Source organism: Changpingibacter yushuensis, from assembly GCF_014041995.1.
GTDB lineage: Bacteria > Actinomycetota > Actinomycetes > Actinomycetales > Actinomycetaceae > Changpingibacter > Changpingibacter yushuensis.
This window is the reverse complement of the sequence record NZ_CP059492.1, coordinates 1-57,671: the sequence shown is the minus strand read 5'-3', so window position 1 is coordinate 57,671 and position 57,671 is coordinate 1. Positions and strand designations below refer to the sequence as shown.

General features: G+C 57.1%; 47 protein-coding genes and 3 tRNA genes. 16 read left to right on the top strand and 34 right to left on the bottom strand.

The features are described from left to right. The first annotated feature begins 217 nt into the window (after nt 1-217). On the top strand, nt 218-1,273 hold the full coding sequence (locus tag H2O17_RS00245) for an SDR family oxidoreductase (RefSeq protein WP_182049820.1): 1,056 nt from the start codon (nt 218-220) through the stop codon (nt 1,271-1,273). A 135-nt stretch (nt 1,274-1,408) separates the two neighbouring features. Here the strand turns inward: H2O17_RS00245 and H2O17_RS00240 are convergent. Beyond that, nucleotides 1,409-1,495 (bottom strand) — tRNA-Leu (locus tag H2O17_RS00240). Between the two features lie 259 nt (nt 1,496-1,754). After that, a complete protein-coding gene (locus H2O17_RS00235; protein WP_182049819.1) occupies nt 1,755-2,330 on the bottom strand; it encodes a hypothetical protein in 576 nt (191 codons plus the stop codon). Nucleotides 2,331-2,901: 571 nt separating this feature from the next. Here H2O17_RS00235 and H2O17_RS00230 point away from each other — a divergent pair. Genes H2O17_RS00230 through pknB form a run of 6 tightly spaced genes read left to right on the top strand, consistent with a single transcriptional unit; the run spans nt 2,902 to nt 10,205 of the window. Continuing rightward, on the top strand, nt 2,902-3,600 hold the full coding sequence (locus H2O17_RS00230) for an FHA domain-containing protein (protein ID WP_182049818.1): 699 nt from the start codon (nt 2,902-2,904) through the stop codon (nt 3,598-3,600). Next, nucleotides 3,597-4,088: an FHA domain-containing protein FhaB/FipA gene (locus H2O17_RS00225; protein ID WP_182049817.1), complete on the top strand. Its 492-nt coding sequence runs from the start codon at nt 3,597-3,599 to the stop codon at nt 4,086-4,088. Before H2O17_RS00230 ends, H2O17_RS00225 begins: the two co-directional genes overlap by 4 nt. Then, nucleotides 4,085-5,434, top strand: a complete 1,350-nt coding sequence (locus H2O17_RS00220) for a PP2C family protein-serine/threonine phosphatase (RefSeq protein ID WP_182049816.1) — start codon at nt 4,085-4,087, stop codon at nt 5,432-5,434. Before H2O17_RS00225 ends, H2O17_RS00220 begins: the two co-directional genes overlap by 4 nt. Then, nucleotides 5,431-6,873 (top strand): FtsW/RodA/SpoVE family cell cycle protein, encoded by a 1,443-nt coding sequence (locus H2O17_RS00215; protein ID WP_182049815.1) that lies wholly within the window; start codon nt 5,431-5,433, stop codon nt 6,871-6,873. Before H2O17_RS00220 ends, H2O17_RS00215 begins: the two co-directional genes overlap by 4 nt. Then, on the top strand, nt 6,870-8,321 hold the full coding sequence (locus H2O17_RS00210; protein ID WP_182049814.1) for a peptidoglycan D,D-transpeptidase FtsI family protein: 1,452 nt from the start codon (nt 6,870-6,872) through the stop codon (nt 8,319-8,321). Before H2O17_RS00215 ends, H2O17_RS00210 begins: the two co-directional genes overlap by 4 nt. A gap of 45 nt (nt 8,322-8,366) precedes the next feature. Then, nucleotides 8,367-10,205, top strand: coding sequence for a Stk1 family PASTA domain-containing Ser/Thr kinase (gene pknB / locus H2O17_RS00205; protein WP_182049813.1), 1,839 nt, complete (start codon nt 8,367-8,369; stop codon nt 10,203-10,205). A gap of 79 nt (nt 10,206-10,284) precedes the next feature. On the opposite strand, the gene H2O17_RS00200 is transcribed toward pknB, so the two are convergent. Together H2O17_RS00200 and H2O17_RS00195 are read right to left on the bottom strand one after the other, a co-directional pair. Beyond that, nucleotides 10,285-10,929, bottom strand: coding sequence for an anthranilate synthase component II (locus H2O17_RS00200; RefSeq protein WP_182049812.1), 645 nt, complete (start codon nt 10,927-10,929; stop codon nt 10,285-10,287). 167 nt (nt 10,930-11,096) lie between these two features. Further along, the gene (locus H2O17_RS00195) at nt 11,097-12,086 is read right to left on the bottom strand and encodes a class E sortase (RefSeq protein ID WP_182049811.1); all 990 of its coding nucleotides are present in this window, start codon (nt 12,084-12,086) and stop codon (nt 11,097-11,099) included. 187 nt (nt 12,087-12,273) lie between these two features. Here H2O17_RS00195 and H2O17_RS00190 point away from each other — a divergent pair, with 187 nt between their 5' ends. Further along, nucleotides 12,274-12,600 carry a cell division protein CrgA gene (locus H2O17_RS00190; protein WP_182049810.1) on the top strand — a complete coding sequence of 109 codons (327 nt, stop codon included), beginning with the start codon at nt 12,274-12,276 and terminating at the stop codon, nt 12,598-12,600. 380 nt (nt 12,601-12,980) lie between these two features. On the opposite strand, the gene H2O17_RS00185 is transcribed toward H2O17_RS00190, so the two are convergent. Together H2O17_RS00185 and H2O17_RS00180 are read right to left on the bottom strand one after the other, a co-directional pair. Next, entirely contained in the window at nt 12,981-13,781 is an 801-nt protein-coding gene (locus tag H2O17_RS00185; protein ID WP_246311261.1) for a rhomboid family intramembrane serine protease, read from the bottom strand. 10 nt (nt 13,782-13,791) lie between these two features. After that, nucleotides 13,792-14,313: a peptidylprolyl isomerase gene (locus H2O17_RS00180; RefSeq protein WP_182049809.1), complete on the bottom strand. Its 522-nt coding sequence runs from the start codon at nt 14,311-14,313 to the stop codon at nt 13,792-13,794. A gap of 231 nt (nt 14,314-14,544) precedes the next feature. On the opposite strand from H2O17_RS00180, the gene H2O17_RS00175 reads away from it, so the two are divergent. Together H2O17_RS00175 and H2O17_RS00170 are read left to right on the top strand one after the other, a co-directional pair. Beyond that, entirely contained in the window at nt 14,545-15,441 is an 897-nt protein-coding gene (locus H2O17_RS00175) for a YtxH domain-containing protein (RefSeq protein WP_182049808.1), read from the top strand. Between the two features lie 40 nt (nt 15,442-15,481). Next, the gene (locus H2O17_RS00170; protein ID WP_246311260.1) at nt 15,482-16,489 is read left to right on the top strand and encodes an acrylyl-CoA reductase family protein; all 1,008 of its coding nucleotides are present in this window, start codon (nt 15,482-15,484) and stop codon (nt 16,487-16,489) included. A 13-nt stretch (nt 16,490-16,502) separates the two neighbouring features. On the opposite strand, the gene H2O17_RS00165 is transcribed toward H2O17_RS00170, so the two are convergent. Further along, nucleotides 16,503-17,549, bottom strand: a complete 1,047-nt coding sequence (locus H2O17_RS00165) for an NAD(P)-dependent alcohol dehydrogenase (protein ID WP_182049806.1) — start codon at nt 17,547-17,549, stop codon at nt 16,503-16,505. Between the two features lie 373 nt (nt 17,550-17,922). Here H2O17_RS00165 and H2O17_RS00160 point away from each other — a divergent pair, with 373 nt between their 5' ends. Continuing rightward, nucleotides 17,923-18,573 (top strand): NAD(P)-dependent oxidoreductase, encoded by a 651-nt coding sequence (locus H2O17_RS00160; protein WP_182049805.1) that lies wholly within the window; start codon nt 17,923-17,925, stop codon nt 18,571-18,573. Between the two features lie 32 nt (nt 18,574-18,605). Continuing rightward, a complete protein-coding gene (locus H2O17_RS00155) occupies nt 18,606-19,832 on the top strand; it encodes an ROK family transcriptional regulator (RefSeq protein ID WP_182049804.1) in 1,227 nt (408 codons plus the stop codon). 85 nt (nt 19,833-19,917) lie between these two features. Here the strand turns inward: H2O17_RS00155 and ppgK are convergent, their stop codons facing one another. Next, nucleotides 19,918-20,667, bottom strand: a complete 750-nt coding sequence (gene ppgK, locus H2O17_RS00150; RefSeq protein WP_182049803.1) for a polyphosphate--glucose phosphotransferase — start codon at nt 20,665-20,667, stop codon at nt 19,918-19,920. A 522-nt stretch (nt 20,668-21,189) separates the two neighbouring features. Between ppgK and H2O17_RS00145 the strand changes: the two genes are divergently transcribed. The 3 genes from H2O17_RS00145 (at nt 21,190) to H2O17_RS00135 (ending at nt 24,356) form a co-directional block, all read left to right on the top strand. Beyond that, nucleotides 21,190-22,200, top strand: coding sequence for an aldo/keto reductase (locus H2O17_RS00145; protein ID WP_182049802.1), 1,011 nt, complete (start codon nt 21,190-21,192; stop codon nt 22,198-22,200). A 348-nt stretch (nt 22,201-22,548) separates the two neighbouring features. Further along, complete coding sequence (locus tag H2O17_RS00140) at nt 22,549-23,481, top strand: ABC transporter ATP-binding protein (RefSeq protein ID WP_182049801.1); 933 nt, start codon at nt 22,549-22,551, stop codon at nt 23,479-23,481. Continuing rightward, nucleotides 23,478-24,356 (top strand): ABC transporter permease, encoded by an 879-nt coding sequence (locus H2O17_RS00135; RefSeq protein ID WP_182049800.1) that lies wholly within the window; start codon nt 23,478-23,480, stop codon nt 24,354-24,356. The genes H2O17_RS00140 and H2O17_RS00135 overlap by 4 nt, the downstream gene beginning before the upstream one ends. Nucleotides 24,357-24,431: 75 nt before the next feature. Here H2O17_RS00135 and H2O17_RS00130 read toward each other — a convergent pair whose 3' ends face one another. From H2O17_RS00130 to H2O17_RS00055, 16 genes are all read right to left on the bottom strand, one after another. Then, nucleotides 24,432-25,757, bottom strand: coding sequence for a GNAT family N-acetyltransferase (locus H2O17_RS00130; RefSeq protein ID WP_182049799.1), 1,326 nt, complete (start codon nt 25,755-25,757; stop codon nt 24,432-24,434). A 13-nt stretch (nt 25,758-25,770) separates the two neighbouring features. Then, complete coding sequence (locus H2O17_RS00125; protein WP_220456779.1) at nt 25,771-26,898, bottom strand: glutathione S-transferase family protein; 1,128 nt, start codon at nt 26,896-26,898, stop codon at nt 25,771-25,773. Between the two features lie 17 nt (nt 26,899-26,915). Further along, on the bottom strand, nt 26,916-28,043 hold the full coding sequence (locus tag H2O17_RS00120; RefSeq protein ID WP_182049798.1) for an amidohydrolase: 1,128 nt from the start codon (nt 28,041-28,043) through the stop codon (nt 26,916-26,918). Continuing rightward, nucleotides 28,037-29,332 (bottom strand): amidohydrolase family protein, encoded by a 1,296-nt coding sequence (locus H2O17_RS00115; RefSeq protein ID WP_182049797.1) that lies wholly within the window; start codon nt 29,330-29,332, stop codon nt 28,037-28,039. Before H2O17_RS00115 ends, H2O17_RS00120 begins: the two co-directional genes overlap by 7 nt. Nucleotides 29,333-29,334: 2 nt before the next feature. Continuing rightward, nucleotides 29,335-30,999, bottom strand: coding sequence for an ABC transporter substrate-binding protein (locus H2O17_RS00110; RefSeq protein ID WP_182049796.1), 1,665 nt, complete (start codon nt 30,997-30,999; stop codon nt 29,335-29,337). Next, on the bottom strand, nt 30,996-32,783 hold the full coding sequence (locus H2O17_RS00105; protein ID WP_182049795.1) for a dipeptide ABC transporter ATP-binding protein: 1,788 nt from the start codon (nt 32,781-32,783) through the stop codon (nt 30,996-30,998). The genes H2O17_RS00110 and H2O17_RS00105 overlap by 4 nt, the downstream gene beginning before the upstream one ends. Next, the gene (locus H2O17_RS00100) at nt 32,780-33,649 is read right to left on the bottom strand and encodes an ABC transporter permease (protein WP_182049794.1); all 870 of its coding nucleotides are present in this window, start codon (nt 33,647-33,649) and stop codon (nt 32,780-32,782) included. The genes H2O17_RS00105 and H2O17_RS00100 overlap by 4 nt, the downstream gene beginning before the upstream one ends. Beyond that, nucleotides 33,646-34,719, bottom strand: a complete 1,074-nt coding sequence (locus H2O17_RS00095) for an ABC transporter permease (RefSeq protein ID WP_220456778.1) — start codon at nt 34,717-34,719, stop codon at nt 33,646-33,648. Before H2O17_RS00095 ends, H2O17_RS00100 begins: the two co-directional genes overlap by 4 nt. 538 nt (nt 34,720-35,257) lie before the next feature. After that, nucleotides 35,258-37,279 carry an ABC transporter ATP-binding protein gene (locus H2O17_RS00090; RefSeq protein ID WP_182049793.1) on the bottom strand — a complete coding sequence of 674 codons (2,022 nt, stop codon included), beginning with the start codon at nt 37,277-37,279 and terminating at the stop codon, nt 35,258-35,260. Next, nucleotides 37,276-39,027: an ABC transporter ATP-binding protein gene (locus tag H2O17_RS00085; RefSeq protein ID WP_182049792.1), complete on the bottom strand. Its 1,752-nt coding sequence runs from the start codon at nt 39,025-39,027 to the stop codon at nt 37,276-37,278. Before H2O17_RS00085 ends, H2O17_RS00090 begins: the two co-directional genes overlap by 4 nt. A gap of 138 nt (nt 39,028-39,165) precedes the next feature. Next, the gene (locus H2O17_RS11580) at nt 39,166-39,432 is read right to left on the bottom strand and encodes a metal-sensitive transcriptional regulator (protein ID WP_281363088.1); all 267 of its coding nucleotides are present in this window, start codon (nt 39,430-39,432) and stop codon (nt 39,166-39,168) included. A 320-nt stretch (nt 39,433-39,752) separates the two neighbouring features. Next, nucleotides 39,753-42,005 carry a heavy metal translocating P-type ATPase gene (locus H2O17_RS00075; protein ID WP_182049791.1) on the bottom strand — a complete coding sequence of 751 codons (2,253 nt, stop codon included), beginning with the start codon at nt 42,003-42,005 and terminating at the stop codon, nt 39,753-39,755. 52 nt (nt 42,006-42,057) lie between these two features. Continuing rightward, entirely contained in the window at nt 42,058-42,243 is a 186-nt protein-coding gene (locus H2O17_RS00070; protein WP_182049790.1) for a hypothetical protein, read from the bottom strand. Then, a complete protein-coding gene (locus H2O17_RS00065; RefSeq protein ID WP_182049789.1) occupies nt 42,243-42,452 on the bottom strand; it encodes a heavy-metal-associated domain-containing protein in 210 nt (69 codons plus the stop codon). The genes H2O17_RS00070 and H2O17_RS00065 overlap by 1 nt, the downstream gene beginning before the upstream one ends. 94 nt (nt 42,453-42,546) lie before the next feature. Further along, nucleotides 42,547-43,500 (bottom strand): HAD family hydrolase, encoded by a 954-nt coding sequence (locus tag H2O17_RS00060; RefSeq protein ID WP_246311259.1) that lies wholly within the window; start codon nt 43,498-43,500, stop codon nt 42,547-42,549. Next, complete coding sequence (locus H2O17_RS00055) at nt 43,493-44,458, bottom strand: NYN domain-containing protein (RefSeq protein ID WP_182049788.1); 966 nt, start codon at nt 44,456-44,458, stop codon at nt 43,493-43,495. The genes H2O17_RS00060 and H2O17_RS00055 overlap by 8 nt, the downstream gene beginning before the upstream one ends. A gap of 141 nt (nt 44,459-44,599) precedes the next feature. On the opposite strand from H2O17_RS00055, the gene H2O17_RS00050 reads away from it, so the two are divergent. Then, nucleotides 44,600-45,943 carry a C1 family peptidase gene (locus tag H2O17_RS00050; protein ID WP_182049787.1) on the top strand — a complete coding sequence of 448 codons (1,344 nt, stop codon included), beginning with the start codon at nt 44,600-44,602 and terminating at the stop codon, nt 45,941-45,943. A gap of 131 nt (nt 45,944-46,074) precedes the next feature. Here H2O17_RS00050 and H2O17_RS00045 read toward each other — a convergent pair. The 10 genes from H2O17_RS00045 to dnaA form a co-directional block, all read right to left on the bottom strand. Beyond that, nucleotides 46,075-46,147: transfer RNA gene (locus H2O17_RS00045), tRNA-Ala, on the bottom strand. 40 nt (nt 46,148-46,187) lie between these two features. After that, nucleotides 46,188-46,307, bottom strand: a complete 120-nt coding sequence (locus H2O17_RS11450) for a DLW-39 family protein (protein WP_220456777.1) — start codon at nt 46,305-46,307, stop codon at nt 46,188-46,190. 23 nt (nt 46,308-46,330) lie between these two features. After that, nucleotides 46,331-46,404 (bottom strand) — tRNA-Ile (locus tag H2O17_RS00040). A gap of 119 nt (nt 46,405-46,523) precedes the next feature. Continuing rightward, the gene (locus H2O17_RS11575; protein ID WP_246311257.1) at nt 46,524-47,177 is read right to left on the bottom strand and encodes a DUF3566 domain-containing protein; all 654 of its coding nucleotides are present in this window, start codon (nt 47,175-47,177) and stop codon (nt 46,524-46,526) included. 15 nt (nt 47,178-47,192) lie between these two features. Next, nucleotides 47,193-49,793, bottom strand: a complete 2,601-nt coding sequence (gyrA, locus tag H2O17_RS00030) for a DNA gyrase subunit A (RefSeq protein WP_182050856.1) — start codon at nt 49,791-49,793, stop codon at nt 47,193-47,195. A 96-nt stretch (nt 49,794-49,889) separates the two neighbouring features. After that, nucleotides 49,890-51,935, bottom strand: coding sequence for a DNA topoisomerase (ATP-hydrolyzing) subunit B (gene gyrB / locus H2O17_RS00025; protein WP_182050855.1), 2,046 nt, complete (start codon nt 51,933-51,935; stop codon nt 49,890-49,892). A 368-nt stretch (nt 51,936-52,303) separates the two neighbouring features. Continuing rightward, nucleotides 52,304-52,912, bottom strand: a complete 609-nt coding sequence (locus H2O17_RS00020; RefSeq protein WP_182049786.1) for a DciA family protein — start codon at nt 52,910-52,912, stop codon at nt 52,304-52,306. Then, entirely contained in the window at nt 52,893-54,137 is a 1,245-nt protein-coding gene (gene recF / locus H2O17_RS00015; RefSeq protein ID WP_182049785.1) for a DNA replication/repair protein RecF, read from the bottom strand. Before recF ends, H2O17_RS00020 begins: the two co-directional genes overlap by 20 nt. 14 nt (nt 54,138-54,151) lie before the next feature. Further along, entirely contained in the window at nt 54,152-55,324 is a 1,173-nt protein-coding gene (gene dnaN, locus H2O17_RS00010) for a DNA polymerase III subunit beta (RefSeq protein WP_223149192.1), read from the bottom strand. A gap of 490 nt (nt 55,325-55,814) precedes the next feature. After that, complete coding sequence (gene dnaA, locus H2O17_RS00005; protein WP_182049784.1) at nt 55,815-57,470, bottom strand: chromosomal replication initiator protein DnaA; 1,656 nt, start codon at nt 57,468-57,470, stop codon at nt 55,815-55,817. Nucleotides 57,471-57,671: the final 201 nt, after the last annotated feature.

Below are 57,671 nucleotides of genomic sequence, written 5' to 3'. Positions count from 1 at the left end.
CGAGGCTAACACCGCTGCAGGTCAGGCACCAAGCCAAGAATGCCCTCAGAATTCGTGAAATCCTCTGGGGTGGACCGAAGACTGCCCGCTCGTCACCAGATCGCCCGGCACTCTTGTTGCCTTTTGTGAGCTATGACATAGTCAATGAGTAGGAAGAGGTGCTTGGGAACCCATACCTCCATACTCGCGGATTCACACCTTCACACAAAGGGGAACGATGAAAAAGGAAAGATCACCAAAGCCGCACACGCACGACGTCGTCGACGACGCTCCACCCTCAGATCCTGCGTACAACGTTGAGGAGGGTCACGAGTGGGCCAGTGAAGGCGGGGCTCTGGCCGAAGGGCCAGCCACGAGTCTTCCTGAACGGGCCTCTGGTGATGAGAATGTGGCAGTGCACAGCGCACCTCAAGGGCGTTCCCAAGATGAGCCCGGGCTCGATCGGGATCTCATTCCCAAGGCCGACCACGGTGAACGCACGTACATCGGCCACGGACGTCTAGCTGGCAAGCGAGCCCTCATCACGGGTGCCGATTCGGGTATCGGTGCAGCGATTACTATCGCTTTTGCACGCGAGGGCGCCACTGTGTGCATGGCCTACTTGCCGGGTGAAGAACCGGATGCCAACCGGATCTCCTCAATAATCGAGAACGCCGGCCGCGCGATGGGATCTGCTGGCGAGGTGGGGACCATATATCGTTTGCCCGGGAACCTGTTAGACCCAGAGTATCGGCACTCACTTGTGGATAAGGCCGTTGGCCTCATGGGCGGAATCGATATCCTCGTCAACAACGCTGGCAGGCAAGTCTCTGTGGAGCACCTCGCCGATCTGACCGAAGATCAAATCGATGAGACCTTTGATGTGAACATCAAAGCCATGTTCACTTTGTCCAAACACGCATTGGCGCATATGAACCGCGGTGCCACAATCATCAACACAACTTCTATTCAGGCATACTCCCCCTCCGGGCACCTTCTGGATTACGCCACTACCAAGGCCGCCATCAATGCGTTCACTAAGGGATTGGCCCAGCAAGTTGGCCCCAAGGGAATCCGGGTGAATGCAGTAGCTCCCGGGCCCATCTGGACTCCGCTACAACCCCCTCCTGGCCAGCCACCTGAGGCACTCCCACACTTTGGAGAGGACACGTGGCTCGGCCGCGCGGGCCAGCCGGCGGAGCTGGCCGGCGCATACGTGTTCCTTGCGAGTAACGAAGCGTCATACATCACGGGAGCCACGCTCCACGTCAATGGCGGAAAAGTCTCTCCGTAACAGAGCTCTTGAGCGAGCCCGCGAGCGCCCACCACCTGAGGGATCTTCAACGTCCCTTGAGGCCGCGCTATGAAGGGGCCCGTGAAACAGAAGATCTCCTAGGACATTTGTAACCCATGTCCTAGGAGATCACATTGGTGCTCAAGGGGGGACTCGAACCCCCACGCCCTTTCAGGCACACGGACCTGAACCGTGCGCGTCTACCAATTCCGCCACTTGAGCAAAGTGGCAACAAATCCCGATGGTTCCATGTGAATGGCCTACCGGCAATTGCAGCATCTAGAAGCTTATAGACACTTGCTGCCATTTTCAAAATGTGAGAGGTGTGTGACACCTCTCTATCGCGTTACAGGGAAAACTCGGGGCTGGTGTGGCACACCGTGGTGTGCCACACCAGCCCCGGATAGCTTTTCAGCTACTTCCCAATCCGATGCCCTGCCTAGCCTGAGTTGGTCTGGCGAGTCATCGTCTCAGACATGCTTCATTCAGTTGCTGGTGCGGTAGCTGCTGCTTCAGTCGCATCCTTCTTGGGGCGAAGGACTCCCCAGCCAAGTCCACCGAGCACAACGCCCGCGACGATCGCGCCTACACCAACGTAGAACGCGATTGAGCCGACGAGCCACCAACCGTATGCGTTCAGGAGTGTGCCACGCAGGGTAGAGCCCATGAAGAGCTGCTGACGCTGGGCGGCGAGGGTTGCGAGTTCATCCTGATCCGCATCTGGATCGTTGGCCATCTTGGTGTATTCACCCGAGACGGCTTCGTAGGTCCGTCCATCAGCGATGTTCTGCATGTGCTCGTAGATGTAGTTGTCAGCGAACGCCTTGGCCTGGATGCCGGTGGTGAGTTCCTGACCGATGAACGGAGTCAGAACCTTCTGAGACTCCTCACTGAGGGAAGAGATTCCATCCTCGGTGGGCATGGAAATCTCTTCTTGGGAAAGCTGGTCCGTGATGAAGCTGTGCGCGAAGCTACCACCGAAGATAGCTGCAGCACCGACGATCACTAGGACAACGGCGAAGACCTTCGCCATTGCTGCATATGCAATTCTTTGCATTCTGGGCCTATTCCATTCTTTTCTGATGATTCTTGGCCAATTCTGGGTCTTGGCCACGCATGTGTGAAGCTTGCGAACTCGATTTCGTCTTCCTCACTGGAAGATTCAACTATGTCACAATCGACGACCCTTACTTTAGACAACAAGGAGGGACCCCGGAAATCTCACGACCCTTATTCCATATGGGAAGATGCCGTTTCTTTTGCGGTAAGGAGAGGCTAACCCTCGAGCGAATCAAAATACCAGCCAAGAACCGTCCACAATCCAAACTTACCTGTGATAATTCCAGATATTTCCGCCACGTCGGGACCAATGGCCCATAACTGGGTCGATCCCATTCAACACTGCGATTCTGGCCACTCACGGGACTGGGCGGCAATGGTCACGGTGCAGCCAGCTCCGCCCCCGAACCAGCCGACCCCATTACTCAAAGGGGAGACTTCACCTACAACGCAAAACTCACGCATGATGATGCCAACTTGTAGCTCACCCCGTAAGGTGATGTTGTGGACGCGTAACAGGCGTCAGTTCTAGCATGCCTACGAGCAACTCCGTAGCGAAAGAAGGTGTCATGGGGGCATTCGATAAGTTTGAAAAGGGCGTCGAAAACGCAGTGGCAAACGCCTTTTCCCGCGCCTTCAAGTCAGAACTCAAGCCCGTTGAGATCGCGTCAGCCCTGAAGAAGGCCCTAGACGAACACGCGGCCACAGTATCGCGGGAACGCACCGTCAGTCCCAACGATTTCCTGGTGACACTTGCGCCGTCCGACCTAGAGAACGTGGAACAGTGGGGCCGCGCCGCTTTCGCTGACGAAATGGTCAATGTCATCACCGATTACGCCACTGAACAAGACTTCGCTTTCCTCGGCCCGGTACGTGTGCAGTTCACTGAGAATCCAGCAGCAAAATCAGGTTCGATTCAGGTAGCAGCCACTACGGTTCGGGGTGCGGTTGCGCCTGTGACGTCTTCTGCCACCTCAGGGCATTATCCGATGCTAGAGATCGGCAGTTCGAAGTACCTCCTGACAGGTGCCGTCACTGTGGTTGGTCGTGGTTCAGACTGTGATATCCCTGTTGAAGACACCGGGGTATCGCGCCATCACTTCGAACTACGTGTCACGCCTTCCGGTGTCATTGCCACCGACCTGGGGTCCACGAACGGAACCTTCGTGGAGGGCCACCGGATCACCGCCGCAACTCTGCTTGACGGAAACACGATCACGATCGGCCGCACTCACATCATGTTCTGGAACGCTTCGGAGGCTGCATGAGCGCACTCGTCCTCACCCTCCTTCGGTTCGGGTTCCTCTTGTTGCTGTGGATCTTCGTGATAGGACTTGCCCTCACCCTGCGCCGCGATGTCTACGGCACACTCGTCCGTGACCGCTCCGCGCTGCGCAACACTAGGAAAGACAAACCTGCCCGCGCAGTGTCCGCTCCGGCGCGGCCAGTTGAACGGAGAACTCCGCCAGCACTGACGCTCGCCGTGACCGCCGGCCCACTTGCCGGAACCATACTGCCACTGGGGCAAGCGCCCGTCGTCGTCGGAAGATCACCGGACTCCGCCCTCGTACTCAACGACTCGTACTCGTCTTCGCGCCACGCGCGTATCTTCCAATCCAACGGTGAATGGTGGGTTGAGGATCTCGACTCAACCAACGGCACCTTTGTTGGAGGCCAGCGTATTTCTGCGCCCATGAAGCTTCGCCCCGGTGTGCCTGTGGTGGTTGGCAAAACCACCTTGGAGCTGCGTCAATGAGCGTCCAGCTCCAATACGCAGCGTTTTCTGACATCGGGCTGGTCAGAAAGAGTAATCAAGATGCCGGATACGCCTCTGGGCATCTTCTTGTGCTCGCTGACGGGATGGGCGGCGCTGCGGCAGGCGACATCGCCTCAAGCGTCACTGTGGGATTCCTGGCCCAAGTGGATCAAGACCTGCACACAGCCGACGAACTTTTACCCGCACTTCGCACCGCGGTCAACACCGCTCACCAAGACCTTATTGAGAGAGTCGACGAAGACCCTGAGATAGCCGGACTTGGCACAACCTGCATCGCAATCCTGCGCTCAAACAACAAACTTGCCATGGTTCACGTGGGCGATTCACGTGCATATCTGCTGCGTGAAGGCGCACTCAATCAGGTGACAAAGGACCACACACTGGTCCAGTTTCTCGTGGATCACGGGCAACTGACACCCGAAGAGGCCGAACACCACCCCAAGCGAAATGTCATCATGCGCGCGCTGGGAGATGCTCCCGGCCCGGTGGAACTCGATGAATCAGTGCGTGAGGCAGTACCGGGCGATCGCTGGCTGCTGTGTTCGGACGGCCTCTTCGGCGTGGTCGCACATGACACCATTGAACGCACACTTAAGACCTACCACAGCCTGACCGAATGCGGCGAGCACCTCATCGAACTCGCTCTGGCGGCGGGCGCTCCAGATAACGTCACGGTTGTGCTTGCCGACGTCGTCGACGATTCCGATTCATCAGTAGGAAAACTCAATACCGGAGGGCAACAGCCAATCGTGGTAGGTTCTGCTGCGCGCGACGCCGGTTCCAGAACCCGCCGCGGAACCTCAGCGGCAGGCCGGGCCTTCTCACTGTTCATTCCCTCGCGCGCCACTGATCCAGACCTTCTTCCCGACGACGACGAACCGGTTCACCCCCGATTGTTCGCACGAATTGCCGTGATCGTGGCTGTCATCGCTATGGTGGCTGGTGGGCTATTCGCCGGATATCGGTGGACGCAAGGCCAGTATTACGTCTCGACGAACGAGGGATACGTGGCCATATACCGCGGAATCCCGCAGTCGATCGGGGGGATTGAGCTCTCATCGCTCGAAGAAACGAGCGCTGTGAGGGTTGCGGACCTGCTTCCAGTAGCTCAGTCTCGACTCGAAACTCCCATTCTCCGAGACTCGCTTGAGGATGCCCAGCAACTGGTGGCGAACTTCGGAGACCAGATGGCCACACCCAGCCAGGACCCAACGGCGGATGCCACAGCTGACGCTGATGCCAGTGCTTCAGCGTCTGCCTCCGCCTCACCGACGCAAGATGCGAATTCGCGATCGCCTACGACGGGTGGGGAGGAGACGCCATGAGCGTAGTTTCGCAACCGACCGCACGCAAAGGGCGCTGGCCCGAACTCGTGTTCCTCATCCTTGCCTTGGCTATTGGACTTGGCGCCTACGTGCTGGTCTACGTCGGAGTCGGCAACGAAGGCATGCCAAGCAACTTGGTGACTGTCGCAGGTGCAGCCGGAGCTCTCACACTTGTCTCCCACCTCGTGGTGCGGCACGTGGCACCCTATGCTGACCCCGTGTTCTTCCCCGCGGCACTTGCGCTGAACGGACTTGGGCTCGCGATGATCTACCGCGTGGACATTGCGGAGGACAAGAAGCTTGCTGGCGGCCAGATGAGCCTGACCATTGTTGGTGTGCTACTCATGGTGGCCACAGTTCTGGTCATTCGCGATCACCGCTGGTTGCGTCGCTTCACATGGATATCGCTGATTCTTGGAGCTCTGCTGCTTCTGCTTCCCATGGCTCCAGGAATTGGGCGTTCGGTGTACGGCGCTAGGATCTGGATTAACGTGGCAGGCTTCTCCTACCAGCCAGCTGAACTCGCCAAGATCTTCTTCGCGATCTTCTTTGCGGGATACCTCGTATCTGAACGCGACAACTTGAGCCTAGCCGGCCAAAAGGTACTAGGAATTCGCCTTCCTACGGCACGGCACTTCGTCCCAATCCTGCTAGCTTGGCTGTTCTGCATGGGAACGCTTGCCGTCGAGAAAGATTTCGGAACAGCACTTCTCTTCTTCGGGCTGTTCGTGGCGATGCTGTACGTTGCAACCGAACGCGTCTCGTGGCTGATCATCGGCTCGGCGCTCACAGTGGTTGGAATCTTCGCAATCGTCCACATGGTTCCACACATTCAAGCTCGCTTCGTCGTGTGGCTCCATGCCCTTGACCAAGATGTGTACAGCGCCAAATACGGCTCATATCAGCTGGTTCAGGGAATGTTCGGCATGGCATCAGGTGGGCTGTTTGGAACCGGGTTAGGCAAGGGCTACCCCGATTTGGCGTTCGCCGCTAACTCCGACTTCATCATCGCATCATTCGGTGAGGAACTCGGCTTGACCGGCCTTCTCGCATTGCTCTCCATCTACCTCATTATCATCATGCGAGGCCTGCGCACGGCGACCCTTCTGCGCGATGGCTTTGGGAAGCTGTTTGCCACCGGCCTCTCGTTTACCATGGCGCTCCAATGCCTCTTAGTGGTTGGTGGCGTCACGCGCCTGATTCCATTGACTGGCCTTGCCATGCCGTTCCTGGCACATGGCGGTTCAGCGCTGCTCACGAACTGGATCATTATTGGCCTGCTTATGCGCATGTCCGATGCTGCCCGCAGGCCCGCCTCCACCGAACCTCTTCCACCCCCCGAAGTACTGGACTCGCTCCTCGCTAAAGACATCGCGCACCCCACGGTTGAACCGCGTCAAGAAGACGCCCAAGAAACCCAAGTGGTGAAGTTTCAATGAATCGTCCAATTCGTCAACTTGCGACTCTCGCGACGATCATCTTCCTTTGTCTGATGGCCGCGGCGACGTCGATCCAGTTCTTCCAAGCATCCAGCCTCAACGCTGATTCCCGGAACGTACGCACGCTCTACCGCGAGTTTGGCACCAATCGCGGTCCGATCATCGTTTCGGGAAACTCGGTAGCCTATTCCGTTGAGTCCGACGACGCATACAAGTTCCAGCGCGTCTATGACTCCAGCGGGATCTATTCGAACCTAACCGGATACTTCTCTACGGCATTCAACTCGATGACGGGCATCGAACGTTCCATGAACTCCGTGCTCGGTGGATCCGATTCCTCACTTGCCTCCCAACGAGTCCAAGAACTCTTCACAGGAACAACGCCAGCAGGTGGCGGTGTGGAACTGACGATTGACGCAACTCTCCAAGAAGCTGCTGTGAAAGCGATGGCCGGGCGGAAGGGCGCCGTCGTCGCGCTGAATCCCAAAACGGGCGCTATTCTTGCGCAGGTCTCACTCCCCACATTTGACGCCAATTCGCTGGCGGTGCGGGATGTCTCCGCAGCACAATCTGCGTGGAATACGCTGAATGATGATGAGACGACCCCGCTCGTGGATCGCACCATCGGGGGTGACCAGTATGCCCCAGGCTCAACCTTCAAGATGCTCACTGCAGTGGCGATGCTTGAGAACAATTCAGACCTCACACCGCAGACGCTGATCGACGCTCCAACAAGCTGGCAGCTCCCTCAGTCCGACCATTCGATCTACAATCCGGGCCGGGCCGAATGCGGTGATGGATCAGGGCAAGCTACGTTGCTTCAAGCATTCATACAGTCGTGTAACACCGCATTCGCGATTGGCGGCACCGGGGTGGGTGCCGACGCCATGATTGCGCAAGCTGAGAAGTTTGGGTTTGGCGATACGATCTCCACGCCTCTGACGGTCACAGCATCACGTTTTCCTGAGCCTGAGTCCGAAGCCGCGCTGGCCATGGATTCCTTTGGCCAGCAAGACATTCGCGTGACGCCCATGCAGATGGCCATGATCACAGCAGCCATCGCAAACGACGGCGTGCTCATGAAACCCTACTTAGTTAATCGCACGCTGACTTCGGACTTAGAGACGATTTCAACTACGGACCCCGAAGTCTATTCAACTCCCATGAGTGAACAGACCGCCGATTACATGACTCAGATGATGATTGCTGACGTCACGGACGGAACCGGGTACCGAGCAGCGATCGATGGAGTCCAAGTGGCCGGCAAAACAGGTACAGCCGAGATCAATGCGGATACGCTAGCACATGCGTGGTTCGCAGCCTTTGCCCCAGCAGACGATCCGCAAATCGCTATAGTAGTGCTCCTCGAGAACTCAACTGAGGGTGATGGTGGCACCGCAGCAGCGCCAGTTGCCAAGGCCGTAATCGAAGCATTGCTGAATGAGTGATACCCATGCAGCTGACAAATGATGGAAGTGGAAAGGTGACCGAACGTGACTGATATTCCCCGCGTTCTCGGTGGACGCTACGAGGTTGGTGAGCTGATCGGACGTGGCGGAATGGCCCAAGTCCATTTGGGCTATGACACCCGGCTCTCACGCACCGTGGCCATCAAGATTCTTCGGACGGACCTCGCTCAGGACCCGATGTTCTTGGCCCGCTTCCGGCGGGAAGCCCAGTCCGCTGCGGCGCTCAACCACCCATCGATTGTGTCCGTATATGACACAGGTGAAGAGCAACTGACCTCTGCGGCCGGACGCCCCGTATCGCTGCCCTACATCATCATGGAGTACGTCAAGGGCCGCACTGTATCCGCACTGTTGTCCGGTGGCGATCCGGTGCCGATCGGGGAAGCTGTTCAGATCACCGTAGGTGTTCTGAACGCGCTCGAGTACTCACATCACGAAGGCATCATTCACCGCGACATCAAGCCCGGAAACGTCATGTTGACGCCCGAAGGCAAGGTCAAGGTGATGGACTTCGGGATCGCGCGCGCCATTGCCGATTCCGCAGCGACCATGACCCAGACCAACTCTGTGGTGGGCACCGCTCAGTACCTTTCTCCTGAACAGGCCCGCGGTGAAGTGGTGGATACCCGTTCTGACCTGTACTCCACCGGGTGTCTGCTCTATGAACTGCTCACTGGAAAGCCTCCGTTCACAGGAGACTCCGCTGTGGCAGTGGCCTATCAACATGTCTCAGAAGCACCGAGGCCGGCCTCTCTGGTGGCGCCGGACGTCCCCGATGCTATCGACCGCGTGGTCATGAAGTCTTTGGCCAAACAGCGCGACGAACGCTATCAGTCAGCAGCTGACTTCCGAAATGATCTCTTGTCCGCCGCTCGTGGTGAAGGCGTCGCTGCGCCGTCGGTAACCTCGTGGAACATCAAGCCAGTGGCTCCCGCCTTCCCGCCAACAATGGTGGCAACAGCCGTTCCAGGCGTTGCTACCAACGTCGGCCCAGCTACCACTGCCACCGGCATTTCGGCGGATGACGAAAAGAAGACGAAGAAGCGCAACAGGATCATGATCATCGTCGGTGTGGTCATCCTTCTCCTTGCGGCCGCAGGAATCATTTGGGCGGTCAACTCCGATCAGAACAACGTTGAACCAACTCCTACAGCTACCACTCAGGCCAACGTTTCGGTACCAGACCTCACCGGACTCAACGAGTCGCAGGCTCGCCAAAGCCTCGAAAGTGAGGGCTTAGTATTCTCTAACGGCGGCACTCAGGCCAGTACCTCAGTGGACAAGGGCCTCTTCGTGGCGTCAAACCCTGAAGCCGGTACGCAGGTCGCCGAAGGCTACACAGTCATCGTCTATTTCTCATCCGGGCCTGATAGCGTGGAAGTTCCGAGCATCACTGGTGTGACAGTGGAACAGGCAACTAAGCTCCTCGCGGCATCGGGACTGGTGGTGGGTAGGTCCGAGACTGTCAACGACCCCTCCGAGTCCAAGGATCGCATTGTTTCGCAGGATCCAGCCGAAGGCACCTCGGTAGCGCCCGGGACCTCCGTTAACATCACGATCGCATCCGGCAACGTTGTGGTTCCTAGGGTGACGAACATGAGCCTCGATGCAGCCCGTACCGCCCTCACCGAAGCGGGCCTAGTGGTGGACGATACGATCCAATACGAGGATTCCAGTACCGTATCAGCAGGCACTGTGATCGCCCAGACCATCGGCGAGAACACGGTTGTGGCCGCTGGTTCAAGGGTGGGCTTGGTAGTGGCGCAAGCCGCGAGCACGCCGTCGGAGAGCCCAACGTCACCCGCATCAACAACCTCATCGCCGACCACTTCTCAGAGTTCAGATGAGGATCCTCAAGGCTGAGGCGAAAACTGAAGCGTAAGGAGGGGAGCACTTGTGAAGTGCTCCCCTCCTTGCTTTAGGCGCATCCACGAGCAATGGATCAGTTCAGATTGGCGTTTGCGTTGCCCCGTACTAAGGGAGCCTTGCCTTCCGCAAGGCTCAGCGCCTCATGTGAGCCACACAGTGCAAGCCAGTTTGCCAACATGCGATGCCCACCTTCAGTCAACACTGATTCAGGGTGGAACTGGACGCCCCACAAAGGCAGTTCGCGATGCTCCAGCGCCATAATGATGCCGGAATCCGTAGTGGCGGTCACGCGCAGTTCGGCGGGAACCGTCTCAGGTTCCGCTGCCAACGAGTGGTAGCGAGTTACACGAAGCGGCGAGGCGAGCCCGTCGAAGATATGCGTGCCGGAGTGTTGGATGGATGACGTCTTTCCGTGGAGGAGCTCCGGCGCTCTACTCACAGTGGCTCCATAGGACTCAGCTAACGCCTGATGCCCCAGACAAACGCCCAGCATCGGTATGGCCAGTCGAGCACATTCCCTGATGGCAGCTATGGAAGCTCCCGCCTCCGACGGACTGCCCGGACCAGGTGACACGAGGACGCCATCGTATTCGTGAATCGAATCGATGGCGACCACATCGTTGCGGACCACAGTTGTTTCAGCACCAAGAAGGCGCAGGTAGTCAACGATTGTGAAAACGAAGCTGTCATAGTTATCGATGACGAGAATCCGGGTCATTGCCCCACCGTGCTATCAAACATCGGGAATGTGTCTACGACCCAAGGATAGACATAATTGAAAAGCGCAGCTACGACCACCAAAATAAGGGCCAACGCCTCTACTGACTTGAACCAGACCGGCCCCGGCAGGTGCCGCCAGATGAATCCGTACAACTTATGCTCCTTCTAGTCCGTCACCATGTCCGGCGGTAGCCCGTCGGAGCGAGGCACCCAATAATCAAGGGTGGCGTGCACGATCCAACGTTGATTCGATACGAAAGGCGGATGGCACGTAGTGAGCGTGAGAATTCGTTCCGTTGCCTCCACGCCCGGTTGGCGGGGTACCGGGAGCACCACATCTCCTTCCGAGGGATCAACGATGTAGTGCTCAGTCACGCGGTACACGTAATAGGCATCCCCGGTTTCAATGATGATCGGGTCGCCTTCCTGCAATTCGGGTACATCACGCAGCGGTGCACCGTAGGTTTGCCTGTGGGCAGCGAGAGCAAAGTTACCCACTTCACCCACGCCCTGCGTGTTCGCGTAATGCCCAAACGCGCCTTGGTTGAGAACTGACATTTCAGTTCCCTGTTTGATGGTGTAGGCGTAGTCGGAGCCAAAGCGTGGAATATGGATGATTCCGATTGGCTCACCATCTGCAACAGGTGCGGCGACGGGAGGGTCATCCGTGCGGGGCGTGCCAGTAGTTGACGGCTCTGGGGACCAATCTTGCACGATCTCCTGCTGTTGAACGGCTTGATCCCGGTGAACCTCCACATCCGTCCACCACAGCTGCCATACGATAAACAGCAGCAGCACAAGGCCCGCTGTGATGAGGAGCTCCCCTACGAAGGAGAGGAAAGTGCGGAACCACGAGCGGCGACGCTTCTTCACTGGGTCAGACTTAGCCGGCGGTTCCGAAGCGCCCGAAGCGCCCGAAGGCAGCGTGCCAATGCCGGGATTATCGGGTTCACCCAGCGTCTGCGCGGCAGAATCCAGCGTGCGCGTGCCAATGCCGGAATCATCGGGTTCACCCAGCGTGCGCGCGTCAGTGCCCCGGACGTTCGGATCGACGCGATGATGCGAGTTGATCGAGGTGCGCAGATCTTCGCCTGCGGGCCGGTTGGCAGCATTCTCAGATGCGTTGCCGGAACCAGCAGAGTGGCGACCACCCATGGACAACCCCCATTTCGTGTTAAATCAAGGATAACTGGCCTGCGCAATGAGTTCATCAGGGATCCACAGCATACCCACCCGTCCACCCTACGAGGTACACCGCCAATCCATTCAGCCAAAGGCAATAGAATCGCTTCTGGATCAACTTGCCGATAGTCTAGGTCTGGTCACCTCAGGAAGGAACAATATGGCGGAGCCCGAAGAGAAATCACAGCCTGCAAAGGCGCAGCCCTCCAAGAATGCGACTCCGGCTAAGGGAACGCAACGCGGCATCGCTGCGCAGGAGGCAGCCAAGAAGGCAAAGCCGAAGAAGGTCAAACCCGCGGGGAGCAAGAACTCTCCACGCTGGTGGGCACCCCTCATGGTGGCACTCATGATTATTGGTCTTGTCATCGTTGTACTGGCGTACGTCTTCAGTGGCGATCTACCTATCCCGGGTTGGGGCAATTACAACCTTTTCTTGGGAATCGGCATTATGCTGCTTGGATTCCTGATGACAATGGGTTGGAAGTAGTTCCCTTTCCCAATCAGCTTCGCACCAAGACGTGGGTCCAGCCAATCGGCTGGGCCCACGTTTTCGTTATCTACGCCCGTTCACTATCTGCGCCCGTTCACCTACACCCAGAAGCTTCAACGCCCAGGTGAAGACGTATGCAACACTCACGCTCCGTCTATCCACATCTGTGGGTAGATCTGTGGATAATTACAGCCATGTAATTCGGTGATGAGTGGAGATCTTTTGGCTTAAAATCGCCAATGTTCAACTAGGAAGCCCACGGACGGCGCCTGTGGCTAACTTAGTTGTGGATCTGTGGAAAAGATCGAAGATAGCAAGTTTCGGTCACGGGGTGACAGTATGGAAAGGGCCAGGCACTGAGTGCCTGGCCCTCCGCATCACTGATACGCCCACCAGATGAGTCCGACAAGGACTGCCGTGGTGCCAATCACGATCGCCACATCGCGGATGCTTCTCCACCTCACGCTAATCTGGCCGCGGCGCATCATCATGAGCGCCATGACAACGCTGCCCGCAATCAAGCCACCCACATGCGACTGCCACGAGATGTTCATGCCCGGAATGAAGCCCAATGCAAGGTTGGCAACAATTACAACCAAGATGCTGGTGGCATTGGAATCAAAGTGCTTCATGAGCACGAAGACCGCACCGAATACGCCAAAAACAGCGCCAGATGCACCGACTGTAGCGGTGATCCAGCTCTGGCCGCTTGGGTCTGCGGTAAGCAAAACAAACACATTTCCCGCCACGGCCGAAAGTAAGTAGATGGCAAGGAACCGCACCCGCCCTATGGCTGGCTCAAGAATGGAACCAACTAGCCAGAGCGCGTACATATTGAACAGCAGATGCCAGAATCCGGCATGCAGGAAAGCTGATCCGAGGAACCTCCACGGTTCGTGATCGCCAATGACCGGTGCGAAAACGAGCGAAGCACCCACTCTTTGGCTGAACATCTCGGAGAGAGCAACCAATACGCACAGAATGATAATTGTTGAGGTCACCACGGGCACATTCCGGCCCGGAGTAAACCCGAGGCGTTCAGCTAGACGCCTCCAGAAAGATCCGCCGCCTCCTTGCGGAAAACCTGCAGGCATGGCCCCAGCTGGCATCTCGTATGAACCGGGATTCGAGCTGGGGTCCTGCCCTTCAGGATTGTCATTCGCGCTATTCGCGCTCATGGGTTGATCCTCACTTGGTGATTGTCACCGATTCGATCACAACGTCTTCGACAGGACGATCTGCACGGCCTGTTGGCACCAAGCCAATTTCGTCGACGACGGCCTTTGATCCATCGTCCACCACCTTTCCGAAGATGGTGTGTGCACCCATGAGCCACGGAGTCGGGGCAACAGTGATGAAGAACTGCGAGCCGTTGGTGCCGTGACCGAAACGCTTCCCAGCATTTGCCATCGCGAGGATGTAGGGCTCGTTGAAGTTAAGTTCGGGATGGATTTCGTCGTCGAACTCATATCCGGGACCACCGGTACCGGTGCCAAGGGGATCTCCGCCCTGGATCATGAAGTTCGAGATCACGCGATGGAAGATCGTGCCGTCGTACAACGCATTGGTGGACTTCTCACCCGTTTGAGGGTTAGTCCACTCGCGTTCGCCAGCGGCTAGCTCAACAAAGTTGGCCACCGTCTTGGGTGCGTGATTAGGGAACAGTTCCACGGTGATATCGCCATGGTTCGTATGAAGAGTAGCTTCCATGCAGTCCATCTTTGCATAGCGAGCACTCCATCGCGTCATATGGAACATGAGTTTGTGCTGATTTCCCATGTGAAATGGCGGGTATCTCCAGTTTGGCGGCTGGCGAACTTTGCATGTCTGGCTGACATCTGCCATCCTGCTCGGCCACAATAGAAGGTGACACAGAACTTCCCGTCAATTCGAGCGACCGCCCGGATAAACAAGACGGGAACTGACCAAGGAGGTCGCCCTATGTTCTGCCATAAGAAGAAGGCTGACGTGAAGTCTGAAGCCAAGAGCGTTTCCGCAGACCTCGCCGCACAGGCAGGTGCAGCATCCAAGCAGGCAACTGCGTTCGTTTCCCACCTCGCCGATCAGGCCCAAGAGCTTGCCCATCAAGGCATCGAATGGGCAACCCCCATTGCAACCGAAACCGCTGAAAAGGTCCGTCCGATGGTCGACGACGCCGTCGCGAAGGCCTCTGAAACGGCAGAAAAGCTCCGTCCTGTAGTAGGCGAAGCAAAGGTCAAGGCAGGCCACCTTGCCGAGCAAGCTCAGGAACTTGCCCATCAAGGCATCGAATGGGCAACCCCTATTGCGACCGAAACCGCTGAAAAGGTCCGTCCGGTTGTGGACGACGCCGTCGCACGGGCTTCAGACACCAAAGACAAGGTTGTTTCTGATTACGTTCCCAAGGCAAAGCGCGTTGCCTTGGCCGCTGCCGCAGCCGCCAAGGAGAGCGAAGGCGATCTGAAGACTCGTGCCCAGCTCGTTCAGGAGTCTGCTACTAAGGCACTTGCAGATCCCAAGCCTAAGAAGCGCGGCCACAAGGTCTTCGCAACAGTCAGTCTGATCGCTGGGCTCGGACTAGCCGGATACTACCTGTGGGTGCGGATGCAGCCAACAGAGGATCCGTGGGCTGAAGCTTACTGGGACGAAGCCAAAGAAACGGGTGCTTCGGTCAAGGAAGATGTAGCTGATGCCACGGAAGATGCCGCTGAGAAGGCTGACGACCTCAAGGAAGGAGCGGCGGAGAAAGCTGCTGAGGTGAAGGAGGCCGCGTCTGATGCTGCCACCCAAGCAAAGGAAGCCGCATCGCAAGCAGCCGAATCAGCCAAGCACGCCATCAAGGACAGCACGGAAAAGTAGCCAGGTCCTACCTAAGGGCTTGCACAAAGGAATCCTCCACGTGAGTACACCAAACAACATCGCCGCGTACGTCCTCCGCGAGACAGCGGAGGGCGTACGCGGCGCTATGGCCACCGTTGGGCCCGACGATCTCGGGGAAGGCAATGTGCTCATCCGCGTCACTCATTCGTCCGTGAACTACAAGGATGGGCTGGCGGCCACTGGCCGCGCAAAGATTGCTCAGACACTGCCACTTATTGGCGGATGTAATGCCTCCGGAATCGTGGCCGACCCCGGAGAGAGCGGCTTGCATGCAGGCCAGAAGGTGACAGTTGTTGGCGCAAGCCTTTCCGAGAAGCATCCGGGTGGGTTTGCCGAGTTTGTGAGGGTTCCAAGCTCGTGGGTTGCCCCTCTCCCAGAGGGTATGACCACCTGGGAATCCATGGCAATTGGCACGGCGGGCCTAACCGCCGCCATGGCCATCCATAAGCTCGAAAAGAACGGTGGCCTTCATCCCTCCTCGGGCCCAGTAGCTGTGACAGGCGCAAGTGGCGGCTCGGGAACATTGGCAGTGGCGATGCTAGCCAAGCGCGGCTATGACGTCACCGCCATCACCGGGACGCCCTCTAGCGAGGCTCTGTTGCGCCAGCTCGGCGCCACTCAAGTGTTGGCACGCCCAGATGTGTCCGCCCGTACCCGCCCTCTCGAGCATGCCTCGTGGGTAGGTGCCATTGACACAGTTGGCGGCGATGTACTTGCGTGGCTGTTGCGTACCACCCTGCCCGGCGGATCCGTTGCCGCCTTCGGCAACGCAGGCGGCAACGCCCTCAACACCACCGTGCTGCCCTTCATCTTGCGAGGGATCAATCTGCTTGGAGTGACCGTATCCTTCCCTGATCCGGCATTTCGGGCTCAGATGTGGGAACAGGTGGCCGCAGATCTCCCTCACTCAGTACTCGAGGCAGTCACCCAGACCATCGCCTTCACCGAGCTCGGCGGTGCACTCGAAGCGATCGTGGAAAACCGGACCGTGGGCCGCGTCGTCGTCGAACTATCTTCAGAAGGCTAAGACCAGCCGGGCGCTACTTCTTCAACGAATCGATATCGATAACGAACCGGAAACGGACATCGGAAGCCAGAACCCGCTCCCACGCCTCGTTCACGCGATCTGCCGCGATGATCTCCACAATCGGCGCAATCCCTGCCTGTGCGCAGAAGTCCAGCATCTCCTGAGTCTCCGCGATACCGCCGATACTTGACCCCGCGTAGGATCGCCGCATCGCTTCGAGGGAACCCACCCGAAGACTCATGGGCTCGGCCGGCGCGCCAACACTCACGAGTGTCCCGTTCACGGCCAACAGTCGGAGAAAGGCGTCCAGATCGATCGGAGCACTGACCGTGTTAATGATCAGGTCAAAGGACTCCTTCAGGTCAGTGAACGTGGCGGGATCGCTCGTTGCGTAGTAGGCACTGGCCCCAAGCTTGAGGCCATCATCCTTCTTCCTCAAGGATTGCGAAAGCACTGTTACCTCGGCTCCCAGCGCGTTCGCGATCTGGACAGCCATATGCCCAAGGCCACCAAGCCCCACAACGGCCACCCGGACGCCAGGGCCAGCCGACCAATGCTTGAGCGGGGAGTATGTAGTAATGCCCGCACACAGGAGCGGAGCGACCCTTTCGAATGGAAGCGAATCCGGCACGTGCAGCACGAAATCCTCGTTGACCACTATCTCCGTGGAGTAGCCACCCTGAGTGATCGTGCCATCCCGGTCAAGGGAACCGTATGTACCCACTGCTCCATTGGTGCAATATTGTTCGAGTCCCGCGCGGCAGTTCGCGCACTCCTTGCACGAGTTGACAAGGCAACCCACGCCAACCTTCTCATCAACGCGGAACTTCTTGACTGCAGAACCCACTTCCGCCACATACCCGGCGATCTCGTGGCCCACCGTTAGAGGGTAGTGCTGTGGACCCCAGTCGCCTTTAACCGTATGTATGTCCGAGTGGCAGATGCCAGCCCAGCGAATCTTGATCCGGACATCCTTGGGCCCCACTTCACGGCGCCGGATTTTTCCGGGCACCAACGGGCCAGTCGGAGTCAGTGCGACGTAAGCGGGGATGTTCGTCATGGCGTTCCTCCAGATGGGGTCCAAGGTTCATGAGACGGGAGCAGGATTCATAAGACGGGGCCAACGTTGGTGCTAATCCCAGAGTAGTCCCTAGTACGCGGTACAGTCTGCAAATTGTGAAGACGTAGGGACGTTGCGATGTGTTTGGCGACGTCGTCGAACACATCGGACGAGCGCGGCGAACGTTGTCCTCACAAATCCAATCAACACCCTTCGGATACAGTGGTTTTGTAAGGAAAGCTGCGGCACACAACACAACTTAAGCTGCGCTGGCCCCTACTTTGGGCCCTATTCCTTCCCACATGTATCTGAGAGGATTGTTAGGACGGGCTAACCCCAAGAGAAGTCGTCTCAACCAGAAAAGGATTCTCCCATGACACGCATTACAGTTCTAGGCGGAACAGGATACGTCGGATCCAATATCGTGGCGGAGGCGGCCAAGCGTGGCCTGGTTGTGGTCTCGTTGAGCCGAACGGCCCCAGAATCTCCCATCACCGGCGTGGATTACCAGCTCGGCAGTGTGCAGCACGACGACGCCCTCCAGCACGCAATCGAAGGCGCCGACGTGGTCGTTTCCGCACTTTCTCCGCGCGGCGAACTGGCAGGGAACAACATCCTTCGTTCCGTTGAGAAGAAGATCGCAAAGCTCACGATGGTAGAAGGCGCTCGTTTGGGTGTGGTCGGCGGCGCAGGATCGCTTCGAACAGCCGAAGGCGGGCCAATGCTCCACGAAGGTTCCGAATTCCCCGAGGCAGTCAAGCCTGAAGCAATCGAAATGGCCGGCGTCTTGGACGATCTGAACGCCAACACCTCTGGTATTGACTGGTTCTACGTGAGCCCAGCAGCGGAGTTTGGCAGCCACAACCCAGGCGAAGCCACGGGCGTGTACCGTGTGGGTGGCGACGTCGTCCTAACCGACGCCGAAGGAAAGTCGTTCATCTCCGGCGCGGACCTCGCACTGGCCGTGGTTGACGAGATCTTGCACCCCAAGCATTCATGCACGCGTTTCACGGTGGCGTACTGACACTTATTTCGAGCGCATGATGCAATCAGATCATGAGGAACATCATGCGCACAGCCTTTGACCGCGGCCAACCTCCCACAGACAAAGATGTGGCACTTATTGCGGACCTCATCAGGACTGGCGAAGCATGCACCCGGGCAGAGCTGATCGAACGCAGCGGACTCGGACGCAACTCTGTATCTACCCACCTAGCTACCTCGACGTCTGAAGGATTGGTCACCCAGTCCGGCCGAGGTGCATCAAAGGGTGGCCGCGCGCCAATCACGTGGAAGTTCAACGAACAAGCTGGCACCGTTCTTACCGCGTGCATCGGCGTGCACTCGATGCGGCTTGCCTTGACCGACCTCAAAGGCACGGTTCTCTCTGAGTTCTCTCAGGCATGGGACCTTCAAGTTGGCCCAGAGGCAACACTTCAGGAAGTGGCTGACCGTCTCATAACACTTGGCGATGGTGCCGGAGCCCCCGTATGGGGACTCGGAGTCTCTCTTCCTGGGCCCATTGACCACGCCTCCGGACGCCTCATCAATCCGCCAATCATGAATGGCTGGGACGGATTCGAGGTAGGAAAGTATCTCTCAGACAAGCTGGACCTCTCCGTCGTCGTCGAAAACGACGTGAATGCTATGGCGTTAGGGCATCGTGCCAAACATGGAGGAAACAACTCCATCTATTTCCTCATGAGCACAGGCGTGGGAGCTGGCATACTTTCGGCTGGGCGCATTCATCGAGGTACAGGTGGCGCAGCCGGCGACCTCGGGCATACCCGCATACCTGGGTATGACAAAGCGGTATGCCGCTGTGGACGATTTGGTTGTCTAGAAGCTGCAGCCGGTGGTTGGGCCCTAGAAAGATCTGCTTTGCGGCTTGCCTCCGACGGCATGAGTCCATTTCTTTCGGAAGCGCGCGATTCTCATGGCACGATCTCCACGGACGACATCATACGAGGCACTCTGGCGGGAGACACTTCCTGCATCGAACTTGTTGCCACCGCAGCCATCGCTGTTGGAACCATCATGTCTATGCTGGTCAGCTTCTACAATCCGGACAAGGTGGTCTTGGCTGGCGCAATTCCAACCAAATGTTCACTATTCAGTACGTCGGTGGAGCGCACAATCAAAGAGCAAGCACTTCCCCTTGCCGCATCACAGCTATCACTCGAAGTGGCGTCTTCGCCTGAAGACGACGGGATTCGCGGCTGCGCACTTATGGTGGTGGAGGAAGCCTTTGGCCGAGCGACCTCCGCCCGAGTGATCTCCTAAACGAGCACTTTCCTCTCCGAGGTGGCGATCGGCCTACTGACCAATCACGTGATGATTCCGCTGTGCCACGTGGACCAATCCGCTCCTACATCCGCCCAGTTGCGGCACATGCGCCACCAACAATGCCTGCCTTGTTCTGCAGGCTGGCAGGGATAATTGGGGTACGCAGGTTGAGCAACGGCATGAACTTTTCGTGATTCTCAGAGACTCCACCTCCCACGACGAACAGATCAGGGGAGAAGAGCATTTCCACAAACGAGTAGTACCTCTGCAGGCGCTGGGCGAACTGCTCCCAACTGAGATTCTCAGCTGTTTTCACACGGGCAGATGCTCGCGTTTCGGCGTCGAACCCGTCGATTTCCAGATGTCCGAGCTCAACGTTTGGGATGAGTCTGCCATCTACGATCACACCAGATCCGATTCCGGTACCTAGAGTGGTAACGATGACTTCGCCAGGAACTCCGCGAGCCGCACCGAAGTAGACCTCGCCAAGTGCGGCGGCGTCGGCGTCGTTAATAACTACCACGGATCGCCCCAGCTGCTTCGACATTAGTTCCGCAATGTTCACACCGACCCATGACTCATCAAGGTTGGCGATGAACGGGATGATGCCCTTCTTGATAGGTGCCGGGAAAGTGATTCCGACGGGAGTGTCAGCAGAAACGCCGAGGATCTCTAGCACCTCGCCACAGGCGGCCGTTACAGATGCGGGCGTTGAAGGCACAGGAGTTCGAACACTAGCAACATCGGAGACCAACTCACCCGTGGAGAGATTTACGACGCCTCCTTTGACGCCCGATCCACCAATGTCGATTCCACATGCATACTCAGCCATCTTTTGCTCCTCATTTAGGAATGGGACTCCCCACGCTGGAAGCCCCGTCATGTATTCGATTATCAAGGATCCTTCGCCCATTTGGCACGAATTCAGACCTGTGCCACATCACTGCCCACACGTTATGCACCTTCTGTGCATAACGGTCACCTAGACAACGGCCATCCTGCCCCCTTGGGGCAAACTTCGGACTTTTGCACTCAGTTAACGCACGTTAGGACACGATGTGTCAAACTTCACTTTAGAGTACTGCGCTGCCCGGCCCGCGTGCCGCGGAAGCATTGGCTCCTCACCTTGAGACCACAGCAAGCCGCCTAGAGGTGGTACTTCCAGTACCCGGCTCATCAGTCACTCCCTTCTGCTCGATCACCGCGTTACCTTGGCATCATGGGGGCAACCAGAATGGGCGGCGCCGGCGATGTGCGCGTCGCACCCCTCTCCGCTCCCGTTGGCGCACATTGCAGACGCCAATCACCTCAGCTCATTCATCTCAATCATTCATTTCAACTTGAAGGAATACCTGTGGAATATCGACCACTTGGACGCACTGGCGTGCGTGTCAGTCCGCTGTGCCTCGGCACAATGATGTTCGGCCCCTGGGGCAACCAGGACGAGTCCGACTCCATCAGAATCATTCACGCTGCGCTTGATGCCGGCATTAACTTCGTTGATACTGCCGATGTCTATTCGGCTGGCGTTTCGGAAGAGATCACTGGGAAGGCACTCAAAGGACGCCGTGATGACGTGGTGCTCGCAACCAAGTTCTTCATGCCTATGAGTGAAGATCTGAATACGCGCGGAGGATCGCGCCGTTGGATTATGAAGGCGGTAGAGGACTCCCTTCGCCGCCTCGGCACTGATTACATCGATCTCTATCAGGTCCATCGCCCAAGTCCGGATACCGACGTCAGCGAGACGCCCGGCGCCCTCAGCGACCTCGTCCATCAAGGCAAGATCCGGATGATTGGATCCTCCTCGTATTCTGGAAGCCAGATCGTGGAGGCGCAGTGGACGGCTCGCGAGCGCAACCTCGAGCGTTTCGTCACGGAACAGCCTCCCTATTCTCTGTTGGTTCGTGGCATTGAGGAGGACGTGCTGCCTACTGCGCAACGCCACGGCATGGGCATCCTGACATACAGCCCACTTTCTGGAGGCTGGCTTTCCGGCAAGTGGGGTCGTAACGCGGCACCAACGTCGGGAGCTCGCCCTCATCTGCGTTTTGACATGTCTCTACCCGGCAACAAGCGCAAGCTCGAGGTAGTTGAGGCCTTGCAGGAGGTTGCAAACGAAGCCGGAATCAGCATGATCGAACTGGCAATCGCATTTGTTATTCGCCATCCCGGAGTCACTTCCGCGATCGTGGGGCCTCGCACGATGGAGCAACTCGAGTCCTACCTTCCTGCACTCGATGTGAACCTCTCTGATGAGGTTTTGGACCGCATCGATACGATCGTGGCACCCGGCGTGACCATCAACCCTGATGACAACAGCTATGGCGCCAACGAGCTTCTGCCTGCTAATCGTCGTCGGTGATTGAGCAAGTAATCAAGAAGGAACGAGACTCAACCTTTCACAATCCTCTTGGTCGGCCAAACAATCAGCATAGGGCCGGGCTGGTTTGATACGACCGTTCCAGCAGGCTGGGCATGAACACCTGGCTATGCGGTCCGTGCCAGCACTTCGCTGGAGAGCTGGAGAACAGTGAGGCCTGATGCGTGCAGCATTACGTGGGGATCGCTTGACGGCCCTGCGTAATGCTGCCGAAGCGTTCACTGCCTCATATATCCGGAAGTAATGCACTCCCTCCGCCGGCCTTTGCCGAGTATGGTTGCCCCGAGCGCAGATTTGCGTTTCTGCACAGCGACCGACGGGAAGAAGCCGATGCCCGCAGCAGTCTCCATATCTCATTTGACCAAGAGCTACGGCAAGGTTCTGGCCGTAAACGACGTCAGTTTTCAGGTTCGCGAAGGCTCAACCTTTGCCTACCTAGGAACAAATGGCGCTGGGAAGTCCACAACAATTGGCTGCCTGACCACTGTTCTTCCTTTCGAATCAGGAACACTCGAAGTTGCTGGCTTTGATGTAGTTCGGCAAAGCCAAGAGGTGCGTAAGCAAATCGGAGTGGTGTTTCAGGACTCCTTGCTGGATCCGCTTCTTTCTATCGATGAGAATCTGAGATTTCGGGGCCAACTAAACGGTCTCAAAGGCGCGGCCATCGAAAAGCGAATCACAGAACTAGCTGATCTGCTCAACTTCGCAGACTATCGCAGGCGACCCTACGGTGCGCTTTCTGGGGGTCAGCGCCGGCGCGCTGATATTGCCCGGGCCTTGATCCACAACCCCAGTGTCATTTTCCTTGACGAACCTACTACTGGGCTGGACCCCGCGAGCCGAAAGGATGTGTGGCGTGCGGTCAACGACTTGCGCACCGGCATGGGTCTGACCGTCTTCCTCACCACCCACTATATGGAGGAGACAGAGGAAGCCGATACCATTTGCATAATCGAAGCAGGCAAGATCGTTGCAACTGGCAGCCCGGCAGAACTTCGCGCTGCCTACAGCCACAGCTACCTGACCATTACGGCGCATTCTGTGGAGCCAGTGAAGCAGAAGGCTTCTCGTATCAATCCCATTGCCGCAGATTCTGCGATCGTTGAAGGCCAGACCATTCGTTTTTCTATCGACGACGCCGCCCAGGCCCGCTTAATTCTGGCCGAATTAGGCGACGACGTGCTGGACTTTGAGTTCAGGCATGGACGTATGGATGACGTCTTCCTGGCGCTGACAGGATCTCAGCTGGAGGTGGCAGAATGACAATCACTTTGGCGCTCATGAGGCGAAACCTTCAAGTCTTCTTCCGCGACAAACTCAATGTGTTCTTCTCACTACTTGGCGCAATCGTGCTGTTCTTGCTGTACGCACTGTTCCTTGGCAACTCCCAAGTAAACTCGATATCTGACTCTCTGCCCGGCGTTCCACGCTCCGACGTCGCCCACTTCATGAATGCGTGGATGTTCTCCGGAATAGTACTCATAACAACAGTGACTACCGGGCTGGCGGCCCTCAGCGCCTTAGTGGAGGACAGCCAAACCGGAAGGTTCAAGGATTTTCTAGTCTCGCCGATCAAAAAGGCGCCGCTTGTTGCCGGATACGTTCTTTCAGCAGCAGTGGTGGCCATCATCATGTCAACCTTCACGCTCGTGTTCAGCGTGGTCTACCTATGGGCGATTGATGGGCACCTTATGGGAACCGGCCCCATACTGCGTTCCTTCGGATACGTCATTCTTTGCGCGCTGGCATTCACTGCGCTCTCGGCATTCCTGGTCTCGTTCATGACCACGGTTGCATCCCAAGCCGCCCTCAATACCATCGTTGGTACCCTGACGGGCTTCATCGCCGCTGCCTACATCCCGATCGTGGCGTTCCCCCAGACCGTTGCGAATGTAGTGAGTGCGTTGCCATGGGCACAAGGCGGTATGCTGCTGCGGCGCGAGTTTGCCAGCGAGGCCCTTGCCTCGATTACAGCCAGTGACAGCGGTGCCGAGGAATCCCTGCGGAGCGGTTTTGGGCTGGACTTGTCAGTGGGATCGTGGGAGGTTCCGGCCCTGTTCACAATCTTCTTCCTAGTTGCGATCACACTGCTATTCACGGGAATCGGAGCCGCCCGGATCCGTTCTAGGATCTCCTGAGTTCAGCGAGCCGCCACGCTTCTCCCACGCGCTAGGCGCGCAGAAGAAGCGTGATCACACGTGGAACCACGCCCTTCATTCCTGCAACCACGCCGTGCGAAGATCATCCACGGTCTCCGTGAAAGCTGGCGGGCCCCACGGATCCGCATAATCACCGTCGGGCTTAGGCAATAATCCGATTTCCACAGCTTCAGCTTGCGTCACGATTGCCGAGTTGTTGAAGACGTCGCGCGCGAATCGCCAGAGGTTTGGGTAGTCGACGACGGCAGCATCCGCGAACGGAAATGCCGAACGGTATCCAATATCGAAGGTGAGAAGCACACCAAACAGGTGGGAATCAGCCTCATTCAGCTCCTCGCCACCTAGGTACTTCTGTGCGCTCAGCTCCTGGTCGAACAGGCCCAACCGTGCGTAGAAAACGCGACGCAGTGCGTCCCGTCGGGCCGCATCCACACTCGTATCGATTACCCCGAACAGAGCCTCGATGAGATCCGAATCAATCGTGTTGACAAGATGGCTTTCAACTTCACCGCCCCACAGAGCGGCCGAAATCTCCCGCCAGTTCGTGCTGAGAACAGTGCCATCCACCGCGAGCGCCACGTCTGGAAGATTCTCTGTTGCCGGCGCATGGCGCACCTCGATGGGCAGATGTCGCAGCCGCACAGCTGCAACACTCGCCCACGCACGAGGATCGAGCGCACTCGCGTCCAGAGTGACCTCTGTTCCTGCACTAACTTGTGCCCTCAAGCGAGCTGGATCATGTGAACTCGAACCGGGTTGAGAGGAGGGCAGGAAGATGCGCGGCTCCTTCGTAGCAGGTTCTGTGGCCACCGCAGGGTTAACTGCGCCAGCTGGTTGATGCTCCGCGAGCTTGGCACGTGCCATTGCGGTTGATCCTCTCCATGATTCGTTGCGAGTGAAGGTCAGAAGCCGTTGGCCCGAATCGATGACCATCGTCTCCCAATCGATACGCCGGTGGAAGCCGTGCTTGTAATACAGGTTGTGAGCGTGGGTCATGTGCGGGCTCGAATGAAGTTCGATGGTCCGATAACCGTGCTCATCTGCCAGTGCAATGCAGTGCTCCACCAGTACGTTTCCGAGCCCAAACCCTCTGCCGCTTTGCGCTACTCCAAGCACGTTGAAGGTGAAGCTCTCATCTTTGTGCAATTCTGGCTTGGGGGTGAGCACGGCCGCCTGAAGCTCATCGTCACGGGTAACGACCCACACGTGAGAGGTTGCCGCCCACTCGGAAATGCTTGTCAGTCGCTTCCGATAGGCAGGAGTAATCCAGCAGCCGTGGGTGAACGCGTCAACTAACATCTCTCCCACGGCGGTGTACTCATCAGTACCCGCCTCGCGGAGCTCAAAATCTTGCCCCTTGATCTGTATCTTCGCGTTCACGCCACGGCCCATATCACTCGCCGAAATCCCACAGTTCAAAAGAGCCGCCGCCACCAGGGCCGGAGTACAGCGGAGATCCAGTTAGATTCTCGCGGCCTGCTGGTTCGAGCCACTTCTGGTACAGAGCTTCACGCCCGGAGAAGTCCGGCTGCCCGAACGGGTTTTCTTCTCGGCGTGAGAATCCATGGGAGTATTCGCCATCCTCTCCGGGAACGTAACCAAGCTCGTAGAGTTCGGGGCCGTCGATAAACCCTGGAGTCTGGAACAGGTCCCTCGCGTAGGCCCACAGGTTCGGGAAGTCCCAGATGTGCAGCACATCGTCGCCAAGCTTTGCGGCGATGCCAGGGCGATACCCGTTTTCATACGATTCGAGAGTCTGGAACAGACGCACGTCGGAGTCCGTTATCGATGGTCCAAAGAGGTAACGGCGTGAGGCCAAACGGAAATTGTAATCAGCTAGGCGCGCTGCGAACACTGTGTAAGCAGCTTTCGCGGCGCCTTCACTCGTAGCGAAGATGACCTTGTACGTTCCATTGTTGACGTCGTCGAACAACTGCTGATTGAGGAGATCGATCTCCGCACGCAGCTCCTCAGGGTACAGGTCCGGAGCACCTTCCTTATGGAATGGCTTCCACGCCGTTTCCAGATCGATAGATAGCAGATGGTAGTTGTTGGTTACCACCTTGCCGGTCTCAAAGTCGACGACGGTTGGTGACGTCCCACGCCCGGAAAAGTCTCCAGAGGTTGCCCGGTAGAAGTCATTGAGGCGGTCGTATCCAAACTTCTCACCGATCGAACCTGGCTCTACCGTGAGCTTCCAGCCTTCAGAATCTCGGCCATATACCACTTCAGGAACGAAGACGCCGCCAAGTCCGAGCAAACGAATCACAATGCGCTGACGGCGATTCCAGCCACAACCGATTGAGCCAAGAACGCGGTAGCGCCCCGGGATCACCGGAGCCTGGCCCTCTTCAGAGCCAAACCGCTTCGTGTATGCGTTGCGTTGGCGGCGGAAGGCACCATCAGGAGTCTGTTCTACGCTCGTTTCCTCGAAAGGACGCTCGGAAGGCTCGGGAACTAGGCACGCCTCGCTCGAGGCTACATTCAGGAGTCCCGCTTGTGCAGTCTTGCTGATAGTCATAGCGATGCTTCTTTCTCTTATGCGAAATTGCGCAACGCCGCTACGGCGCTGTGTGTATAGAAACTGATTGCTGTTGGAATGGTGGCATCAAGTCCCACATACTGCGGGCTGTGCCAATCGGCTGCTCCAGGTTGGCCATTGGAGCCAACAAAGGCGAAGAACAAGGGAGCTTTCGCCCGGTAGTCGGCGAAGTCCTCACCAGCCATGGACGGCTGTAGATCAGCCACATGAGCAACGGTTGCTACCTGAGGCAGCAACACGTGGAGGAGTTCCGGGTTGTTGATCAGCGGGCGCGCGAGGCGCTCCCATGTGATATCGACGCCAAGACCAAATCCGGCTGCCAGTGATTCCACCAATGCTCGGAAGCGGTTCTCCACCCTGTCTTCTGTGGCCTGCGAGAAGGTGCGAACCGTTCCGGAGAAACCTGCCGAGGCAGGGATAACGTTCCAGACGTCCCCTCCGTGAACCTCCGTTACACTCAGCACGGCCGAATCGAAGGCAGAGACGTTCCGGCTCACGATCGTCTGCAATGCAGAAACGATGGTGGCCAGGGCTTCAATCGGGCCAGTCCCTTTTTCTGGGTATCCGCCATGGGTGCCTTGGGCGCGCAGGTTGACCTCGAACCGCACGCATCCGGCCATCATCGCTTCACCCACAGCAACACTCCCTGGCGCGTAGTTGGGGTTGTTGTGGAAGCCGATGACGGCTGCGACGTCGTCCAGAACTCCAGAGGAAAGGATCACGTCGGATCCGTGGCCTGTCTCCTCTGCCGGCTGGAACACGAGCCTCACAGAACCGGGAAGCTCGCTGGCGCGTTCGCTCAGCTGCGCTGCTGCGCCCAGCAGGCTAGCGATATGCAGATCGTGCCCGCAAGCGTGCATCACCCCCTGAGTCTGCGAACGCAATGCATGGCTCGCATCTTCAGTCACTGGCAGGCCATCGAGATCTGCTCGCAGTGCAACGGTAGGTCCAGATCCGCCCGTGATCTCGCCGATCACGCCCGTCTCTAAGCCCGCGTCAACAATGGTCACGCCCATACTGCGCAACGCACGTTCCACATATGCGGACGTCTGATACTCCCGGTTGGAAAGCTCAGGCGTGCGGTGGAGGTGATGGCGTGCTTGGATGGGGTCGAAAACTACCATTGCTGCAGCTCCTTGAAGTGCAGCTGGCGAGCCCTGCGAGCGAGCTCGCCTTCTGTGCTGCCTGGTTTTCCATCCGCAATCCCCTCGCGGCCCACGAACTCCGGAAGTGGTTCAGGAACAAACTGCTTTCCGCGCATGAGAATCAGTTCGCGATGATCGAGAGCGTGGAGGTCCTCGAGCGGATTCCCCGTCACTACCAGCAGATCTGCAGCGTACTCCGGAGCGATTACCCCAGTGATACCCGCCAGTCCGATGGCAGCGGCCGCACGGGAGGTGGCTGCAAGGAGGATTTCGTCCCGAGGAATACCCGCCTCCTCCAACTGCTGCAATCCGAAAAGGTAGGCGTGGGCCGGAATGACCGCGCCGATATCATGTCCCGTCACTATGCGCACGCCGTGCGAATAGAGTTCGTAGGCGCGAGGAGCGATGGTCTCGCCCGGCACCAGTGGATAGGACGGCGGCGCCGCCACATCCACGTATATGCCTGCGCGGGCAATGCGATCGGCCAACTCCGGCTCAAACCGGGTAGTGCCGTCGTCGGAAATGAAGGTGGCGTGAGCAATGTAGTCCACACCGGCCTCAACCGCTCGCTCAATACCTTGGGTACCGTGCGCATGCACAGCCACATGTTTTCCAAGCCGATGAGCTTCCTCAACCAAGACCTTGATCTCACCAACTGAGAACTGGGCCTTCCACTGCGCAGTACCTGGTGTGAAGAACCCACCGGTTACGGCAGCTTTGATCACGTCGGCACCCGCCTTGTGATGCTCGCGCACAGCGTGCCGGATGTCGTCGATTGAATCAACCTCCGCGCCATCTTTCCAGTCATGGCCAGCTGTAGTGGTGATCATTGGCCCTGCGGCCACGATTCGTGGACCGTCGATCAGGCCCTGAGCAACTGCCTCCCGCACGGCGACGTCGGTATAGAACCGGGAGCCCAGAGACTGCGCAGAGGTAATTCCGATAGAACCGAGTTGGCGCAACACATGGACAGAATGGAGCGCATTCCAGCTTTGGTCGTGCCGGGCGACATCCGGTACCCGGGGCCCCGAACCTGGGCGTGAACCCAAGTGCGCGTGGGTCTCCACAAGTCCCGGAAGAATCGTGCCTCCCGGGTACTCAGCCAGTGGCACTGCCTGAAACTCTTCTGGCAGCTCACCACGCTGGCCCACCCAAGCGATACTGGTTCCTCGGATCGCAACTGCGCCGTCCTCGATAACCTCACCCGGTTTTCCTGTGATAACGCGGGTAGCCGCAATGACTCGGGCCTGATCGACGGTTTCGGTCATGATTACTCAGCTCTCCAAACTGCGACTGTTGAGAAGATGTGGCCGGAGATCTCGCTGACGTTGATCCCCTGAATGGCGGCGGAGGCCGCCCAGTTGTCACGCGGAACGTACAAGGGGAGGATGTAGGCCTGTTCGTTGACCACGTAGTCCTGCACCTGGTCGTAGAGCGCCTTGCGTTCTTCCTTGGTGGGAGCTTCCTTCGCCTGCTTGACGAGGTCAGCAGCCTTGGCATCCTCGTTGATGAAGATGCGCTGTGGGTTCCATGGGGTCAGCAGGAGGTCCAAGGAGCTCGAGATATCCGAGGAACCCATCGAGTTATCGAATGCGTCGTTCTTGTTATCCTCCCACAAGGTTGTGACCGTGCCGGGGTCAAGTGCCTGGAAGTCGAGCTCAACACCCAGATTCTCTTGGAGTTCCGCGGCAATTGCCTGGAACAGGACATCGCGCGAATCACGAATGTAGGGAGCATCTGCGTTGAGTGCGATCGTCAGACGATCACCGGCAGCGTTGGTGCGGTAGCCGTCCGAATCCCGCGAAGTCCAGCCAGCTTTGTCGAGTAGTGCATTCGCTGCGTCAGCATCGAAGGCCACGTTGGACGTGAAGTCGTCGTCGTAGAAGATGCTCGATGGAGAGAACCATTGGGTGGCTTGGGTACCGGTCCCGTAGTACACAGAGTCGACGACGGCGGCGTAATCCACACCTTGTTGGAGGGCCTGGCGAACGTGAATATCCTCGAACGGAGCCTTGGTCGTGTTGAAATAGAGCGAATAGACCGTGCCTGAGTTGAGGACTTGGCCGTAGGTGTACGTGTCGTCGTCGTCAAACAAAGAAATATCCTGCGAGGGAACGCCGTAAACGACGTCAACTTGGCTTGAGGTGAGAGCGCCGGTGCGGGTCGAAGCCTCAGGAAGTATGCGGAAGACTTGAGTCTGGGCATAGGGAGCACCCGGGTTCGCCTCGACCAACGCGCTTGGGCCCCAATCGGACCAGTCGTAGTTGTCGTTCTTTTCCAGAACCAACTCGCTGCCTTCGGTGTAGCTGGACACTGTGTATGCGCCCACGAAAGCAAGATCTGGACCGCCTGTTTCCAGGCTGTCAGTCTTTTCAAGCGATTTCGGAGAAACCGGCGCAGTGGTGACTGCGGAGAGCGATTCGAGGAAGAGTGGCGAAATGGCGTTCAGGTGGAATACCACCGTGTAGTCATCTGTCTTCTCATAGCTTTCGAGGATGCCCGTCCATCGTGGAGTGGAGGAATTCTCATCCGACGTGAGGTAATCAAAGTTTGCGATAACGGCATCTGCATTAAAGGCTTCGCCGTCGCTGAACGTGACTCCCTGACGGAGATTGAGAGTAACGGTCAGCTGGTCGTCGCTGAGCGTATAGCCCTCAGCCAGCCACGGCTGATAATCACCGTTTTCATCCAGGTACAGGTAAGAATCGGCATAGTTGCGCGCGATAAACACGAAGCCGTCTTGGCTATTCTTCTGAGGATTGAGCGTGGTCGGTGAAGTTTCGATTGCCCATGTAATCGTCTGGCCCGAAATGGGTTCAGAGCTAGACTCAGCGCTGGAATCAGACGATGAGGTGTCTGCCTGTGCGCTGCAACCAGTGAGCAGTAGTGCCACGGCAGCGAAAGCTGCAGCGTAGCGTTTCCGGATGGATCTCATGAGTTTTCCTTTGTGTGTGTAGGCACGGGAAGTGCTGGCAGTGAATGAATAAGTTCGCGGGTGTATTCGTGTTGCGGGTGAACCAGAACGTGTTCGGGAGAGCCTGTCTCGAGAATCTGGCCGTGCCGCATAACGATGACCGAATCCGAGATGTGGTGGATCACCCCAAGATCGTGGGAGATAAAGAGGATCGCCACATCCTTTTCCGCTTGGATATCTGCAAGAAGATCAAGGATCTGAGCTTGGATGGATACGTCAAGCGCCGAAACAGCTTCGTCAGCAACCAAGATGCTGGGATCGGTGGCCAGCGCTCTGGCGATCGCGACTCTCTGACGCTGCCCGCCGGAGAGTTTCCATGGCATGAGTTCCTTGGTTTGGGAGGCGAGCTGCACTAGATCCAGCGCTTCGGCGACCCTCTTTGCCGCATCTTCCCGCGAAGCCTTTGTGAGTTGGCGAATCGGCTCAGCGATGATGCGTTCCACGGTGTAGCGGGATTCGAACGTTGCGAGGGGATTCTGCGCAACAACCTGGATCTCGTGGCGCCTGCTGCGGCGAACGCGATCAGGTAGGGGAGACCATAGCTCGCCTTGGAGATTCACCGTGCCCGAATCAGGTTCGATGATTCCGGCAACTATGCGGGCAAGGGTGCTCTTGCCAGAACCGGACTCCCCGACGATCCCAAGGGTTTGGCCCTTCTTGAGCGCGATGGAAGTGTCGTCAACCGCCTTCACTACACCGCCGTGGCGGCCAACAAACGTCTTGCTGATGCCCGTTGCCTCAAGAATGACCGGCTGATCGTGACCCAACTCGTTCGATCTGGCGGCAAGTGGTACGCGTTCCACAGTTGCGAGCCGGTATCCGCGCGATGCGGCCGATGGCACTGCAGCCAAAAGAAGCTTCGTGTACTCCTCTTGAGGATCGGAAAGAATCTGATCACTGCGGCCTTCCTCCACGATCACGCCATCCTTCATCACGAGAATGCGATCGCAGACAGAAGCCACCACGGCCAGATCGTGCGAAACAAGGATGAGGCCATGGCCTTCGGCCACCTTCGAACGCAGAAGATCGAGTACCTGGGCTTGAACCGTCACATCCAGAGCAGTTGTGGGTTCATCAGCAATGATGAGATCAGGGTTCTGGGCCACTGCGCTGGCGATGAGTGCGCGCTGGCGAAGCCCCCCAGACAACTCGTGAGAATACTGGCGTGCCCGCACCTGAGGATCTGGGATTCCGGCGGCCTGGAGCAATGCATGCACCTCAGGAGACTTCGCGAGGCTGCCAGGGCGGCCTGTTGGGCGCAGTGCCTCAGCCACTTCTTGCCCAATCGTCTTGAGTGGATCTAGCGAGGAAAGAGCGTCCTGCAAGACAAATCCAATGCGAGTTCCACGAATCTTCGCCCACTGCTTCTCGGAATAATCGGCGACGTCGTCGCCAAATAGTGAAAATCCACCGGTCGATTGGCGTTGGTTCGAAGCCGTGAGTCCGAGCAAACTGCGCACGGTCACGGATTTGCCTGAACCGGATTCGCCGACAATACCGAGCGTTTCGCCAGCACGTAGTGAGAAGGAGATTCCCTTGACCACGTCCTTAACACGAAGATCAGATCCCGCTGGACCGGAGGCGAACCCGATGCGCAGGTCCTTGATGTCCAGAATGGTCTGGTCCGCGGCTCGGCTCGGTGCAAGTTGGGCTGCGGGGCTGTAATGGGCCTCGCCGCGCACACCACCAAGCTCGGATGCGTCCACGATGGGCTTCCTCTTGGCTGGGCTTTGGATAATGCTCATTGCCCTCTCCCTTCGAACTTGGACTGCCAGGCGCGTCCCACAACGGTGAATGAAATGACGGTGAGCACCAAGACGATGCCCGGGAGGATTCCGGACCACCAGGCGATCCGCAAGTAGTTACGCGATTCAGCGAGAATCGTTCCCCATTCCGGTGTAGGTGGTTGCGGGCCAATTCCAAGGAAACTCAAGCCTGAAACGCCCATGATTGCCCCACCCAAGCTGATGGTGATCATGTACGGGATCACTCCGAGAGAGTTCGGCAGAACGTGCCGCATGAGGATTTGCCAGCGACTCAGGCCAAAGGTGGAGGCCTGTTCGACGTACTCGGAGAGCACTACGCCTTTTGTTTCTGCGCGGATCATGCGAGCAAACGAGGGAATTCCGCCGATTCCCAGCGCCACAATGAGATTGGGAATTCCGGCACCCGTCAGACCCACAATGACCAGCGCGAGAAGTACGGAGGGGAACGATGAGAGAACATCGATGCAGCGCATCGCCACGGTGTCTACCGCCCGAGACCGCGTGGTGCCGGCCAGCACACCCAAGATGGTTCCGAATACCAGTGCAATGAGTGTTACCGCGAGGCCAATTCCAATGGAGTAGCGGGCACCGTAGACGATTCTGGCAAACAGATCGCGCCCGAGGTAATCGGTACCCGCCCAGTGCTCAGCAGACGGCGAGAGGTTTACTGCCAGGAGATCCGTCTCAAGAGGATCGTGGCTGGTCACTATGTGCGGGAAGGCAACGAAGAACCCTATGACCAGCAAGTATGCTCCAGCTGCCACCACAGTCTTGTTACGCGAAACGGCCCACGTTGGTTTGGCAACGACGACGTCGACCGTGCGTTCCTTATGCAAGATGCTCACGAGGCTTTCCTTCCAAGTGCTCCGCGAATGCGCGGGTCGATCGCGAAGTAGAGCAGATCAACAACAGTCGAAGCGATGACGAAAACGAGCGAACTGACGAAGGCCACGGCAAGAATCACCGGGAGGTCCTTAGAGGTAATGGCATTGACTGCGATCTGCCCCAGGCCCGGGCGCCCAAACACTTGCTCGGTAATCACGGCACCACCCAACAGATTGCCGATCATCATGGTTCCCACCGTCACTGCCGGAATGCTGGCATGGCGTAGAAGGTGGCGCCGCTTAATCTGACCACCGGAGAGCCCCCGGCTACGCGCGGTCGTGACGAACGGTTGATCCAATCCTCTGCCGATCCCTTGCCGCAAAATCTGGGAGAGATTGCCACCTTCAGGTATCCCGATAGCCAGCGCGGGCAACACCAAAGCCGCCAAGCCAGACGCCCCTGCCACAGGGAACCAACCGAGCTGGAAAGAAAAGACTGCCAGCAACAGGATTCCGAACCAGAACGGAGGTGTGGAAAGAAGCGTGAGTTCTGTTCCTTCATAGAGGCCACGAATGAGTGGGTGTGTGGTGTTGGAGATGAGGAGGGATCCCAGAAGCGCCACTGCCGTCGCGATGATCATGGCAGTGATCGTCAGTTGGATTGTGTATGGGAACTGCTCAGCAAAGATGGCATTCACGCTCTTGTGCTGCACGTAGGAGGTTCCAAGGTCACCGCGTACGAGTTTGCCCAAGTATCCGAGGTATTGGATGAACACCGGACGGTCCAGGCCCCACTCTTGAATAACTCGGGCTCGAAGTTCCACGTTGGAACGTTCGGCGTCGGTCAAGAGGTTGTCCACAATGTTGCCTGGCGCCGCATGTACAGCAATGAATGTGAGGGTCACGGCCGACCACACCACAAGGACTGCTTGGAACAGCCGCGCCGCCAGGAATTTGACCAGCGCTTCAGAACGGCGGATTCCGCCAACTCGTGAGTCTTGTGGCTGGCGATCCGTCTGGAGCGCACCTTCGGTATCTGCCACACCAATTTCTTGGTCAGAAATGGCACTTGTATCCTGCAAAATGGACACAGATTCCCTCTTCTCCGGGGAAGTTCTTTGGGAGGATTACCGCCGTTCGAGCATGGTTGTGCCATGGAACAGGCAGCGGGGTGCTAACGATTGGCGCTCAAGATGGTGCGCCTAAATCGATGCGTTCGTAACCGTGAGGTGTCAGCGCACGCGGTGCGCTTTAGACAGCTAGCTCAGCAGTTGGTGGCCAGGCACATTCGGCACTGGCAACACATGGAACCGGACATTCGGGAGTCGATGCGGCAGGAATCAACGGTGACGTGTTCCATGCTGAGCTCCTCTCACAATTCCACATTTCCTACCATGTTGGTGGGATTAATGACTAGATTAGTCGCGTATTACGCGGCCTGCAATCAGTGACCACATGCTGGTAGGTGACAGTGGCCACATCCCAGATCTCCACACCACCCTTTCCGCAGGTGGTGCCAGTCATCACCGCGTCAGGCTGAGGTCACTTCGGTGGGCCGGGCACAGTTCACGCCGGTGGGCTGGGCACAGTTCATGCCGGTGGGCCGGGGGTGGCACTCACTCCCTAGTACTACTCCTCGGACACCCCGGAGAACTGTGACATGTAGAGCCGATAGTAGGCACCCTCAGCTTCGATGAGTTCGCGGTGATTCCCTTGTTCCACGATCGCGCCCTTCTCCATCACGAGGATGGTGTGCGCATCGCGAATAGTGGAGAGACGATGCGCAATAACGAATGACGTGCGATTGAGGCGCAGCGCCGCCATGGCCTTCTGCACAAGCAACTCAGTTCTGGTATCTACCGAAGAAGTAGCCTCATCAAGGATGAGAAGCGCGGGATCGGCCACGAAGGCACGCGCAATTGTGATCAGCTGGCGTTCACCAGCCGAAATGTTCTCACCATTTTCTTCAACAACCGTCTGGTATCCGAGCGGCAAAGAACGTACGAACCGATCTACGTACGTGGCTTTTGCTGCGCCGACGACGTCGTCGTCGGTCGCGTCCAGACGTCCGTACCGAATGTTCTCCATAATCGTGCCCTTGAAAAGCACGGCATCTTGAAGAACCATGCCCACTTGGCCGCGTACGGTGCCACGAGCTAGGCGGTGGATGTCTACGCCGTCCAAGCGAATCGCTCCGCCGTCTATCTCATAGAAGCGCATGATGAGGTTGACGAGGGTTGTCTTGCCTGCGCCTGTGGGCCCGACGATCGCGATCGTGTGGCCCGGTTCGGCACTCATAGAGAGCCCGTCAATCAGAGGCTCATCAGGCGAATATGAGAAGGAGACATCGTCGAACTCGATTGTTCCGCGCACAGGCTGAACCAGTTCGGCAGGATCAGCAGGATCAGGTTCTTCCTCTGGGGAATCAAGGAGCTCGAAGATCCGTTCGGCCGAAGCCACGCCGGAGATCATCATGTTCGCCATCGAAGCAACCTCGCCCAAGGGTTGGTTGAACTCCCGCGAATACTGAATGAATGCCGTGACGGCACCCAACGTCATCTGGCCGGAAGCCACACGCAACGCACCTACCACAGCGATTCCCACGTATCCGAGGTAGCTCACCCATTGCATGATGGGCATGATCATTCCGGAGAAGAACTGCGCCCGGAATGACGCATCGTAGAGGGCTTCATTGCGCTCATCGAACCGTTCCGCCATGGCAGCTTGCCGCCCGAACACCGTGACGATCTCATGGCCCGTAAACGATTCCTCAATGTGCCCATTCAAACGCCCTGTATCGCGCCACTGCGCTGCAAACAAAGTCTGAGATCGTGAGCCGACCACCGCCACCACTATTGCGGAAAGCGGCAGCGCGACCAAAGCAATCAGAGCGAGTTGCCATGAGAGGTAGAACATCATTGCTGTAATACCGATGATGGTCAGCACGCAGTAGATGAGGCTAGTGAAGGCCTGCTGGAGGGCGGCCTGAACGTTGTCCACGTCATTCGTGGTGCGGGAGAGGATGTCACCACGCTGGGCGTTGTCAAAATGTGAGAGCGGAAGGCGGTTGATCTTCTCCTCGATGTCGCGGCGCAACCTGTAGACGATGCGCATCACCACGTCATTGAGCAGGCGGCCCTGCAACCACATCAGGAGTTGGGCGATCACATACATCCCCAACACGATGAGGATGAGCCTACCCAAATGGCCAAAGTCCACGCCTTGGCCAGGCACGAAGTCCATGGCTGAAAGCATGTCAGCAATCCGAGTCTGCCCCGACTGGCGCGCCTGCTCTATAACCTGATCGCGCGTCAGCGTATCGGGCATGCGGGAAGCCATTGCGCCAGCAAAAATGACGTTCATGGCATCGCCGAGGACGTTTGGAGCCCAGACGTTGAATACAACTGCCACCACGATCATGGCGAGCACACCCGTCATCGGCAGGCGTTCCGTGTTGAACAGCGAAAGGAGCCGGATTGCCGAGGGCCAGAAGGCCTTTGCCTTGCGCGGCGGGCCGCTCTCGCCCCACGATCCGCCGCCGGCATGTTCTTGAAGCTCGCTGATTTCTTCTTCACTCAACGTGGCGTTGTTGGACGACGTCTCGAGTTCCACCTTCTTGTGGCGGTGGTTCGTGCCTTTTCGGGACCTCATGCCGCCTCCTGCGCACTGAGTTGTGAAGCAACGATCTCTTGATACGTGGGTGAACTTGTGAGGAGTTCGGTATGCGTGCCGCGAGCGACAATCTTGCCTTCCTCCAAAACGAGGATCTGATCGGCATTGGTAATCGTGGAAATGCGCTGGGCAACGATCACCACTGTTGCTCCACCCGTGAAGTGGGGCAATGCGGCGCGTAGTTTGGAATCGGTGGTCAAGTCCAACGCGGAGAAAGAATCATCGAATAGGTAGATGGGTGGGCGCCCAATGAGTGCTCTGGCTATGCTCAGGCGCTGGCGTTGCCCTCCCGAGACGTTGGTACCACCTTGGGAAATGGTTGAATGCAAGCCTTCACCGGTAGCACTTCCTGCCCCGCGTTCACGCACGAACTCCGCAGCTTGGGCGGTCTCAAGTGCCTCCCACATACTGCGTTCGTCTGCGTCTGGGGAACCGAACCTGAGGTTTGCGGCCACGGTACCCGAAAACAGGTATGGCTTCTGCGGAACGAATCCCACGAGCTTCGTGAGGGTCTGGCGCGAAAGCTTGGTCACGGGTACGCCGTCGATAAGCACGTGCCCCGACGTCGCGTCGTAGAGCCGTGGAATCAGATTGAGCAAACTGGACTTGCCTGAACCTGTGGAACCGATAATCGCTGTGGTGGATCCTGCGGGAACCGTGAAGGAAATGCCGTCAAGTACCGGCTGCTCCGCACCAGGGTATGCGAAGGTGACATCGCGGAACTCCAGCTTGCCGTGAGGATGAGCAATGTGTACTGGGTTTTGGGGTTCGGCCATGGAGGGCTCCACATCCAAAACCTCAGTGATCCGCCGGGCACACACCACGGCACGCGGAAACATCATGAACATGAAGGTCCCCATCATGACCGCCACCAGAATCTGGAGGAGGTACTGCATGAAGGCCGTCAGAGCACCGATCTCCACAACATTGGCGTCCACTCTGTGACCTCCAAACCACAACACTGCGGAGGTGGCCAGATGCAAGATCATCGTTATCGCTGGTCCCATGATGACGAACAGGCGGCCGATTCTCACTGAGGTTTCTGTGAGCACAGCGTTTGCATCGTTGAAACGCTCCCTCTCATACGGTTCACGTACGAATGCGCGCACCACGCGCACACCCATGATCTGCTCCCGCATCACGGCGTTGATGTCGTCAATGTTGCTCTGCATGATTTGGAACAGGGGAACCAGTTGACGAACCAAAAGGCCAACAATCACAAGCAATACGGGAACAGAAACCCACACCAGCCACGAAAGGCCAGCATCCTCGCGCACAGCCATGATTATTCCGCCGATTGACATGATGGGAACCATCACCATGAAGGTAAGCGCCATGAGCAGGACCATCTGAACCTGTTGCACGTCGTTTGTGCCGCGCGTGATGAGGGTGGGGGCGCCGAAAGCTCCGATATCTTGGACTGAGAAGGAATTTACCCGGCGATAGACCGCTGCGCGCAGGTCACGCCCCAACCCCATCGCGGCCTTCGCAGCAAACCACACTGCAGCTATAGCGGTGATTACTTGAACGAATGCCACCCCCAGCATCACGCCACCAATGCGCCAGATGAGGTTCGTGTCACCTTGGGCGATGCCTTCGTCGATAATTCGAGCATTGAGGCTTGGCAGATAAAGGGTAGCGATCGTAGCGATCAACTGGAGGACAATCACTGCCCAGATCCGCCCCAGATGAGGCCGGCTATACGATCGGATTATTTTCCACAGCATGCGATTCCTCAGCGCTCCTCGAAATACAACGTGGGGCACCCGAATGCTCCTGCTACACAGCTGCAGTCAGTTACATCCACAACAGGGCGCGCGGCCCATCGTACACGAGTACAATTTGCTTCCCAATAGCCCTGTGGATCAGCGAACCATCCGCTTGATGGCGTCGCTCGCTTCCTTCATCTTGGCGTCCGCTTCATCACCACCAGCCTTGGCGGCATCCAGCACACAGTGCTTGAGGTGGTCATCCAGCAGCCCCAAACCCACCGCTTCGAGAGCCTTGGTCATGGCGCTGATCTGCGTGAGGATGTCGATGCAGTATTTTTCATCCTCAATCATCTTGGTGATGCCGCGGGCTTGCCCCTCAATGCGACGCATGCGCTTGAGAAAGGCATCCTTCTCTTTGATGTAGCCATGGTGGTGGGTGGCGCACGATTCGCATTCTTCGCCTGCCGTCTGGCTGGAAAGGTCATGTGGTTGAGCCGAATCGGCCACAGAATCGTGGGAATCTCCCGCAACACCAGCACTCTGGCGATCCTCACCGGCAGATTCTTGATCCATTCCTGCCGATCGGATGGTCAATGTGGGCGCAGCCGTAGAGATCGATTCCGGAATGTTCATTGTCATTTTCACTCATCTCCCTCATGCAGCACGTAGCCACATATCTTCATCACACTGTAGATGGTAGGACCGGAACAGCATTCGAGTCCCACCATCTACACGTTGCTTCAGTTCTTTGAGCGGACCACGCTCGAGAACCCGCGTAGCCGCAGGCTGTTGCCCACCACGAACACGCTGGAGAAGCCCATGGCTGCTCCAGCGAGCATCGGGTTGAGCATACCCAGAGCCGCAATCGGAATCGCAGCCGTGTTGTAGGCGAATGCCCAGAACAAATTCGACTTAATAGTCTTGAGCGTGCTGCGTGAGAGCCGAATTGCGTCCACCGCGCTGCGCAGATCCCCACGTACCAACGTGATATCGGAGGCTTCGATCGCAACGTCAGTACCGGTTCCCATCGCCAGGCCCAAATCGGCTTGGGCGAGTGCCGGGGCATCGTTGACGCCGTCGCCAATCATGGCCACCACGTTGCCCTTGCTTTGAAGGCGCTTCACCACATCAACCTTGTCGCTTGGAAGTACTTCGGCGACGACGTCGTCGATCCCAACCTCGCGAGCGATCTCAGCAGCTACAGCCTTGTTGTCTCCGGTCAGCAGAACCGGGCGTAAACCGAGTGCCTTGAGCTGCTTGATGGCATCGGCGCTGGTGGGCTTAACGACGTCAGCAACCACAAGGATGCCACGGGCCTGACCGTCCCAGCCGACGCAGACCACCGTCTTTCCTTCACGTTCAGCCTCAGCCTTGGCCGTGGCTAGCTCCGGGCTGAGTTCCTCAGCCCATTCAGCGAGCAGGGTCTCACGCCCCACAACTACGGCGTGCCCGTCCACAACACCTTGGACGCCTTTGCCTTCAACGTTCCTAAAATCTTCAGGTGTGGCCAGCATTCCGACTTCTTGAACAGCTGCTTTGGCGATCGATTGAGCGATGGGATGCTCTGAAGCGTCTTCAACTGCGCCTGCAAGGCGCAGCACGTCAGATCGTTCCACACCAGGCTCAGTGAGGACATCCATGAGCGTCATCTTGCCAGCGGTTACGGTGCCCGTCTTGTCCAAAACCACGGTATCCACCTTGCGCGTGGATTCGAGAATTTCTGGTCCCTTGATGAGCACACCCATCTGGGCTCCTCGCCCGGTTCCCACGAGTAGGGCGGTGGGCGTGGCTAGGCCAAGCGCACACGGGCACGCAATAACCAGAACGGAAACGGCGGCAGTGAAGGCTGCGGTGACGGGGAAACCCGCACCCAACCAAGCACCGAGCGTTGCCACCGCAATTGCGATAACAATTGGAACGAAGACTCCGGAGATACGATCCGCCAGCCTCTGGACCGGGGCTTTGCCCGTCTGTGCATCCTCAACCAACTGGGCCATCTGAGCTAACTGGGTATCGGCACCCACCCGCGTTGCACGCACCACTAGCCGGCCTCCGGCGTTGACCGTTGCGCCCGTCACTTGATCCTGTGGCCCAACTTCCACTGGCACAGATTCACCAGTGAGCATCGATTCGTCAACCGCAGAACTTCCTTCGACTACGACGCCGTCGGTCGCGATCTTTCCGCCAGGACGCACAACAAATCGGTCACCCACTCGAAGGTCGTCAATCGGAATGAGAACCTCGGTAGCACCGCGTAACACCGCGACGTCCTTGGCACCCATCTCCAACAGTGCCCGCAGTGCGGCACCGGCTCGACGCTTGGACCTCTTCTCGAAGTAGCGGCCAGCCAAAATGAAGGTTGTGACACCTGAGGCTGCTTCGAGGTAGATGTTCGAAGCGCCGTCGCTGGGAGCCACAGTGAGCTCGAAAGCGTGGGTCATGCCTGCCATACCGGCGGTCCCAAAGAACAGTGCATACAACGACCAAGCGAACGCAGCGATCGTACCCATCGAAATGAGCGTGTCCATGGTGGCCGCGCCATGCTTGAGATTGATCCATGCGGACCTGTGGAACGGGAAGGCGCCCCACACCACCACCGGCGCGGCCAAGGTTAGCGAGGCCCACTGCCAATAGGTGAACTGAAGTGCCGGAATCATCGCCATCGCGATAACCGGAACCGTCAGGATAATGGAAATGATGAGCCGCTGGCGAAGCGCATCGAGTTCGGGGTCTGCTTCGCTACCATCAGCTTGAGGTTCCACCTGCTGCTTCTTGGGAAGGGTGGCAGAGTAACCTGCATTCTCAACTTCGGTAATGAGGAGAAGTGGATCGTAGCCATCTGGAACAATGACCTTGGCCTTCTCCGTGGCGTAGTTAACCGAGGCCTCAACGCCGTCGAGTTTGTTGAGCTTGCGCTCCACTCGATTTGCGCAGGAAGCACACGTCATCCCACCAATGTCTAGCTCGATGCTTGTGCTCGCAGTTGTGCTCATTGCCTTCTCGCTCTCACTTGACGCCACGGGCCAGCGTGGCGTTCAGGAATCCTCAGTGACTGGTGCTGGTCATGTCCGTAGTCGGCTCCGGCGTTGTGGAACTGTGCTCGCTGACGCTTTGGTCTTGCCAGTTCTCTACAACGCTGCTCGGGATGACGGCCCCGGCAATACCGAAGGCCGCCCCGAACACGACCGCCAGACCCGCCACGTAAGCGGCGAGTTTAGTGGAGGCCTTCATCAGGCCCGCACCGCCGAGTACCCAGCTTCTTCAACTGCGGCAAGGATCTTGGCATCGTCAATTGCGCTGCCTGCGGTTACCTTGAGGTCGCCTGTCTTGGCACTGACTTCGATGGCCTCAATGCCAGGAATCTCGCCGACTTCTTCACGAACTGACATCTCGCAATGTCCGCACGTCATACCAGTCACCTTGTACTGCTGCACTGCCATGGTTACTCCTCAACCAGTTAGTGCCCTGCGTGTGCGGGGCACGGTGTGGGCGCATCATCGCCCGGAACCCCTCAGAGTATACCCCTACGGGGTATCAGTATCCAGTGAGAAGTCCGAGCTGGTCGAAGGCGTGATAGAGCCCATCTTCTGTCACATCGGAGGTGACGTAATCTGCAGCAGCCTTGACTTCATCAGAGCTATTGCCCATCGCCACTCCAATCTGGCAATACGTAAACATCGGAATGTCCACGGCGCCGTCACCAACGGCAATGGTGTGGGACCTATCGAATCCCACATGTGCAAGGAGAACATCAATGGCGTGCGCCTTGTCTATACCCTGCACCCCTAGGTCGCCAAAGAGGGCCAGCGAATCACGGCCACCCCACGTTCCAGCCTTGAGGTTCGGGAATGCGGCCTTGGCATCAAGGAAGTCCTCGTACTGGCTCAAGACAAAACTGATCTTGTTGACGTCGTCGCGATAGAGGCCTGCGTGATAGATCATCTCGGGGAACACCATCTCTGCAGTCCAGGTATTGGCGTCCGGATTACCCTTGCCCGCAGCGTAGGCGTGGATGGCCGGAAGTGCGGCCACCTCAAATCCGTCACTCGCAAACAGCCCGGAGTTCGCCTCCAGATAGAACGCGAGCCCGCGCTCAAGAAGCCAATCCACCACGGCCGTGCATTCGGTCAAGGACAGGCTCTGATGGGCAACCACTTCACCAGCATGCTCGACATACGAGCCATTTCCGCCGATCATCCCGTCAATCCCGATGTCCCACAGTTCTTGGTACATTTCGGCCTTGGAGCGGCCCGTGGTGAGGAAAACTAGATGACCCAACTCCCGGGCGCGCCGGATTGCCGCCACCGCAGAATCTGGCAGGTTATTGGAGTAGTCCACAACCGTGCCATCCACATCAAGAAAGATAACGTGGGGTTCCATCTTGTCTGGCTCAGACACTGCTAGGGCTGCCGGCACGGCCACTTGGTCTGCCATCCTTCCCGGATCCAACCCTTCGGTGAGCTCTACATCCTGCGGGTTCTCAAGCACCAAGTGCCTCCTCGGCCTTCTTCCAGAATTGAATCCGCAACTCCACTCGAGCTTCATCACTGAGGTTGTAGTCGCTCATAACATCTGCCAAATCCACCAATAAGGCTCGGTCAAGGTCGCTTGGGATAGTGGGGCGGCCACGGAGCAGATCGTTGCGCTGTATCTCTGTGGCCGAACTCGACCAAGCATCAAAGGTTCGGCCCACCACGCCGGTGATCGCTTGGCTCAACTCCTCGGTCACGCCTTCATACTCCGGTGCCACATACGAGGCATGCTCGCCGCCACTGCTGTAGACAACTGTGGACGGCACGGCTGGTTTGGCCGTAGTTGCGGAGCGCCGGACATCTGCAGGCGTCACTTGCTTGCGCATGACCTGCGGCGTCACGCGGCTGGCAGAGGTGGGTGGCGCACTCACTACTGGCGCCACCGATCTGTCGATGATCTCGGAGGGCAGAATCTCAATACCGTCAGCAGCCATGCTGACGTTTCGACTCACACCGTGCGGCCCACCCTGGGCTGTAGGCACGGCGAGAATAATCACCTGGACGCCTTGCGCCTGCGCTTCCTCGACTGCTTCAGTAAGGTCGTCGTCGCCTGAAAGAAGGTAGATGACGTCCACAGCACGATTACGCGAATGACCTACCATGTCCAAGCCGATTCGGAGATCAACCCCCTTCTGGCCACCCTCCACATCGATCCGCCCAAGCCGAAGCTTCACCTTGGGTAGGCGTGCAACCTTCTCCTGTTCGTAGTCTGGAAGGCCGTTCTTGCCGGCGTCGTACCAATACACCCGAAGAAGTGGTAACCCGGTACGCTCTTCGACGAGCCGGGTGAGATCGGCTACAAACGACTCGTAGTTCACCGAAACTAGGCGGCGCAGCGAAGAACCAGTGCGCCGCGTTGCTGCTGCCGCAATGAAATAGCCAGCATCAACAAAAACCGCGGATTGTGAACGCATTGCGAGTCTCCGAACTGTGGGTGTGCCGAAATGGCCTTCTCCAACCACTCAACCTTAGTTCTTCCCCGCGAGGAACCCCACGGTTTTGGTGGATTACCGCAGACTATAGTGGCGAGTGCACCAATTCCAGGAGAAAGCTACATGAGTACAACCATTTCGCCCATCTCACCCGATTTCAGCGCCCACCACGCAGAACAGTTCCGCGCCGATGTGGTCGGCAAGATTGTCCAGAATGCCGTCAGCGCCCAGGGCGCCGATGCCGTCAGCCTTGACCGGGATGTCATCAACCGCCTCGATGATTCCACCTCGGAAAGGTTGGATGCGTGGCCGGTGACTAACCAGAAGCACTCCGGGCGCTGCTGGGAGTTCGCTGGGCTGAACGTGCTTCGCGCCCGCATGATCAAGGAACTGAACGTTGAGGATTTCGCATTCTCGCAGAACTTCGTGGCTTTTCACGACAAGCTTGAGAAGGCCAACCACATCCTCGTGCGTGCGATTGAGACAGCGGATCAGCCACTAGAGGACGAGGACGTACGCGATGTCCTTCAACCAATCGGCGACGGTGGCTACTGGACTCAGTTCCTCGACCTCATCAAGAAGTACGGGATTGTTCCTCAGTGGGCCATGCCTGATACCGAATCGGCTGGCAACACAGACCAAATGAACCGCGCGCTCTCCACAGTTCTGCGCCGCGCCATCGGTTCAATTCGCTCCACAAAGAACGTGGATTCCACGGATGTGCCCGACGACGTCGCCGCAAAGCAAGATGAGATTCGCCTTGCTACTATGGCCGACATCTGGCGAATCCTCGCGATTCACTTGGGCACGCCACCCACCGAATTCTCATGGCAATACCGTGACAAGGATAAGGCGTTCCACACTGAAGGCACGATGACTCCGCTGGAGTTCGCACACAAGTACGTGCCTGCCAACATCTATGACTACGTTGCCCTTACGCATGATCCCCGCGAGGAGCATCCAGTTGGACACCGGTACGTTATCGATCACACCCCGTTCATGGAGGGTGGCACGCCGTACACGCACGTGACTGCAGCTATCGATGACCTCAAGTCCACCGCAATCGAGACAATTCGGAGCGGAGAGCCCGTGTGGTTCAGCTGCGATGTAAGCCAACAGTTCGATCGCCAAAGCGGTATCTGGGATGCCCAGTTGCACAATTACGAGGCGCTCTACGGCGTTGGGATGAGCATTGCTAAGGCTGACCGCCTGCGCCTGCACGAATCGTCAGCCACTCACGCCATGGCTTTGGTGGGTGTTGACCTTGTTGACGGGCAGCCCAAGCGTTGGCGTGTGGAGAATTCATGGGGCGACGAGGTGGGAACCAAAGGGTTCTTCACCATGGATGATTCTTGGTTCGAAGAATATGTCTTCCAAGTGATCGTGGCACCCGAACGCCTCACCGAGGCACAACGCCAGGCAAACACGGAAGAACCCATCGTTTTGCCACACTGGGACGTTTTCTAAAGGCTCGGCTCCGCGTAACCGAGGGATTCCGACGAAGCACTACGTCTGGCACCCAGAAGACTCAAAGGTCTGGGTGCCAGACACACGGAAACACCCGGCACCATCGAAGTGGTGCCGGGTGTTCTCTCTTGTGGAGACTAGGGGGCTCGAACCCCTGACCCCCGCCTTGCAAAGGCGATGCTCTACCAGCTGAGCTAAGTCCCCATGTTCAATTATCAGCCACTAGAAGTGGCCATCCAAACGCTTACGCGATTGGATCAGTGACCTTGTGCCAGATTGCCCGATCCTGTGAGTTCTTCTGAACCTCAAGAATCACCGCGTAACCTGTAACAACCGCAATCACGGCGAGTAAGAACTTCTTCATGTTGTCCTCCTCTGTGTCACTCGTGGGCCTAGATGGACTCGAACCATCGACCTCATCCTTATCAGGGATGCGCTCTAACCAACTGAGCTATAGGCCCGAAGCCACCCTTATGGGTGCCGAATTAGATTACAACAACGCGCTCACCAATGTCCAAACAGAACAGGCCATGGCGATATGTATCACTTTCCGGCGGGCAGCCTGCTTCAGATGTATGAATCACTCATCTGTAACAGTAATTCTCATACCTCCCACGAGTGCCGCAATGAGGTTGTAGATCAGAGCCCCAACAGCAGAGAGTGCGGTCAGCAAGACCACGTCCATGATCGCTACGATCACCGCGAAGCTCATCCACCTCCCGAACTCTAGGTACTGGATGAGTTGAAGCAGCTGCTCGGATCCCAGGGTGGTCATCAAGGTGTTGATCTGTGAGAACACATGCATGCTATCCAGAACAAACCAGATGAGCGCCATCGCCACAACAGTCATGACGCCAACGGCGACGGAAACGAGAAAGCCGAGCTTGAGGGCAGAGAACGGATCGACCTTCGAGATAGTCATATGGATCCGCCGAATGCCAACTGCACGCTTGGGAGCGGGCCTTGCCACCTTAGGCGCTGCCTCTGGCCGGGCACCTGTTGGTGCCTGCGTGCCACCCATAGCAAATGGATCAGCACCCAGCCCGGCCTCAGCTTCTAGTGTTGGCGAACCGCTCGCTCTATTGAAGCTCTCCTGAGTACCAAAGGACTGTGTGGTTGAAGCAGTTTGCCCCATACCCTCCTCAGCCATCCGTTCCACCGCAGATCGCCGCATCGGAGCCGCGGCACCTGTAACAGCGGGTTGCTCCGCTTGTCTGCGCTCGTTATCGCTCATAACTTCTCCGTGCACTCAGTCGAGGTCGCCCTCGGTGGACTCTTCAGCTTCTACTACGTCAGAGGCTACCGCCTCTTTCTCTTCGTTTCCTGATGTCTCAGTGTGTCCTGCCGCATCAGTTGGCATTTCACTCTGGTCAGAAGTGCCCTCATCTGTGCCATGCTCTTCGATTTCTTCTTCGAGCTCGGCTTCAGCATTACGCGCAATTCCAATGATCCGGTCATCATCATCAGGACGGGTGAAGGTCACACCCTGAGTTGTGCGGCCCGTCAGCGAAACCTCATCCACGGAGGAACGCATAACCTTGCCTGACTCCATGATCACAAGAACCTCTTCACCCGAATGCGTGATGAGCGCACCTACGAGGTCACCGCGAGCCTCAGTCAGCTTCGCAACCTTGATGCCAAGGCCCGAACGCCCCTGAACACGGTATTCGCTTTCTAGGGTTCGCTTAGCGAATCCGCCCTCGGTCACAATGAAGACCTCGGAACCCTCGTGGACCACGTCCATCGTGAGCAATGAATCCCCTTGGCGGAACTTCATGCCACGCACACCGGAAGCTGATCGTCCCATCGGACGCAACGTTTCGTCGTCGGCTGTGAATCGCAGCGATTGCCCCTTGCGGGAGACGAGCAGAATATCGTCACCCTCATCCACCAAGCACGCAGCCACGACCTGGTCCATAGTGCCATCGCCATGCTCCCGAAGCTTGATGGCGATGAGTCCCGCTGCCCGGGAAGAATCGTATTCCGCCAAACGCGTCTTCTTGACCAACCCGTCGGCCGTTGCGAGTACTAAGTACGTGGCCTGGGTGTAATTCTTGAGCGTGATGACCGATGCGATCTTCTCATCTGGTTGGAATGCAAGTACGTTTGCAACGTGCTGCCCACGGGCGTCGCGCCCTCCTTCGGGGAGCTCATAACCCTTGATTCGGTATATCCGTCCGAAGTTTGTGAAGAGCAGTTGCCAATCGTGGGTTGAGGAAACACCAAAATGTTCGACGACGTCGTCGCCTCGCAACTGTGCGCCCTTGATTCCCTTGCCTCCACGATGCTGGGCCCGGTACTCACTGACCTTGGTGCGCTTTACAAAGCCGCCTCGCGTGATGGTTACAACCACGTCTTCTTCAGGGATGAGATCCTCAACTGACATCTCTCCATCGAACGGAAGAATCGTTGTGCGGCGTTCGTCGCCGTACTTGTCTACGATCTGCTGGAGTTCTTCAGAAATGATTGTGCGCTGACGATCTTCGCGGGCCAAGATGTCGCGGTAGTCGGTCACGAGGATCATCTTGTCGTTGTATTCGTCGATGATCTTCTGACGTTCGAGTGCGGCCAAGCGGCGCAGCTGCATCTCAAGAATTGCGTTCGCCTGATCCGCATCGATTTCGAGCATCGCGATGAGGCCGTTGCGGGCCTCATCCACTGTTGGGGAGCGGCGAATCAACGCAATTACTTCGTCCAACACATCGAGCGCCTTGAGGTAGCCCTCCAAGATGTGGAGTCGCTTGAGTGCCTCGTTGAGGCGATATTGGGTGCGCCTGCGAATAACATCAATCTGGTGTGTTACCCAATGGCGCACAAAACCATCTAGCGAAAGTGTGCGTGGAACGCCATCCACCAGTGCCAGCATGTTGGCTGGGAAGTTGTTCTGGAGTTGGGTGTGCTTGTAGAGGTTGTTGAGCACAACCTTGGCAACGGCATCCTTCTTCAGAACGACGACGATGCGTTGCCCTGCACGCCCCGAGGTTTCGTCACGGATATCAGCGATGCCTGGAAGACGGCCATCCTTGATACCTTCGACCATCTTGTCGAGGAGGCGATCTGGATTGACCTGATATGGAAGATCAGTGATAACCAAGCACTGACGATTGTGGATCTCATCCACTTCCACCACTGCCCGCTGGGTAATAGAACCGTGCCCGGTGCGATACATGTCTTCAATGCCACGAGTTCCAAGAATGGTGGCACCTGTTGGGAAATCTGGGCCCTTGACGCGCCGCATCAACTCTCCCAGCAGTTCCTCCTTGCTGGCCTCTGGATGCTGCAAGTACCACTGCACGCCTTCGTTGACCTCGCGAAGGTTGTGGGGCGGGATGCGGGTGGCCATACCAACTGCGATGCCCTCTGAACCATTCACCAAAAGGTTGGGGAACCGTGCCGTGAGAACCATGGGTTCTTGGAGGGAACCATCGTAGTTGGGCTCGAAATCGACCGTACCCTCTTTGATGTCACGCACCATCTCCATTGCCAGAGGTGCCATCTTTGCCTCGGTATACCGAGGAGCTGCAGCTCCCAGATCACCAGGAGTACCGAAGTTGCCCTGACCAGCAACCAGCGGATAACGCAGAGCCCATGGCTGTACCAAGCGCACTAGCGTGTCATAAATGGCTGCATCACCGTGTGGATGGTAGTGGCCCATGACATCGCCAACGATTTTGGCTGCCTTGGAGAAAGAGTTGTCTGGCCGGTATCCGCCGTCGTACATCGCGTACAAAACACGGCGGTGTACCGGCTTCATACCGTCACGTACATCCGGAAGAGCACGGCCCACAATGACGGACATCGCGTAGTCGAGGTAGGACTTCTCCATCTCGCGCTGGAGGTCCACATCCATAATGGCGCCGTGGTGGTATGTACCGCCTTCGGCTGGACGGTTGTGTTCTGGGTTCAGATCGTCAATATCGTCGTTCACGAAAATTCAGCCTTGTGTTTAGATGTCGAGGAAGCGGACGTCGTGCGCATTGCGCTGGATGAAGCTGCGGCGGGATTCCACATCTTCACCCATCAGGATGGAGAAGGTTTCATCTGTTGCGGCGGCCTCACCGATGGTGACCTGCTTGAGGGTTCTGTGTTCGGGATCCATGGTTGTCTCCCACAGTTCCTCGGCATTCATTTCGCCAAGTCCCTTGTAGCGCTGGATACGCTGACTCTCATCCTTAGGCAGGCGCCACCCCTTTTCCTTGCCTTCCACAAGTTTGACGTCACGTTCCTTATCTGAGAACACATAGTCATGAGGGGCATTGGTCCACTTGATGCGATACAGCGGTGGCATGGCGAGGTAAACATGGCCGTTCTCGACGAGCGGGCGCATGTAACGATAGACCAGTGTGAGAAGGAGGGTCGCGATGTGCGAACCATCCACATCGGCATCGGCCATAAACACAATCTTGTGATAGCGCAGCTTAGACAGGTCGAAGTCGTCGGCAATGTTGGTGCCGAAAGCTGTGATGAGTCCTTGGATGGTATCGGAGCCCAACGCACGGTCCAAGCGGGCCTTTTCCACGTTGAGGATCTTGCCACGAATGGGCATGATTGCCTGATGCTCTGGATCACGACCGTTCACCGCAGAGCCACCTGCTGAATCACCCTCAACGATGAAGATTTCACATTCTTCGGGGTGACGCGAGGTGCAATCCTTGAGCTTTCCGGGCATGGAAGCCGATTCCAGAACAGACTTGCGGCGGGTCGCTTCGCGAGCCTTCCGGGCGGCGGCGCGGGCAGCATATGCCTGGGTAGCCTTCCGGATAATCTCCCGTGCCTCACTGGGGTGAATATCCAGCCAATCCGTGAGGTTGGCGTAGACCTGCTGCTGCACAAAGGTGCGCGCTTCAGTGTTGCCAAGCTTGGTTTTGGTCTGACCCTCAAACTGAGGATTGCCAAGCTTGACCGAAATGATGGCGGTCAGGCCTTCGCGAATGTCATCACCAGAAAGGTTTGGGTCTTTGTCCTTCAGCAAGTTCTTATCGCGTGCGTACTTGTTGATGACCGAGGTCAATGCTGCGCGGAAACCCTCTTCGTGTGTGCCGCCCTCAGTGGTGTTGATCGTGTTTGCGAAGGTATTGACGGATTCGGAGTAAGCCGAGGTCCATTGCATTGCGACTTCACACTGGATCTTCTTCTCGGTATCTTCAGCCTCGAAGTAGATGACGTCCGGATGAACAACTTCAACCTTCTTGGTTGAGTTGAGGTACTTCACGTAGTCCAGCAGACCACCCGAGTACATGTAAGAGACCTCGCGGTGACCAGGCTTAGCATCATCGGCTTCGCCGGCGGCATCACCTGTGACTTCGTCACCTTCTGCGACTGCTGACGCACGTTCATCGAGCAGCGTGATTCGTAGGTCCTTATTGAGGAAGGACATCTGGTGGAAACGCTTGCGCAGCGTCTCAAAATCGTAGTCCGTGGTTTCAAAGATCTCTGGGTTTGCCCAGAATGTCTGAGTAGTCCCGACTTCTTCCGTCTTCTCACCGCGTTCGAGCGGGGCAACCGGCACGCCGTTCTCAAATGCAATGCGCCAGACGTATCCATCACGCCGAATTTCGGTCTCCATCCGGTAAGACAGGGCGTTCACAACAGAAACACCCACTCCGTGAAGGCCACCAGACACGGCGTATCCACCCTGTCCAAACTTTCCACCCGCGTGGAGGATAGTCATAACTACCTCAACGGCCGGGCGGTGCTCAGTAGGATGCTCATCAACAGGAATGCCACGGCCGTTGTCTACCACCCGGACGCCACCGTTCTCAAGGATGGTTACCTCAATGTGGTCGCAGTATCCGGCGAGGGCTTCATCAACCGCGTTGTCCACTACTTCATAGACAAGGTGATGCAGGCCGCGCTCACCGGTGGAACCGATATACATACCCGGGCGCTTCCGAACCGCCTCGAGGCCTTCAAGAACAGTAATGTTTGAGGCATCGTATGATTGATCTCTGGAAACCTCGCCAACATGGTGGGCTTCAGACACGGTTGCCATTTCACTGGCTTCCACTTCTGAGATCGGTGAATCCGGTACGTTCGAAACGTCTTCAGACACGCTCGAGCTTCTCCTTCACAATGGACGATGAGGTTTTGCCAGAATGGCTCTCAGTTCGTTTAGGCACCCATTTAGTAGGGACCTACACACAAAGCTGCAAAATCCATTCTAGCGTATCTACGGCGTCAGTTAGAGCGACCCTCCCCACCAAAACGCCATTACCACACCAAACATGGAGATTTGAAAGCCTTGCGCAGGCATCGGCCGCCATTTCCGTTCCAGAGTTCATCACCGAACCCGTGGAAAACCACCATCTGAATCAGCAGTCTGGATCGCCAGAGTTGGGCGGCTAGTCCGCGATTTCCCAGCTAATCGTATGTATCCCGTGGCCCTCTCCCCGGAACCGAAAGCCTGCCATGCTTCCAAGACGGTCGGTTTGGGCCAATCACCATGATCTTCTTGACGATTCCTTCGCCCACTTCTTCCACAACTCGTGCCTCAAGAGTTGCAAGAAGTGCGTTGATCTGTGCTTCCCACGAGGTCGACGACGTACGTAACGTCAAGACGCCGTCGTCGTCAAAAGACTCAACAACACAATGCTTGGCAATGGTTGGCCCCACAATCTCCGGCCATCTCGCGAGCACAGCTGCCACTTTGAGCTGAGTTCCCCATCCTTTGTCGCGGATCGTGCGCTCAAGAAGATCACTAATCGGATGCGGGTCGCGCCGGGACGGCCGTGGACCCGAACCGACGTCTCCCCAGCCAGGGCCGGGCGAAACTGGTTCATCACCAATTCCTTCTTCGCCCTGTCCCTGTTCAAGCTCGCGGGCCATCTGACCAGCGCTGGGGCGGCGAGTCCTGGTCTCACCACGCGAGAACGCGGCTTCTCGCGCGCGGTCGAGTATTCGCAGCGCCAGAACGTCACCGTTCATTTGTGCTGCTGCTAGCCGAGCGGCCTCAACTTTGCTGTTGTTCATCGTGGACCTCATTCACAGTCCCATCGTGAACCAAAAACCGTTGCCCGACAAGGCCTTCCGGCAAATCATCGCCCACAGCGGCAGTCACAAATACTTGGCCAGCGTCGGCCACGATCTCGGCTAGACGCGAACGGCGTTGAGAGTCGAGTTCGGCGAAGACGTCGTCGAGGATAAGGATCGGTTCGCCATCCTCGGACCACTCACCCGAAACATCTTCGCGGAGGAACTGCCACGCCCCCAGCCGTAGCGCCAACGCATAACTCCATGATTCACCGTGGGACGCAAATCCCTTTGCCGGAAGTGTTCCCAGAGAAAGCACCAACTCATCACGATGCGGTCCGACGAGGTTCACACCGCGATCAATCTCTTGATCGCGGCGCTGTTCCATAGCTTCGAGCAGCATCTTCTCAACAGCGCCGGCGTCCGCCAACTTCGCTTCTTGTTGATCAACCTCCGCAGCTCTTGACTTCCCTAACTCGGGATCTTGGATCTGAAGCGGCGAAGGCAGCTCAAACAATCCGCGCAACGCGTTAGCTTTGTAATCAATCCGCGCTTCGCCTCTACCACCCGAAACCAAGCGATAATAGTCCACAACATGTGGGCGGAGCCCGGTAACTATCTGGGATCTCGCTGCAGTGATCTGCGAACCGAGCTTTGCGAGCTGGGCATCCCAGACATCAATCGCTTCATGGTTAACACTGCGTCCGCGCCGGCGAGCAGCACTCGCAGCCTTCAAAACTGCGGCACGCTGCCGGGCAACCTTGTCGTATTCAGCTGAAACGCCCGCGAGGCGAGGCCTGATCTGGACCATGACGTCGTCGAGAAAACGGCGCCTTGCACCCGGATCGGCGCGCACCAACTCCAAATCCTCAGGAGCAAAAGTCACAGCACGAATGTTCCCCAGTATTTCTGGAGGACGAACCTGCCCCCGATTAACCCGAGCCCGGTTGGCATGACCAGCGTAGATCTCAACTTCAACCGTTGTTGGGTGATCTCCGTGCATCACACGGGCACGCACCACCGCAGCTGTGGATCCCTGCCGAATCAAAGCTGCGTCGGAAGAAACCCTGTGAGATGAAAGCGTTGCGAGATAACCGATAGCTTCAACAATGTTGGTCTTACCTTGACCATTCTCACCGACGAAAGTGGTAATGCCTGGTCGCAGAGAAAGAAGTACCTGCTCGTAAGATCGAAAGTCTGACAGTGCCAGATCAGTCAGATACACGCCTCACGGCCTTGTCAGTTTCCGTAGATGCGGATCGGCATCTGCAACAGTCGGAAATCCTCAAGATCATCACCGTCGATCTCATCCTGAGCCGTCATGACGGCAGGCTTCGTGGAATGTGTGAACGAAACTCGGATGAACGGCGAAGAGACAGAACTCAACCCTTCCTGAAGGAAGGTTGGATTGAAGGCCATCGTGATGTCCTCACCGTTGAGGTAAGCCTCGAGTGCTTCACTTGTCTGAGCATTGTCACCTTGCCCGGCCTCGAGAATCACCTGCCCTTCGCTAAAGGAGAGCCTCACTGCTGAGTTCTTCTCAACCACGAGGCGCGCACGCTTGAGCGCATCGAGGAGGTCTTGACGGCGAACCACTGCAAAACCACTCATCTCGGGTGGGAAGAGGCCGCGTACTTGCGGATAATCGCCATCGATAAGACGTGCAACATTCTGACGACCAGCTGCAGAGAAACCGATGAGGCCCGCCCGGCCCGAGTTATCTATAGATACTTCAACGTTGCCAACAGATCCGAGTGCTTTCGCAATGTCGGAGAGGCGCGAGGCACGAACTAGGATGCGCGCTGAAACAGTTGGATCTGTTGGTTGCCAGGTCAGATCACGCACTGCTAAGCGGTAGCGATCAGTGGCCATGAGAGAGATCTTCGAACCTTCGATCTCAATGCAAACAGAGACGAGCAGAGGCAGAGTGTCATCATTCGATGCCGCCGTGACAACCTGTGACACCGCTTCTTGCCATGTGGCGCCGTCGACTTGGCCAGTCACCGCTGGCATCTCAGGAGATTCCGGATAATCCTCGAGCGGCATTGACTGCATTGCAATATGCGAGGACGCACAGACTATCTCAAGCTTTGAGCCTGAAGTCTCCATGTCGATTGCCCGATTAGGTAGAGCTTTGGCGAAGTCAGACAGAAGGCGACCATGAACCAGAATCTCACCAGGTTCGTCCACATCGGCTTCGATGAGTGCGTATGAAGAGATGTCTGGATCATACGAGCTGAGAGCGATGGTTCCCTCACGTGAGGCCTCAATCTTGATCCCAGCTAGCACCGGCAGCGATGGACGCGACGGAATTGTGCGGGCAACCCACGAAACAGCATCAGTAAACACATCATGCTCAACTCGAAGCTTCACAGCTGAACCTTCCTTCCGGATTTCAAAATCTTCATGCATCTAGATTCAACGGTCGAAACGTGAGCTCCTTAAGGAAACTACAACTTCGGCCCAGATGAACTGATAGCCCAGCACTACCTTACGCGAGACAGCCACACTTCTTGTGATTCGAAAGCGAACTCGACGCGATGGGTTGGGGTTGTGCAGTCCAAGACCGTGGTTGTTCTCATTTCTTGTAATTACTGGTGGTAGTAGTAGGCCTTGTGGATCCTGTGGATAGCTGTTCGAATCGTTGGAAACACTTGCCATTGTAGTGTGCAAACTGGTTGTGGTTGGGGTGTGGAAAAAGGTTGGGGATTGTGGATGAAACTTTTTCACAGGTGGATAGTCCACATATGGACCTCGTTGATCCTCAGAATTCTGTGGCTTGCGAACACGATGTTCACAGAAGCTGTGGATTTCACGGTTTTGGCTTCTTTTCAGGCAAAAAGGGTGCCCACCGGAGGAATCCGATGGGCACGAGAAGACAAAGGCGATGAGCGTTGACTATCTACTGCCGAATGCGGCTGGTCAGTTCGGATACTTGGTTGTAGGTGGTTTGCTTCTCGGCCATTTGCTTGTCGATCTTGCGATAGGCATGCATCACGGTGGTGTGGTCACGGCCGCCAAAGATCTCGCCAATTTTAGGTAGTGAAAGATCTGTCATCTCACGGCACAAGTACATTGCAATCTGGCGTGCGGTCACGAGTCCTCGGGAGCGATCTGCCGATGTCAGATCGTCAATGGAGATCTGGAAGTAGTTGGCCGTCTGACCCATGATGAGACTCGCGGTGATCTCTACGGATTCCGGGTTGGAGATGAGGTCCTTGAGCACCATCTCGGAGAGAGTGAGATCAACGGGCTGGTTTGAGAGGTCCGAAAAGGCAGTGACGCGCCTGAGAGCTCCCTCCATCTCACGGATGTTGGTGGTCATGTTTGTCGCAATGAACTCCTGGACATCGCGTGGTACTTGGATACCATCGGCACTTGCTTTCTTGTCCAAGATGGCGATTCGCGTCTCGAGATTTGGTTTATCAATGCTGGCCGTCACGCCGGAGTTGAATCGAGAGAGCATTCGCTCTTCAAAACCATTGAGAAGATTTGGGGCGACGTCGGACGTGATGACGATTTGCTTGTTGGCGTTTGTCAGGGCGTTGAACGTATGGAAGAACTCCTCCACGGTGGTGTTACGCCCACCAATGAACTGGATGTCATCAATAAGGAGGATGTCTACAGTGCGGAACTGGTCCTTGAACTCAGCTTGGCGGCCATCACGCACGGAGTTGATAAAGGCATTCGTGAATTCCTCGGCACTGACATAGCGGACCTTGATGCGAGGGTACAAACTCAAGGCATAGTTGCCAATGGCGTGCATGAGGTGGGTCTTGCCCATCCCCGAATCCGAATAGAGAAAGAGGGGGTTGTACGTGGTACCAGGAGATTCTGATACGGCCAACGACGTCGCCGTCGCAAATCTATTGGAATCACCGATAACGAAGTTGTCGAATGTGTAGCGAGGATTGAGCCGCGCCTGAACACTCAGAGCGGTGGTATCAGCCATTTGATAGCGAGGATAGCGATCCATGTCCCGCGATGAATGGTGATCGTCATTTCGCCTCGGATCTACAAAGGTATCGCGGTACTCGGATTGAATCTCCCGATAATCAGAGGGCAGCTCACGGAAATCATGGTTTGCGCGCGATGGAGTGGCTGGTTCGGCATACTCTGTTGGCTGACTGTAGGCAGTTGCCTGTGCAGCGGGTGTACTCGCGTAGTGAGGGGAAGGTTCCGCAGGGATGTGAGTTGGTGACGCAAACTGACCAAGTGGGGATGAATCAACTGGCTGGGCATCGCTTGGTGTCTGACCAGCAACACCAGCAGAGGTTGGTGGCTGCATCTCGTTGATACTCGGATCCACCGAGATCATGAGGCGAACATCGCGGGCCAAGATGTCAGAGAGCTTGCTGGTCATCTCTTCAGCTACGTGTTCATCAATCCACGACTTTACGAAGTCGGAGCCCACAGCAATCATGAAAACTTCGTCGACTGTGGCTAGTGGATGTGCCATCCGCACGAACGCAACTTGCGAGTTAGACAAAGAACCTTCGGCCCGCAATAGTTCCGTTGCTGCAGACCAAGCATCCCGAGCTGGGTTGCTGTCGTTCATGAAGTCTCCTTGCAAAAGGTGTCAGCGCCACCGATGGGAACATCGAGATCGCGGTCGTCGAGGCAATACTAGGGGAGTCTAGTCCACAACGCACCCGGTTTATCCACAGGAATCTCCACAGGTGTGGAAATTACATCTTTGTTATTCTTTTTGGGTTTTGCGGCCTCACAAAGAAAAGTCTGTCCCCAGAAGAAATCCACA

What these genes read in the sequence shown, in the direction of transcription:
- H2O17_RS00245 (WP_182049820.1), top strand. Translation starts at nt 218, where the DNA reads ATGAAAAAGGAAAGATCACCAAAGCCGCACACGCACGACGTCGTCGAC.
- H2O17_RS00235 (WP_182049819.1), bottom strand. Translation starts at nt 2,330, where the DNA reads ATGCAAAGAATTGCATATGCAGCAATGGCGAAGGTCTTCGCCGTTGTC.
- H2O17_RS00230 (WP_182049818.1), top strand. Translation starts at nt 2,902, where the DNA reads ATGGGGGCATTCGATAAGTTTGAAAAGGGCGTCGAAAACGCAGTGGCA.
- H2O17_RS00225 (WP_182049817.1), top strand. Translation starts at nt 3,597, where the DNA reads ATGAGCGCACTCGTCCTCACCCTCCTTCGGTTCGGGTTCCTCTTGTTG.
- H2O17_RS00220 (WP_182049816.1), top strand. Translation starts at nt 4,085, where the DNA reads ATGAGCGTCCAGCTCCAATACGCAGCGTTTTCTGACATCGGGCTGGTC.
- H2O17_RS00215 (WP_182049815.1), top strand. Translation starts at nt 5,431, where the DNA reads ATGAGCGTAGTTTCGCAACCGACCGCACGCAAAGGGCGCTGGCCCGAA.
- H2O17_RS00210 (WP_182049814.1), top strand. Translation starts at nt 6,870, where the DNA reads ATGAATCGTCCAATTCGTCAACTTGCGACTCTCGCGACGATCATCTTC.
- H2O17_RS00200 (WP_182049812.1), bottom strand. Translation starts at nt 10,929, where the DNA reads ATGACCCGGATTCTCGTCATCGATAACTATGACAGCTTCGTTTTCACA.
- H2O17_RS00195 (WP_182049811.1), bottom strand. Translation starts at nt 12,086, where the DNA reads ATGGGTGGTCGCCACTCTGCTGGTTCCGGCAACGCATCTGAGAATGCT.
- H2O17_RS00190 (WP_182049810.1), top strand. Translation starts at nt 12,274, where the DNA reads ATGGCGGAGCCCGAAGAGAAATCACAGCCTGCAAAGGCGCAGCCCTCC.
- H2O17_RS00185 (WP_246311261.1), bottom strand. Translation starts at nt 13,781, where the DNA reads ATGAGCGCGAATAGCGCGAATGACAATCCTGAAGGGCAGGACCCCAGC.
- H2O17_RS00180 (WP_182049809.1), bottom strand. Translation starts at nt 14,313, where the DNA reads ATGGAAGCTACTCTTCATACGAACCATGGCGATATCACCGTGGAACTG.
- H2O17_RS00175 (WP_182049808.1), top strand. Translation starts at nt 14,545, where the DNA reads ATGTTCTGCCATAAGAAGAAGGCTGACGTGAAGTCTGAAGCCAAGAGC.
- H2O17_RS00165 (WP_182049806.1), bottom strand. Translation starts at nt 17,549, where the DNA reads ATGACGAACATCCCCGCTTACGTCGCACTGACTCCGACTGGCCCGTTG.
- H2O17_RS00160 (WP_182049805.1), top strand. Translation starts at nt 17,923, where the DNA reads ATGACACGCATTACAGTTCTAGGCGGAACAGGATACGTCGGATCCAAT.
- H2O17_RS00155 (WP_182049804.1), top strand. Translation starts at nt 18,606, where the DNA reads ATGAGGAACATCATGCGCACAGCCTTTGACCGCGGCCAACCTCCCACA.
- ppgK (WP_182049803.1), bottom strand. Translation starts at nt 20,667, where the DNA reads ATGGCTGAGTATGCATGTGGAATCGACATTGGTGGATCGGGCGTCAAA.
- H2O17_RS00140 (WP_182049801.1), top strand. Translation starts at nt 22,549, where the DNA reads ATGCCCGCAGCAGTCTCCATATCTCATTTGACCAAGAGCTACGGCAAG.
- H2O17_RS00135 (WP_182049800.1), top strand. Translation starts at nt 23,478, where the DNA reads ATGACAATCACTTTGGCGCTCATGAGGCGAAACCTTCAAGTCTTCTTC.
- H2O17_RS00125 (WP_220456779.1), bottom strand. Translation starts at nt 26,898, where the DNA reads ATGACTATCAGCAAGACTGCACAAGCGGGACTCCTGAATGTAGCCTCG.
- H2O17_RS00120 (WP_182049798.1), bottom strand. Translation starts at nt 28,043, where the DNA reads ATGGTAGTTTTCGACCCCATCCAAGCACGCCATCACCTCCACCGCACG.
- H2O17_RS00115 (WP_182049797.1), bottom strand. Translation starts at nt 29,332, where the DNA reads ATGACCGAAACCGTCGATCAGGCCCGAGTCATTGCGGCTACCCGCGTT.
- H2O17_RS00110 (WP_182049796.1), bottom strand. Translation starts at nt 30,999, where the DNA reads ATGAGATCCATCCGGAAACGCTACGCTGCAGCTTTCGCTGCCGTGGCA.
- H2O17_RS00105 (WP_182049795.1), bottom strand. Translation starts at nt 32,783, where the DNA reads ATGAGCATTATCCAAAGCCCAGCCAAGAGGAAGCCCATCGTGGACGCA.
- H2O17_RS00090 (WP_182049793.1), bottom strand. Translation starts at nt 37,279, where the DNA reads ATGAGGTCCCGAAAAGGCACGAACCACCGCCACAAGAAGGTGGAACTC.
- H2O17_RS00085 (WP_182049792.1), bottom strand. Translation starts at nt 39,027, where the DNA reads ATGCTGTGGAAAATAATCCGATCGTATAGCCGGCCTCATCTGGGGCGG.
- H2O17_RS00075 (WP_182049791.1), bottom strand. Translation starts at nt 42,005, where the DNA reads ATGAGCACAACTGCGAGCACAAGCATCGAGCTAGACATTGGTGGGATG.
- H2O17_RS00070 (WP_182049790.1), bottom strand. Translation starts at nt 42,243, where the DNA reads ATGAAGGCCTCCACTAAACTCGCCGCTTACGTGGCGGGTCTGGCGGTC.
- H2O17_RS00065 (WP_182049789.1), bottom strand. Translation starts at nt 42,452, where the DNA reads ATGGCAGTGCAGCAGTACAAGGTGACTGGTATGACGTGCGGACATTGC.
- H2O17_RS00055 (WP_182049788.1), bottom strand. Translation starts at nt 44,458, where the DNA reads ATGCGTTCACAATCCGCGGTTTTTGTTGATGCTGGCTATTTCATTGCG.
- H2O17_RS00050 (WP_182049787.1), top strand. Translation starts at nt 44,600, where the DNA reads ATGAGTACAACCATTTCGCCCATCTCACCCGATTTCAGCGCCCACCAC.
- H2O17_RS11450 (WP_220456777.1), bottom strand. Translation starts at nt 46,307, where the DNA reads ATGAAGAAGTTCTTACTCGCCGTGATTGCGGTTGTTACAGGTTACGCG.
- H2O17_RS11575 (WP_246311257.1), bottom strand. Translation starts at nt 47,177, where the DNA reads ATGAGCGATAACGAGCGCAGACAAGCGGAGCAACCCGCTGTTACAGGT.
- gyrA (WP_182050856.1), bottom strand. Translation starts at nt 49,793, where the DNA reads ATGGATGTGGACCTCCAGCGCGAGATGGAGAAGTCCTACCTCGACTAC.
- gyrB (WP_182050855.1), bottom strand. Translation starts at nt 51,935, where the DNA reads ATGGCAACCGTGTCTGAAGCCCACCATGTTGGCGAGGTTTCCAGAGAT.
- H2O17_RS00020 (WP_182049786.1), bottom strand. Translation starts at nt 52,912, where the DNA reads ATGAACAACAGCAAAGTTGAGGCCGCTCGGCTAGCAGCAGCACAAATG.
- dnaN (WP_223149192.1), bottom strand. Translation starts at nt 55,324, where the DNA reads ATGCATGAAGATTTTGAAATCCGGAAGGAAGGTTCAGCTGTGAAGCTT.
- dnaA (WP_182049784.1), bottom strand. Translation starts at nt 57,470, where the DNA reads ATGAACGACAGCAACCCAGCTCGGGATGCTTGGTCTGCAGCAACGGAA.